58 protein-coding genes and 1 tRNA gene (2 of these 59 cut by a window edge) are annotated in these 55,072 nt (G+C 64.3%); 19 read left to right on the top strand and 40 right to left on the bottom strand.

All coding sequences use genetic code 11. From position 1 onward, the window contains the following. A protein-coding gene (locus IVA87_RS34165; RefSeq protein ID WP_247337407.1) for an ABC transporter permease crosses the window boundary here: on the top strand, nucleotides 1-635 show its 3' portion. Its footprint begins 394 nt before the window's first position; only the last 635 of its 1,029 coding nucleotides appear in the window; the start codon falls outside the window, past its left edge; the stop codon is at nucleotides 633-635. A gap of 319 nt (nucleotides 636-954) precedes the next feature. On the opposite strand, the gene IVA87_RS34160 is transcribed toward IVA87_RS34165, so the two are convergent. Next, the gene (locus IVA87_RS34160; RefSeq protein ID WP_247337405.1) at nucleotides 955-1,656 is read right to left on the bottom strand and encodes an L-2-amino-thiazoline-4-carboxylic acid hydrolase; all 702 of its coding nucleotides are present in this window, start codon (nucleotides 1,654-1,656) and stop codon (nucleotides 955-957) included. A 45-nt stretch (nucleotides 1,657-1,701) separates the two neighbouring features. Continuing rightward, complete coding sequence (locus tag IVA87_RS34155) at nucleotides 1,702-2,094, bottom strand: RidA family protein (RefSeq protein ID WP_247337403.1); 393 nt, start codon at nucleotides 2,092-2,094, stop codon at nucleotides 1,702-1,704. Between the two features lie 128 nt (nucleotides 2,095-2,222). On the opposite strand from IVA87_RS34155, the gene IVA87_RS34150 reads away from it, so the two are divergent. Beyond that, on the top strand, nucleotides 2,223-2,849 hold the full coding sequence (locus tag IVA87_RS34150; RefSeq protein ID WP_247337434.1) for a LysR family transcriptional regulator: 627 nt from the start codon (nucleotides 2,223-2,225) through the stop codon (nucleotides 2,847-2,849). Between the two features lie 136 nt (nucleotides 2,850-2,985). Here the strand turns inward: IVA87_RS34150 and IVA87_RS34145 are convergent, their stop codons facing one another. The 5 genes from IVA87_RS34145 to IVA87_RS34125 form a co-directional block, all read right to left on the bottom strand. Continuing rightward, entirely contained in the window at nucleotides 2,986-3,381 is a 396-nt protein-coding gene (locus IVA87_RS34145) for a cupin domain-containing protein (RefSeq protein WP_247294841.1), read from the bottom strand. 115 nt (nucleotides 3,382-3,496) lie between these two features. After that, nucleotides 3,497-3,727: a tautomerase family protein gene (locus IVA87_RS34140; protein WP_247294731.1), complete on the bottom strand. Its 231-nt coding sequence runs from the start codon at nucleotides 3,725-3,727 to the stop codon at nucleotides 3,497-3,499. A gap of 11 nt (nucleotides 3,728-3,738) precedes the next feature. After that, a complete protein-coding gene (locus IVA87_RS34135; protein WP_247337401.1) occupies nucleotides 3,739-4,518 on the bottom strand; it encodes a carboxymuconolactone decarboxylase family protein in 780 nt (259 codons plus the stop codon). Next, the gene (locus tag IVA87_RS34130; RefSeq protein ID WP_247337399.1) at nucleotides 4,515-5,723 is read right to left on the bottom strand and encodes an arabinose transporter; all 1,209 of its coding nucleotides are present in this window, start codon (nucleotides 5,721-5,723) and stop codon (nucleotides 4,515-4,517) included. The genes IVA87_RS34135 and IVA87_RS34130 overlap by 4 nt, the downstream gene beginning before the upstream one ends. Nucleotides 5,724-5,726: 3 nt before the next feature. After that, nucleotides 5,727-6,473, bottom strand: a complete 747-nt coding sequence (locus tag IVA87_RS34125; protein ID WP_247294727.1) for an SDR family oxidoreductase — start codon at nucleotides 6,471-6,473, stop codon at nucleotides 5,727-5,729. Nucleotides 6,474-6,591: 118 nt separating this feature from the next. Here IVA87_RS34125 and IVA87_RS34120 point away from each other — a divergent pair, with 118 nt between their 5' ends. Then, the gene (locus tag IVA87_RS34120) at nucleotides 6,592-7,491 is read left to right on the top strand and encodes a LysR family transcriptional regulator (protein WP_247294724.1); all 900 of its coding nucleotides are present in this window, start codon (nucleotides 6,592-6,594) and stop codon (nucleotides 7,489-7,491) included. A gap of 87 nt (nucleotides 7,492-7,578) precedes the next feature. Here the strand turns inward: IVA87_RS34120 and IVA87_RS34115 are convergent, their stop codons facing one another. The 30 genes from IVA87_RS34115 to IVA87_RS33970 form a co-directional block, all read right to left on the bottom strand. Next, nucleotides 7,579-8,601, bottom strand: a complete 1,023-nt coding sequence (locus IVA87_RS34115) for an oligopeptide/dipeptide ABC transporter ATP-binding protein (RefSeq protein ID WP_247294722.1) — start codon at nucleotides 8,599-8,601, stop codon at nucleotides 7,579-7,581. Next, nucleotides 8,594-9,574 carry an ABC transporter ATP-binding protein gene (locus IVA87_RS34110; protein ID WP_247294720.1) on the bottom strand — a complete coding sequence of 327 codons (981 nt, stop codon included), beginning with the start codon at nucleotides 9,572-9,574 and terminating at the stop codon, nucleotides 8,594-8,596. Before IVA87_RS34110 ends, IVA87_RS34115 begins: the two co-directional genes overlap by 8 nt. Next, a complete protein-coding gene (locus IVA87_RS34105; RefSeq protein ID WP_247294718.1) occupies nucleotides 9,571-10,392 on the bottom strand; it encodes an ABC transporter permease in 822 nt (273 codons plus the stop codon). Before IVA87_RS34105 ends, IVA87_RS34110 begins: the two co-directional genes overlap by 4 nt. Then, nucleotides 10,389-11,324 (bottom strand): ABC transporter permease, encoded by a 936-nt coding sequence (locus IVA87_RS34100; protein ID WP_247294715.1) that lies wholly within the window; start codon nucleotides 11,322-11,324, stop codon nucleotides 10,389-10,391. Before IVA87_RS34100 ends, IVA87_RS34105 begins: the two co-directional genes overlap by 4 nt. A 60-nt stretch (nucleotides 11,325-11,384) precedes the next feature. Then, nucleotides 11,385-12,971, bottom strand: a complete 1,587-nt coding sequence (locus IVA87_RS34095) for an ABC transporter substrate-binding protein (protein ID WP_247294839.1) — start codon at nucleotides 12,969-12,971, stop codon at nucleotides 11,385-11,387. A 149-nt stretch (nucleotides 12,972-13,120) separates the two neighbouring features. Beyond that, nucleotides 13,121-14,419: an S-methyl-5-thioribose kinase gene (gene mtnK / locus IVA87_RS34090; RefSeq protein WP_247294714.1), complete on the bottom strand. Its 1,299-nt coding sequence runs from the start codon at nucleotides 14,417-14,419 to the stop codon at nucleotides 13,121-13,123. 35 nt (nucleotides 14,420-14,454) lie between these two features. After that, nucleotides 14,455-14,727 carry a hypothetical protein gene (locus tag IVA87_RS34085; RefSeq protein WP_247337397.1) on the bottom strand — a complete coding sequence of 91 codons (273 nt, stop codon included), beginning with the start codon at nucleotides 14,725-14,727 and terminating at the stop codon, nucleotides 14,455-14,457. A gap of 311 nt (nucleotides 14,728-15,038) precedes the next feature. Further along, complete coding sequence (locus IVA87_RS34080; protein WP_247337395.1) at nucleotides 15,039-15,314, bottom strand: DUF1467 family protein; 276 nt, start codon at nucleotides 15,312-15,314, stop codon at nucleotides 15,039-15,041. 9 nt (nucleotides 15,315-15,323) lie between these two features. After that, entirely contained in the window at nucleotides 15,324-15,728 is a 405-nt protein-coding gene (gene mce / locus IVA87_RS34075; RefSeq protein ID WP_247294709.1) for a methylmalonyl-CoA epimerase, read from the bottom strand. A gap of 10 nt (nucleotides 15,729-15,738) precedes the next feature. After that, nucleotides 15,739-17,409: a ribonuclease J gene (locus IVA87_RS34070; RefSeq protein WP_247294708.1), complete on the bottom strand. Its 1,671-nt coding sequence runs from the start codon at nucleotides 17,407-17,409 to the stop codon at nucleotides 15,739-15,741. Continuing rightward, nucleotides 17,409-18,215 (bottom strand): biotin--[acetyl-CoA-carboxylase] ligase, encoded by an 807-nt coding sequence (locus tag IVA87_RS34065; RefSeq protein ID WP_247294706.1) that lies wholly within the window; start codon nucleotides 18,213-18,215, stop codon nucleotides 17,409-17,411. Before IVA87_RS34065 ends, IVA87_RS34070 begins: the two co-directional genes overlap by 1 nt. Before the next feature lies 1 nt (nucleotide 18,216). Then, nucleotides 18,217-19,653: an NADH-quinone oxidoreductase subunit NuoN gene (gene nuoN / locus IVA87_RS34060; protein WP_247337394.1), complete on the bottom strand. Its 1,437-nt coding sequence runs from the start codon at nucleotides 19,651-19,653 to the stop codon at nucleotides 18,217-18,219. 22 nt (nucleotides 19,654-19,675) lie between these two features. Next, a complete protein-coding gene (locus IVA87_RS34055) occupies nucleotides 19,676-21,184 on the bottom strand; it encodes an NADH-quinone oxidoreductase subunit M (RefSeq protein ID WP_247294701.1) in 1,509 nt (502 codons plus the stop codon). Further along, nucleotides 21,185-23,290, bottom strand: coding sequence for an NADH-quinone oxidoreductase subunit L (gene nuoL, locus IVA87_RS34050; protein WP_247294698.1), 2,106 nt, complete (start codon nucleotides 23,288-23,290; stop codon nucleotides 21,185-21,187). It abuts the gene before it with no gap. Nucleotides 23,291-23,298: 8 nt separating this feature from the next. Beyond that, entirely contained in the window at nucleotides 23,299-23,607 is a 309-nt protein-coding gene (nuoK, locus tag IVA87_RS34045; protein WP_008547737.1) for an NADH-quinone oxidoreductase subunit NuoK, read from the bottom strand. Further along, a complete protein-coding gene (locus IVA87_RS34040; protein WP_247294697.1) occupies nucleotides 23,604-24,242 on the bottom strand; it encodes an NADH-quinone oxidoreductase subunit J in 639 nt (212 codons plus the stop codon). Before IVA87_RS34040 ends, nuoK begins: the two co-directional genes overlap by 4 nt. 137 nt (nucleotides 24,243-24,379) lie before the next feature. Beyond that, entirely contained in the window at nucleotides 24,380-24,868 is a 489-nt protein-coding gene (nuoI, locus tag IVA87_RS34035; protein ID WP_026202312.1) for an NADH-quinone oxidoreductase subunit NuoI, read from the bottom strand. A gap of 14 nt (nucleotides 24,869-24,882) precedes the next feature. Continuing rightward, nucleotides 24,883-25,950: an NADH-quinone oxidoreductase subunit NuoH gene (gene nuoH / locus IVA87_RS34030; RefSeq protein WP_212289280.1), complete on the bottom strand. Its 1,068-nt coding sequence runs from the start codon at nucleotides 25,948-25,950 to the stop codon at nucleotides 24,883-24,885. 10 nt (nucleotides 25,951-25,960) lie between these two features. Continuing rightward, the gene (gene nuoG / locus IVA87_RS34025) at nucleotides 25,961-28,036 is read right to left on the bottom strand and encodes an NADH-quinone oxidoreductase subunit NuoG (RefSeq protein ID WP_247294695.1); all 2,076 of its coding nucleotides are present in this window, start codon (nucleotides 28,034-28,036) and stop codon (nucleotides 25,961-25,963) included. 14 nt (nucleotides 28,037-28,050) lie between these two features. Continuing rightward, nucleotides 28,051-28,302, bottom strand: a complete 252-nt coding sequence (locus IVA87_RS34020) for a hypothetical protein (protein WP_247337393.1) — start codon at nucleotides 28,300-28,302, stop codon at nucleotides 28,051-28,053. 4 nt (nucleotides 28,303-28,306) lie between these two features. After that, nucleotides 28,307-29,632 carry an NADH-quinone oxidoreductase subunit NuoF gene (gene nuoF / locus IVA87_RS34015; protein WP_247294691.1) on the bottom strand — a complete coding sequence of 442 codons (1,326 nt, stop codon included), beginning with the start codon at nucleotides 29,630-29,632 and terminating at the stop codon, nucleotides 28,307-28,309. A gap of 15 nt (nucleotides 29,633-29,647) precedes the next feature. Next, a complete protein-coding gene (locus IVA87_RS34010) occupies nucleotides 29,648-29,854 on the bottom strand; it encodes a hypothetical protein (protein ID WP_247294689.1) in 207 nt (68 codons plus the stop codon). Beyond that, a complete protein-coding gene (nuoE, locus tag IVA87_RS34005; protein WP_247277160.1) occupies nucleotides 29,854-30,465 on the bottom strand; it encodes an NADH-quinone oxidoreductase subunit NuoE in 612 nt (203 codons plus the stop codon). The genes IVA87_RS34010 and nuoE overlap by 1 nt, the downstream gene beginning before the upstream one ends. A gap of 12 nt (nucleotides 30,466-30,477) precedes the next feature. After that, a complete protein-coding gene (locus tag IVA87_RS34000; protein ID WP_247294687.1) occupies nucleotides 30,478-31,455 on the bottom strand; it encodes an FkbM family methyltransferase in 978 nt (325 codons plus the stop codon). After that, complete coding sequence (locus IVA87_RS33995; RefSeq protein WP_247277158.1) at nucleotides 31,455-32,651, bottom strand: NADH-quinone oxidoreductase subunit D; 1,197 nt, start codon at nucleotides 32,649-32,651, stop codon at nucleotides 31,455-31,457. Before IVA87_RS33995 ends, IVA87_RS34000 begins: the two co-directional genes overlap by 1 nt. A gap of 49 nt (nucleotides 32,652-32,700) precedes the next feature. Then, nucleotides 32,701-33,081 carry a four helix bundle protein gene (locus IVA87_RS33990; RefSeq protein ID WP_256466528.1) on the bottom strand — a complete coding sequence of 127 codons (381 nt, stop codon included), beginning with the start codon at nucleotides 33,079-33,081 and terminating at the stop codon, nucleotides 32,701-32,703. A 34-nt stretch (nucleotides 33,082-33,115) separates the two neighbouring features. Next, entirely contained in the window at nucleotides 33,116-33,724 is a 609-nt protein-coding gene (locus tag IVA87_RS33985) for an NADH-quinone oxidoreductase subunit C (RefSeq protein ID WP_247294685.1), read from the bottom strand. A gap of 11 nt (nucleotides 33,725-33,735) precedes the next feature. Next, nucleotides 33,736-34,323, bottom strand: a complete 588-nt coding sequence (locus IVA87_RS33980) for an NADH-quinone oxidoreductase subunit B (protein WP_247294683.1) — start codon at nucleotides 34,321-34,323, stop codon at nucleotides 33,736-33,738. Next, entirely contained in the window at nucleotides 34,314-34,679 is a 366-nt protein-coding gene (locus IVA87_RS33975; RefSeq protein WP_008136158.1) for an NADH-quinone oxidoreductase subunit A, read from the bottom strand. Before IVA87_RS33975 ends, IVA87_RS33980 begins: the two co-directional genes overlap by 10 nt. A 613-nt stretch (nucleotides 34,680-35,292) precedes the next feature. After that, nucleotides 35,293-37,539 carry a TonB-dependent siderophore receptor gene (locus tag IVA87_RS33970; RefSeq protein ID WP_247337432.1) on the bottom strand — a complete coding sequence of 749 codons (2,247 nt, stop codon included), beginning with the start codon at nucleotides 37,537-37,539 and terminating at the stop codon, nucleotides 35,293-35,295. 92 nt (nucleotides 37,540-37,631) lie between these two features. Here IVA87_RS33970 and IVA87_RS33965 point away from each other — a divergent pair, with 92 nt between their 5' ends. The 5 genes from IVA87_RS33965 (at nucleotide 37,632) to pepT (ending at nucleotide 40,239) form a co-directional block, all read left to right on the top strand. After that, on the top strand, nucleotides 37,632-37,874 hold the full coding sequence (locus IVA87_RS33965) for a hypothetical protein (protein WP_247294680.1): 243 nt from the start codon (nucleotides 37,632-37,634) through the stop codon (nucleotides 37,872-37,874). 93 nt (nucleotides 37,875-37,967) lie between these two features. Continuing rightward, on the top strand, nucleotides 37,968-38,171 hold the full coding sequence (locus IVA87_RS33960; protein WP_247294677.1) for a hypothetical protein: 204 nt from the start codon (nucleotides 37,968-37,970) through the stop codon (nucleotides 38,169-38,171). A 160-nt stretch (nucleotides 38,172-38,331) separates the two neighbouring features. Beyond that, nucleotides 38,332-38,408, top strand: a tRNA-Asp gene (locus tag IVA87_RS33955). Nucleotides 38,409-38,584: 176 nt separating this feature from the next. Continuing rightward, complete coding sequence (locus tag IVA87_RS33950; RefSeq protein ID WP_091886018.1) at nucleotides 38,585-38,884, top strand: HU family DNA-binding protein; 300 nt, start codon at nucleotides 38,585-38,587, stop codon at nucleotides 38,882-38,884. A gap of 104 nt (nucleotides 38,885-38,988) precedes the next feature. Further along, nucleotides 38,989-40,239, top strand: a complete 1,251-nt coding sequence (gene pepT, locus IVA87_RS33945) for a peptidase T (RefSeq protein WP_247337392.1) — start codon at nucleotides 38,989-38,991, stop codon at nucleotides 40,237-40,239. A 62-nt stretch (nucleotides 40,240-40,301) separates the two neighbouring features. Here the strand turns inward: pepT and IVA87_RS33940 are convergent, their stop codons facing one another. Both IVA87_RS33940 and IVA87_RS33935 read right to left on the bottom strand, forming a co-directional pair. Beyond that, nucleotides 40,302-41,195, bottom strand: a complete 894-nt coding sequence (locus IVA87_RS33940) for a hypothetical protein (RefSeq protein WP_247294671.1) — start codon at nucleotides 41,193-41,195, stop codon at nucleotides 40,302-40,304. A gap of 10 nt (nucleotides 41,196-41,205) precedes the next feature. Beyond that, entirely contained in the window at nucleotides 41,206-41,355 is a 150-nt protein-coding gene (locus IVA87_RS33935) for a hypothetical protein (RefSeq protein ID WP_247294668.1), read from the bottom strand. Nucleotides 41,356-41,813: 458 nt separating this feature from the next. Between IVA87_RS33935 and IVA87_RS33930 the strand changes: the two genes are divergently transcribed. The 6 genes from IVA87_RS33930 to IVA87_RS33910 all read left to right on the top strand — a co-directional run bounded on the left by IVA87_RS33930 (nucleotide 41,814) and on the right by IVA87_RS33910 (nucleotide 48,189). Further along, a complete protein-coding gene (locus IVA87_RS33930; protein WP_247294665.1) occupies nucleotides 41,814-42,188 on the top strand; it encodes a hypothetical protein in 375 nt (124 codons plus the stop codon). A gap of 131 nt (nucleotides 42,189-42,319) precedes the next feature. Beyond that, entirely contained in the window at nucleotides 42,320-42,718 is a 399-nt protein-coding gene (locus IVA87_RS33925) for a FixH family protein (protein ID WP_247294663.1), read from the top strand. Next, entirely contained in the window at nucleotides 42,715-44,154 is a 1,440-nt protein-coding gene (locus tag IVA87_RS33920) for an efflux RND transporter periplasmic adaptor subunit (protein ID WP_247337391.1), read from the top strand. The genes IVA87_RS33925 and IVA87_RS33920 overlap by 4 nt, the downstream gene beginning before the upstream one ends. Next, the gene (locus IVA87_RS33915) at nucleotides 44,151-47,336 is read left to right on the top strand and encodes a CusA/CzcA family heavy metal efflux RND transporter (protein WP_247337388.1); all 3,186 of its coding nucleotides are present in this window, start codon (nucleotides 44,151-44,153) and stop codon (nucleotides 47,334-47,336) included. The genes IVA87_RS33920 and IVA87_RS33915 overlap by 4 nt, the downstream gene beginning before the upstream one ends. 8 nt (nucleotides 47,337-47,344) lie before the next feature. After that, a complete protein-coding gene (locus IVA87_RS35220) occupies nucleotides 47,345-47,473 on the top strand; it encodes a hypothetical protein (RefSeq protein ID WP_256466527.1) in 129 nt (42 codons plus the stop codon). 2 nt (nucleotides 47,474-47,475) lie between these two features. Beyond that, complete coding sequence (locus IVA87_RS33910) at nucleotides 47,476-48,189, top strand: cytochrome c family protein (RefSeq protein WP_247294655.1); 714 nt, start codon at nucleotides 47,476-47,478, stop codon at nucleotides 48,187-48,189. Nucleotides 48,190-48,232: 43 nt separating this feature from the next. Here the strand turns inward: IVA87_RS33910 and IVA87_RS33905 are convergent, their stop codons facing one another. Continuing rightward, entirely contained in the window at nucleotides 48,233-48,862 is a 630-nt protein-coding gene (locus IVA87_RS33905; protein ID WP_247294834.1) for a cation transporter, read from the bottom strand. A gap of 133 nt (nucleotides 48,863-48,995) precedes the next feature. Here IVA87_RS33905 and IVA87_RS33900 point away from each other — a divergent pair, with 133 nt between their 5' ends. The 5 genes in view from IVA87_RS33900 to IVA87_RS33880 are tightly spaced (at most 55 nt apart) and all read left to right on the top strand, a layout consistent with a single transcriptional unit that may run on beyond the window. Next, nucleotides 48,996-49,370, top strand: coding sequence for a hypothetical protein (locus IVA87_RS33900; RefSeq protein ID WP_247337386.1), 375 nt, complete (start codon nucleotides 48,996-48,998; stop codon nucleotides 49,368-49,370). A gap of 55 nt (nucleotides 49,371-49,425) precedes the next feature. Beyond that, nucleotides 49,426-50,700, top strand: a complete 1,275-nt coding sequence (gene ihpA / locus IVA87_RS33895) for a divalent metal ion exporter subunit IhpA (protein ID WP_247337384.1) — start codon at nucleotides 49,426-49,428, stop codon at nucleotides 50,698-50,700. Beyond that, the gene (gene ihpB / locus IVA87_RS33890) at nucleotides 50,697-51,674 is read left to right on the top strand and encodes a divalent metal ion exporter adaptor subunit IhpB (RefSeq protein WP_247294651.1); all 978 of its coding nucleotides are present in this window, start codon (nucleotides 50,697-50,699) and stop codon (nucleotides 51,672-51,674) included. The genes ihpA and ihpB overlap by 4 nt, the downstream gene beginning before the upstream one ends. Next, on the top strand, nucleotides 51,667-54,885 hold the full coding sequence (locus tag IVA87_RS33885) for a CusA/CzcA family heavy metal efflux RND transporter (RefSeq protein ID WP_247294649.1): 3,219 nt from the start codon (nucleotides 51,667-51,669) through the stop codon (nucleotides 54,883-54,885). Before ihpB ends, IVA87_RS33885 begins: the two co-directional genes overlap by 8 nt. Nucleotides 54,886-54,887: 2 nt before the next feature. After that, nucleotides 54,888-55,072, top strand: the 5' end (the start) of a protein-coding gene (locus tag IVA87_RS33880) for a cation diffusion facilitator family transporter (RefSeq protein WP_247294647.1). 799 nt of this gene lie beyond the right edge of the window; 185 of the gene's 984 nt are visible here — the first part of the coding sequence; it begins with the start codon at nucleotides 54,888-54,890; the stop codon falls past the right edge of the window.

Below are 55,072 nucleotides of genomic sequence, written 5' to 3'. Positions count from 1 at the left end.
ATGCGCTGGGGCTGACCGTGATCGGCATCCCCTCCTTCATCATGACACTGGCGATGATGCAGATCGCGGCCGGCATCTCGGCGCTCCTGGTGCGCGGCCAGATCGCCTACAAGGTGCCGAGCCTGATCACGACGCTCGGCTCGGGCTCGATCGGTGGCATCCCCTGGATCGTCATAGTCGCCGCCATCATGCTGCTCGGCGGGCATCTGGTGCTGACCTACACGCGCTTCGGCCGCTACGTCTACATGGTCGGAGGCAATCGCGAGGCGGCCGAATATTCCGGCCTCAACGTCAAGCTGATCCTCGGTGCGGTCATGGTGATCTCGGCGATCTGCTCCGGCATTGGCGGCATGCTCGGCGTTGCCCATTTCGGCAGCGCGCAGCAGAACGAATTCGACACCTACCTGCTCGACTCCATCGCCGCCGTCGTTGTCGGCGGCACGAGCCTGTTCGGCGGCCGCGGCGGCATCGGCAACACCATCGTCGGGCTTTTCGTTCTTGGTGTTCTCAATAACGGACTCGACCACGTCAACATCGACAGCTTCCTGAAGATCCTGATCCGCGGCCTGATCCTGCTGGCGGCACTGGTCATTAACGTCTATGCGCAGCGCTTGAGGGAAAAAGCGACGGAGTAGACGGGACCTCAAAACGAAAACAGCGAAAACAACCCCATGCACAGTAGCCGGGACCAGCGAAATCAATGACTTGCCGGCGGCTTCGCAGAATTGCGGATTTTACGAAGTGGATTTGACTCGTCGGGCAAAACAGGGGCATGATGTCACCATGGCCGGCGGCTCCGAGAGGCGGTGCCTGCCCCCGTCATTGCGAGCGCAGCGAAAATCCAGAATCTTTCCGGCGTGACAGTCTGGATTTGCTTCGCTGCGCTCGCAATGACGATCTGAAGCCGGCAGAGGAATCCTGGATCGTCTCAATCGCGAAGCCAGGGAACGCGTCCTAACTCTGGACCTCCGTATGCGACGGCAGCCGCGAGAAGCGGAAATTGCAGTGGCTCGCGCCGCCCGCCAACGTCTGCGTTCTTTCCAGGCGGATGCCTTTCGTGGCATAGGCGTCGAAATCAAGCCCGCAAATGTTCGGCAGGACGTCCTTGTCACCGTGGCGCGCTGCGAGCTTGCAGAAGCCACAAGCCTTGTAGTTGATGCCGAATTCGAACTTGTCTCCTGGATCCGGCTCTACGAAATCGTAGACGAAGTCCTCCGGAAACTCCCTCTGGTGGCTTTCCGTGACGCTCTTTGCCGCCTGCTCGCGCAGCAGAGCCTGGTTCTCGGACGACATGAACTGACGTCCCGAGGCAAGGCGTTCCGCCTCTGACACGGTGAGCAATTGCGCTTTGTAGGTTTCCCGTTCGATCTCCCCGATCACCGGGACCGGCACGCCGTGGCGCCGGAGCACCCGACTGATGGCCATAAAACCCGTGAGACGCATGAAGAAATCACTCATGCGGCTGGCCGCGCCGCCGACATAGGGCATTTGGGTCAGCACGATTTCGAATTCGTCCATGACTTCCTGCCTGATCTTCTCGATGTCGGATAGTTGCGCGCGCTCGCGCAACATCGCATCGGCAAGGTCGAGGCGGTGCCGCATGGCGGCTTCCATTGCGTCCCGATGCGTATCGTAGAAAGGATGGATCTCAGCCATTGGACACCCGATGATTGGCTCATTGCAATGTGGGCGACGCCGGTTTCATTCTGCGGCGATCGCCTCGATCTCCAGCAGCCATTTGCTGTCGACGGTCTCGACGATCACGACCGTCAGTGCGGGCTGGTGCTCCCCGAGCACCGCGCGACGAATAATACGGTTGGTCACGACCTGGTTGCGGTCGGTCAGGAACGTGGTGACCTTGACCAGATGCTCGACGCCCAGACCCGCAGCGGCGAGCACTTCCCTGACGTTGCGCCAGGCCTGCTCGCATTGCGCCTCGAAACCTTCGGGCACGGTACCGTCCGATCTCTCTGGCACCTGGCCGCTGATGAACAAGAGACGGCGATGCTGCTTCAGTTCAAGTCCCATGCTGTAGCCGCCGGCAGGAGCGTGGACCGTTGCGGGATTGTGGATGACGACGTGAACTTGCGGCATGGGGTCTCTCCGTGTTGTGGCCGAACCCTATCCGGCGGCATCGCTGCGGCGCAAAGCACGATTGCTGCGGTTCAGCGCAAGAAAATCTATTGCAAGCACGCAGCCATTCAGTGACAAACTGGGCAGCAATGACTTACATCCTTCCACCGCTCAACGCGCTCCGCGCTTTCGAAGCCGCCGCGCGGCATCTCAGCTTCAAATTGGCCGCGCACGAGCTGCACGTAACGCCCGCCGCCGTAGGGCAGCAGGTGAAAGCGCTGGAGGCGCGCCTCGGCGTACGCCTGTTCGACCGGCTGCATAAGCAGCTCATCCTCACCGCGGCCGGCCGGGCCTATCTACCGGGGATATCCGAAGGCTTTCGCCACATCGCCGAGGCGACCTCGCAATTGAAGCCGGCAGGTGCAGTGCTGCTACAATTGGGCGTTCATGGCAGCATCGACCTGCGCCGCCTCCAATTGGCAGAGTTTCGCAGCGCGCATCCAGATATCGGTTTGCGGCTGCTGCAGCCCGCCGGCCTGCACGAGCTGGTCGAGGGCAAGGTCGACTTGCTGATCGCTCGCGGTCTTGGCCACCATCCGGGCTATCGCTGCGAGCGGATGGATGAGGGATCGAGACTGGGTGATTGGCTCGTCGCGCCTGAAGGCACCGCGGATTGCCCCGAGATCGTGAGCTTCCGCGAATGGCTGCGCGCCTTGCTGGCCGAGCACGCACTTTCGAATACACCCCCGCGCTTGGTCGGCAGCATCAGGAGTTGAGGCGACCGCAAAGCCGCAACAACTCGGCGTCAAGCGACCGCGGCGCCGGTGTTTCTTCTAGCAAAACGGCCATCAACCGGCCGGCAAGTCCCCGCTGCGTCGGTCTAAACTGATGCGAAGGGGACGGCGCCTGCCATCATTTCCGATACTGGTCGTCCCTCACCTTTTCCAACCAATCAACATTCTTGCCGCCAACGGATTCCTGGATCGCAATGTGGGTCATTGCCGTCGTCGGTGAAGCGCCATGCCAGTGCTTCAGTCCGGGAGGAAACCAGACAACGTCGCCGGGCCGAATCTCCTCGATCGCACCGCCCTCACGCTGCACCCACCCAAGCCCGGCGGTCACAATTAGGGTCTGACCTAGGGGATGCGTGTGCCAGGCTGTCCGAGCGCCGGGCTCGAACGTGACCTGGCCAGCTCCTACTCGGGCCGGATCGGGAGCCTGGAACAGCGGGTCGATCCGGACCGTCCCAGTGAACCAGTCTTCCGGTCCCTTTTGGGAGGGACGCGAGCCGTTTCGTTTGATGTCGATATCCATTTGAGATTCCTTCTGTGTTTCGGACGAGAGCGCCCGGTGAACTCCGATGGTAACAGCGACGGCGCCGCTGACGAGTACGTTCCGACGTGTGATCATCTCACGCCTTCGCTCATCGAGGGTCGTACCCGGGCTTCTTGTAGATGGTGTCCGGCTTGGCAATGATGTCGGGGTTGTAGACCTTTTCGGTCCAGTGTTTCGGCTCGACGTCCTCGATGCCGACGGAAACGGATTCCTCTCCGTAGCAGAGCGCGCCAGTGACCGCTTCGGCGACCGCTTGCGCAAGGGCTTGCTTCTGGAGTTGGCTTTTGCCCGAATAGAGTTTGACGATGACGTGTGGCATTGCTGGATTCCTCAGTGTGGACGCTTCTCGATGACGTCCTTGACGACCGGCGCTGCGGAGAATGCGTTGGGCCAGCCGGCGTAGAAGGCGAGATGGCCGAGCACCTCGCCGGCTTCCTCCCGCGTCAACCCGTTGTCCATCGCGCGGTTCAGGTGATAGGCGATCTGCGCGACCTGACCGGTCGCGATGAGAGCGCTCACGGTGACGAGGCTGCGGTCGCGGGGAGCGAGAGCCGGCCGGAGCCAGAGATCCCGGAACAGCACGTCTGTCGTGTACTCGACGAGGCTTGGCGTGGTTTGCCCGAACTGCTCTCCGACGCGCGTGGCCCGCTGCTTCTCCGCCGCCTCGTCGAGCGGGAGCTGCGGTCCTAAGGCCGGCGGGAGCTGGTCGGCTCCGATGTTGCGGCTCTTGAACACTTCCCTGGCCGCCGGGATCGCATCCATCGCGTTCGCCCAGCCCGTGTAAAACGCCAAGTGGGTGATGATCTCCGATATCTCCGACGCCTTCACGCCGCTGTCGAGCGCGAGGGCCAGGTAGTGCGGCAGTTCGACGATTTGGTCGCGGGCGATCAACGCGGCAACCGTGACGATGCCGCGGTCGCGACGGGAGAGGCCCGTTCGCTTCCACAGGTCGTCGACGATGAATTTCTGCGCATACCCTTCGAGGGCCGGCGCGACGGCGCGGATGTCTTCGGGCTTGGGCATGCCGTTTGCTCCTTGGTGGGGTGCCTGCGCCGCGGCCGCGACGGCGAACAGGCAGAGTGAGATCAAAGTCGCGGCGAGCGTTCTCATTGTAGGGATCCTTCCGATGTCATCGGGTTCGCGATCAGCCACCAAGCGACGAGCGACGCGCACAGCACGGTCGCCGAACTGACGAGAAACAGAGCGTTCAGTCTCCCTCCGGCCGCGATCAATCCGAGCGCAGGGCTGGCGAGACCCTGGGCGAGATCGAGGAAACCGGTGTAGGCGCCCATGGCGAGGCCACGGCTCTGCGCCGGCACGCGGCGGACCGCCTCCACGCCGAAGCCGGGATAGACCAGCGAGAAGCCGAAGCCGGTGAGCGCAGCGCCGGCGAGGGCCATCTCCGGACGAACGGCCAGCCAGATCAGCGCCTGGCCGACGGCCTCGATCGCCGCGCAGACCAGCGCGACCTTCGCTCCGCCGATCCTGTCGGCCAGATGGCTGAAGAACAGGCGGGCCAGGATGAAGGCGATCGCATACGTGGTGTAGGCGGACCATCCGTTGGCCCATCCCCTCGTCGCGAACAGCAGGGCGACGAACGTGGTGACTGCGCCAAAGCCCACGGAGCCGAGTGCCGAGCCCAGACCTGGCACCCAGACTGCACCGATCACTTCGACGAAGGAGGCGCGCGCGTGCTTCTCCGGCGCGACCGCCGGGAGCAGAGCGACCAGCGGCAGAGCGACGAGCGGCGCCAATGTGGTCGCGAGCGAGATCGCCGCGAAGCCGTGGGCCGCATATAGCGCGGAGCCGGCAGGGGCGCCGATCGCGAAGGCTGCGAACATGGGCGATCCGACCCAGGCAATGACCTTACCGGTGTTGCCGGAATGGGCGAGCGCCAGCTCCCAGCTCACCGCGGCCGTGATGATGAAGCTTTCCGCTCCGCCGAGGAGCCCACGGCCCAAGAGGAGGATCGCGACCGAGCGCAACGGAGACCCGCTGAAGCCAAGCGACAGCAAATACAGCAGCCCCGCGGCGGCCGCCGCCAGCAGGCCGGCGACGACCCCACGCTTGGCTCCCCGCGCGTCAGAGAAGTGACCGGCCCACGGCCGGGAGATCAACGATGCGGCGAACTGGCTTCCGGCGACGAGGCCCACCACGAACGTGCCGAGACCCAGCCCATCGTGCACGTGAAGAGGAAGCACGGGCATGGCCACGCCGATGACGAGGAAGGCGACGAAGACGACACCCATGATCGGGAGCAGCGTGGCCGTGACTCCGGGCGCCGAGACAGGCTGCTGCGTGGCTGCGATCGACATGCCTCAGAGCTCCTGCCTGGTCGGCCTGTAGAGGATCTCGTTGATGTCGACTTCCGCAGGCTGGCTCAGCGCGAACGCAACGGCCCTCGCGAACGATTCTGCGGGCACTGCCACCTGATCATAGAACGAGCGGATTCCCGCCGCTGCCGCGGGGTCCGAGATCGTATTCAGGAGCTCGGTCGCCACCGCACCCGGCGAGATCACCGTCGTCCGGATGTTGTAAGGCTTCACCTCCTGCCGCAGGCCTTCCGACAGCGCGCGGACGGCGAACTTCGTCGCCGCGTAGACGGCGAAGCCGGGTCCGACCTTGTGTCCCGCGACGGACGACACGTTGACGAAATGACCCGACTTCTGCCGCTGCATGTGCGGAAGCGCGGCGGCGATGCCGTACGTCACTCCTTTGAGGTTGACGTCGATCATCCGGTCCCACTCGTCGACGTTCAGTTGCTCGAGCGGAGCCTGCGGCATCAGACCGGCATTGTTGATCATGACGTCGATGCGGCCGTAGGTCTGCACTGCAGAGTCGACAAGTGCCTTCACCTGTTCTCGGCGGGTCACATCCGTTTCCAGAGCATGCGCGTTCCCGCCGCGCGCCTCGATCTCGTTCGCGAGCGCCTGGAGGCGATCCGCCCGCCGGGCGCCGAGCACGACAGTCGCGCCCTGCGCCGACAGGAGCCGCGCAGTGGCCTCGCCTAGCCCGCTGCTCGCTCCGGTCACCACGACGATCTTGTGCTTGATTCCGTCTGTCATAGGTCCTTGCCTTCTTCTGGAGCCGTGCTGCGGCTCGATGGCTGATCAGAACCTAGGCCTTCCTCGCCCGCGCGATTAGGTGATAAATTGTGAATGCAGTCATTAGGCAGGCTTATGGATGAATCGGGACGACGCAAGCGACCTCATCGCCTTTCTCGCTGTCGCGAGGGAACGCAATTTCACGCGCGCGGCGGCGAAGCTGGGCATGACGCAGTCCGCGCTCAGCCAGATCGTCCGTGGCCTAGAGGAGCGGCTCGGGGTTCGATTGTTGAACCGGACGACGCGCAGCGTCACCCCGACACAAGCCGGGGAACGGCTGTTCCTAAGTGTCGGCCCCAAGTTCACCGAGATGGATGCAGATCTCGCCGAGCTGGGCAAATTGCGGGAGAAGCCTGCTGGAACCGTTCGGCTGACGGCTACCGAATACGCTGCCGCCGAGATCCTTCTGCCGGCGCTTGGGAAGCTCCTGCCTAAGTACCCCGACATCCATGTCGAGGTCATCATCGACTACGGGCTGACCAACATCGTGGCACAGCAGGTCGATGCCGGCATCCGCCCCGGGGAGCTCGTCGCCAAGGACATGATCGCCGTACGCGTCAGCCCCGATCTCCGAATGGCCGTCGTCGGCTCGCCATCGTACTTCGTCGATCGCAAGCGGCCGAAAACGCCGCAGGACCTGACTCAACACAACTGTCTCAACCTGCGCCTGCCGACGCACGGCGGCAGCCTCTACGCTTGGGAGTTCGAGAAGAATGGGCGCGAGCTCAATGTGCGGGTCGAGGGGCAGCTGGTATTCAACAGCGCCGGTCTCCTTCTCGATGGCGCGTTGAAGGGTCTAGGCCTCGCCTACCTGACTGAGGGACACGTGCAGCCGTACGTATCGCAAGGCCGGCTGCTTCGCGTACTGGCGGATTGGTGTCCGCCGTTCTCTGGCTATCATCTATACTATCCGAGCCGGCGGCAACCCTCGCCGGCGTTTACGCTGCTGGCGGACGCTCTCAGATATCGTGGCAAATAGGGCTGATCCCTCTTGGCCCATTGCATCACTTCGCGGCAACAAAGCCATTCCGTCGCTTTCGGGTCGAAGCGGACATTGAGCAAGCTGCTACGTCGCGGCCAATGACGTCTGATAGGCGATCTCGTCAGCTCGCCAGCACCTCACCGCGTGCCCGTCCGGCCGCGTCTCCAGCGCCGGCCCCGGCTCGCTCCGGCACACCGCTTCGGCGTAACGACAGCGCGGGCTGAACGCGCATCCGTCCGGGGGATTGAGCGGATTGGGCAGGTCACCGCCCGTGGTCGCCAGCGGGGCGTGGCGCAAGGGATCGGGGATGGCGGCGATCAGGGCCTGCGTATAGGGATGCGCCGGCCGTTCAAAAATCTCGCGCCAGTGGCCATTCTCGACGATGCGGCCGAGATACATCACGGCGACGCGGTCGCTCATGTGCTCGACGACGCCGAGGTCATGGCTGATCATGATGTAGGACAGACCGAGTGTCTCCTTCAATTCCAGCAAGAGATTGATGATCTGGGCGCGGATTGAGACATCGAGCGCCGAGACCGGTTCGTCGCAGATGACAATCCTGGGATTGAGGATCAGCGCCCGCGCAATGCCGATGCGCTGACGTTGGCCGCCCGAGAATTCATGCGGGTAGCGGTCAGCCTGTTCGGGCCGCAGTCCCACATGCCGCAGCATCGTCGCGACGCGATCCTCGATCTCGCTTTTCGCGGTCACGCCATGGACGCGCAAGGGATCTTCGAGCGTGCGGCGAACGGTCTGGCGCGGATTGAGCGAGGCGTAGGGATCCTGGAACACGATCTGCACGATGCGAGCCAGCGCCTTGCGGTCCGCGGACTGCCTGTTCGTGACGACCTGCCCGTCCAGCACGATGCGGCCGCGCGTCGGTGTCAGGAGACCGAGGATCGAGAGCGCAATCGTCGATTTGCCCGAGCCGGACTCGCCGACGAGGCCGAGGCATTCGCCGCGCCTCAAGCTGAGATCGACACCGTCGACGGCACGGAGCAGCCGTCTTTCGCGGCCTAGCAAGCCGCCCCGCAGCGGAAAATGGACTGCGAGATCCTCGACGCTGAGAATGAGATCGTCGTCCGGCCTCCCCTGTGGCTCATGCATGATGGTGACACCTCACCAGACCGCCGGCGCCCAGCAAATCCGTCCCCGGCGCAGTGGTTCGGCAAATATCGGTCGCCTGCGCGCAGCGCGGATTGAACCGGCATCCGTCCGGGAAGCTTGTGATCGCGGGAACGACGCCCGCGATCTCCTTGAGCCTGGTCCGGCCAAGCGCAGCGCGACTGCCGAGCCGGGGCAGCGAGGCGACGAGGCCTTGCGTATAGGGGTGCGAGGGCGAGCGGAAAATATCCGCCGAGCCGCGCTCCTCGACGATGCGGCCGGCATACATGACGGCAACGCGGCGGCAGACATTGGCGACCAGGCCGAGATCGTGGCTGATCATCAGGATGGCCGTCCCCCGCTCGGCGCATAGATTGCGCATCAGCTCGATGATCTCCGCCTGCACGGTCACGTCGAGCGCGGTGGTCGGCTCGTCTGCAATCAGGAGATCAGGACCGCAGGCCAGCGCGATGGCGATCATCACGCGTTGCCGCATGCCGCCCGAGAGCTGGTGCGGGTAATCCTTCACGCGCCGCTCGGGCGCGGGGACGCGGACGCTCGCCAGTGCATCCACCGCCAGCTGATTGGCTTCCCGCCAGCTCTTGCCCTTGTGCAGCACGAACATCTCGGCGATCTGTCGGCCCACAGGCGAGACCGGGTTCAGGGCCGTCATCGGCTCCTGGAAGATCATGGCGATGCGGTTGCCGCGCAGCGCCCGCTGTTTGGCGGCGGAAAGGTGCTGGATCTCCCGCCCCTCGAAGCGGATGACGCCGCCCCCGATCGACAATGGCGGCCGCAGCAGGCCGATCAGAGCAAGCGCCGTGATGCTCTTGCCGCAGCCGGATTCACCGACAAGACCGAAGGTCTCGCCACGATCGATGCGGAACGAAACGCCCTCGACTGCGGGGACCTTGCGGGATCCGTCGTTGAGATCGATGCGCAGATCCTCGACTTCGATCAGCGGCGAGCCCGTCATGTGCGCCGGCTCCGCGACTGCGGATCGAGAATGTCGCGCAGGCCGTCGCCAAGCAAATTGAGGCCGAGCACCGTCAGGAAGATGGCAAGGCCCGGGAAAACCGAGAGCCACGGCGCCGTCGTGATCTGGTCGCGGGCTTCCGACAACATGCTGCCCCAGCTCGGAAACGGCGGACGCACGCCGAGGCCGAGGAACGACAATGCGGCTTCGGACAGGACCGCACTGCCCATGCCGAGCGTGCCGATGACGACAATCGGTCCGAGCATGTTGGGCAGCAGCTGCGTGATCATGATGCGCATATCGCCGTAGCCGAGCACGGTTGCGGCCTGCACATAGCCCTGGCTCCTCAGCGACAGCGCCGAGGCCCGTGCGATCCGGCAGGAGAAGGACCAGTTGGTCAAGCCGAGCGCGATGAGCAGGCTGGTCAGGCCGGGTCCAAGCACCGCCATGATTGCCAGCGCGAAGATCAGCGACGGGATCGCGAGCATGAGGTTGGTCAGGGCGTTGACGACATCGTCCCACCAGCCGCCCCAATAGCCGGCGCTGAGGCCCAGTGCCACGCCGATGACGCTGTTGATGAGCTGGGAGACGATGCCGACCGTCAGCGAGACGCGCGCGCCATACACGACGCGGGAGTAGATGTCGCGGCCCTGCCCGTCGGTGCCGAACCACCAGGTCCAGCTCGGCGCCTCCTCTGCATTCATGAGGTTGGCGTCCATGACGGGATCGGTGTGCGCCAGCCATGGCGCGAGCAGGCCGACCAGGATCGCAAGCGCGAACAACGCGCCGCCGATGACGAGATTGGCGCGGAGCTTCATGCGTATCTGATCCTGGGATCGATCACGCCGTAGAGCACGTCGATCAGCAAATTGAGCGCGAGAAAGAACAGCACCACCACGAGAATTGAGCCCTGGACGGCCGGAATATCGCGTTGGAGGACACTGTCGACCAGCAGCGAGCCGATGCCCGGCCATGAGAACAATTTCTCGACGACGACGGCTTGCCCCATCAACGCGCCGAATTGCAGGCCCATTGTCGTGAGAATCAGGACGAGAGCGTTGCGCATCACGTGCCACTTCACGACACGCGTCTCGCTCATGCCCTTGGAGCGCGCGGTGCGGACAAAATCGGCGGTCATGATCTCGAGCACCGCGGCGCGCGTCGTCCGGGCCAGCAGCGCCATCGGCGAGACGCCGAGCGTCACGGCCGGCAGGATCAGATATTTGAGGCTGCCGTCGCCATAGCCGAAGCTCGGCAGCCAGCCAAGCTTCAAGGCGAACAGGTACATCAACAGCAGCCCGAGCCAGAATTTGGCCATTGAAAGGCCCGACACCGCGACGACCATGGAGACCGTGTCGACGATGCCGCCTGGTCGCAAGGCTGCGACAAAGCCGAGCGGAACGCCGATCGCGATCGCAAACGTCAAGGCTGCGAATATCAATTGCACCGTCGGCCACATCCGTTTTGCGATCATGGTCGTGATCGGCTCGCGGGTCCGGAACGACGTCCCCAGATCACCTGTCGCAAGCTTGCCGATGTAGGCGCCAAAGCGCATGTAGACGGGATCGTCGAGGCCGAGCTGCTTCTTCATGCGCTCCACGACCTGCGGGTCGGCTGCACCGCGGCCGTCATCGCTCATGCTCGATACGATGCTGCCAGGCACCACGCTGAACAGGACGAAGACCACCAGCACCACGGCCAGCACGGTCGGAACGGTTTGCAGGATTCGACGGATCAGGAAGGCGAGCATTGCAACTGTTCCTCCCTCCCTCCGTCGCTTCCTGCGATCGAGGAAGGGTGAGAGCGCGGGTCACTTGGCGGGCGATGTCTCGTCCACCCAGAGGTCCTCGACGTTTTGATGGGTCAGTTCCGTCGCATTCAGCTGAATCCCCTTCAGCCACGGCTGCACCGCCATGACCGCCTTGTTGTAGTTGAAGAACCAGACCGGAGCCTCTTCATAGAGCAGGGCATTGGCCTTCCGGAGCAATTGGTCGCGTTTTGCATCGTCGTCGGCCTGTCCGGCCTCGTCGATCAGCTTGTCGAAATCCGCGTTTTTGAAGGACGTGTAATTGCACGCTGATTGCGGCGTCGACGAGTAGAAGCATTTCAGCGCCGCCTGGGGATCCGGGCCTGTCGCCATGGAATAGACATAGGCCTGGAAGTCGCCCTTGCGGATCACCTCCGCCAGCACCGCGGTCTCGACCTGCTTGACCTTCACCTTGACGCCGACGCGGTCCAGCATCGGGATGATGGCCTCGACGATCGGCAGACCCCAGCTTTCGTTTTGACTGGTCGTCCATTCGAACTCAAAGCCGGTGGGATAGCCGGCGTCCGCAAGCAACTGCTTTGCCTTCGCGGGATCGAAGGCATAGGGCTTCATCGCCTTGTCGTAGAGCGGCGAGGTCAGAGGCAGCCAGCTCGTGGCGCGATAGGCCTTGCCCTTGACCAGCTTGTTGATGATCAGGTCGGTATCAATCGCGTGGTTGATCGCCTGCCGGACGCGCTTGTCGGCGAACGGCTTGAAGGTCGGATTCATTCCCATGTGACGGGTGAAGACCTCGGCGACTTCGACGATGGTGCCCTTGAGGCCAGGGTCGGCCTGATAGGCGACATATTGCGCGGGCCCGAGCACGGACGTGTCGATCTCCTTGTTGCGGAAAGCGACATCGCGGGCCGCGGCCTCGCCCATGATCGACACGATGAGCTTGTCGGCATAGGGCTTGCCGGGCTTGTAGAACCGGTCCCACCGCTCCAGGACGATGCGCGATCCCGGCACGTGCTCGACGAACTTGAAGGGTCCAAGACCGATCGGCTTCTGGATGAAGCTTTCCTTGGCGCCCTCGTCGGCGGGATAGATCGAGGTCAGCGCGTTAAAGAAGTAAAAGCCCGGATCGACCTTCTCGGTCAGCTTCATTTCGAGGGTGAAGTCGTCGATCTTCTTCAGGCCGGAGATCTCTTTGGCCTCTCCCTTCTCGACCGCGGCCGCGCCCTCGATCACACGCACGAAGCGCGCGCCGGGATAGGCCTTGGTGCCGTCCATGATCCGATTGTAGGACCAGATGACGTCGTCAGCCGTCATCTTGCGGCCATTGTGGAAATACGCGTCGTCCCGCAGCTTGAAGGTGTGAACGAGGCCTCCGCCGGAGACCACATGCTCCTTGGCAAGCTCCAGAACCGGCTTGCCTTCCGTGGAATTCCAGATGTAGAGCGACCGGTGCAGAGCCTTGGCGTAGATCTCGTCCTGGGCGCGCTGCGTCGTGTGAATGTCCAGGCTAGTGAAACTCGAGCCATAGGGCGCGGTCATGCGGATGGTTCCGCCCTTGCGCGGTGTCTGGGCCTCCGCCGTGGCGGCAAGCGCCAGTCCCAAGCCAGCAACGATCGCCATTGTCCTGAACATCATGTGTCCCCCGAATGTAGGCGTGCTCTGATCGGCGAGTTGACCATTCACAGCATGTCGAATGCAAGCGCCTTGAAGGAATGACCTATGCGGGCTTCACCTCTCCCGTGGGAGAGGTGAAGCCGGATCGCCGACCGGGTCCAAATTCGTCACGCCTGGCCGACGGCGAACTCCGGCTGCCAGTCGCGCAGTTTCCGCGCTGCACTGGTGACGTCGCCGATAGCTGCAAACGCCCCCGCCTCCACCATCATCGCCCGCGCCAGCCGTACGGCGCGGGCTTCGCTGATCGCCCGCGTGCGCGGGTCCGCGATCAGCTCGAAATCGATGTTGTGGGCGAGCCCGAAGATGCGGCGGATGATTTTTGCGGCTGCGAAGCCGACCGCGTCGGCGAACAGGCGCTGCATGTAGGCCTGCCGCTCGGCTTCTAGCCGTGCGGCGCCCTGCTCGCCGGCAAAGAGCGAGACGGGATAGGCATCGCCTCCGGCTCCGGCGCGCCAGAGGTCGAGGAATTTGCGGGCGAACTCGCGCCAGACCTGCTCGACCGTCTCCAGCACCCAGGCCTCGAATGCGGCGCGCTCGCCCGGCGAGCGCTCGTGGCCGGCGGAGGCGAAATAGGCCATCAGGAGGTTGGCGAGCACGGCCCCGACGTCGAACCCGATCGGGCCGTAGAACGCGAATTCGGGGTCGATCACACGCGTCTCGCTCTCCGTCACCATGATCGAGCCGGTGTGGAGGTCGCCGTGAATCAGCGCCTCGGGGCTTGCCATGAACTTCAGCTTGAGGCGGGAGATCGCCACATGCAGGTCCATGTCATCGCGGAGGCTTGCCGCCAGGCCGTCGAGATACGGCGCGGTCCAGCGGTTCTGCTCAGCGATGCGGTAGGGATCGGTGAAGATCAGGTCCTCGGTGATCTTGCACAGCGCATGATTGCCGGCGAAGGCGGCGATGCCCTGCTTCTTCTCGGCCGCGGAGAGCGCAAGGTCGGAGGTGAAGAACAAGGTCCTCGCCATGAAGGTGGTGATGTCGTCGACAAAGCGCGGATATTGCGTTGCCGCGACCAACCCCTTGCGCATGATGATGTGGGGCTCGAGCAGCTCCATCATCGTGAGCGCCAGCGCCTCGTTGTGATGCAGCAGCGCCGGCACGAGGCCGGGCGCGAGCTGGGCCTGCTTCGACAGCGCCAGGTATTCGTAATGAGCCCGCGACAGCGGCAGCGGCCAGCTCTCGCCGACGAGCCGAACATAGGGCAGCGCCTGCTTCACGGCGATGCCGCCGCGGTTGCCCTTGACGATAAAGACGAGGTTGAGATTGCCGTCGCCGACCTCGGTGATCGCCCAGGATGGCGGCTCGCCGCCGAGCAGTGCCCTAAGCTCCGGCAGGCCTGCGAGATAATCCCGCAACGCCGCCTCATGCAGAATCCGGTAATCCCCCGCCTGCGCCTCGACCATGACGATCCCATCCCATGTTTGGCATGGCCGGATCGTTACTCCCGCTCCAGGAAGCTCGAGCCGATCTCGGCCTTTCTTTTGATCGGATCGTAATCACAATAGACGCTATCCGCCACCAGGGTGTAGCTGGCGCTGACGGTGTATTTGTCGAGCTTGACCGAGTTCAGGCCGATCACCGAAGTGCTCTTGCCGCCGTTCCATTTGAACGGCGTCGAGCTCTTGGCCTGCTCGCAAGCCATCACGGCTTCGTTGAAGACGTAGCCCTCGACGAACGCCTTCAGGGTGCGCACCTGCACCGCATCTTCCATTCGACATAGCCGACGGCACCGAGACCGGCGACGATCAGCACCAGAAGCGCAATAACGACCCGCTGAAAAGTCCTTTTGACCCCAATAAAAAAGCACAAAATTTTTAGGCAAGACGAGCGCGCACGTCTCCCCTTCGAGACGACCGCTTCGCGGTCTCCTCGGGATGAAGCTAACGGACATCGGCGCTCGTTGGAACTGCTGCCGCGCACTCTGTCCTCATCCTGAGGGCCCGCCAACGGCGGGCGTCTCGAAGAATGGGCCGCACGGAAACCGCTCACAGGACGCGGTAGTCCCGCTCGGTTGAGAGATAGCTAGAACGGCATTCCCATCATCTTCGACAGGCGCTCGATCGACAGATAGCCGGCATGATACGCCATCATGCCTAGCGCATAGATGATCGCCGAGATGATCGTGGTCCAGATCAGCTTGCGTCCCATCCGCGTCAGGACCGGCGCGCCGGGATCGGTGCCGGGCGCACTGACGCCGTCCTCATGCTGGCTGCGCACGCCGAACGGCAGCGTCAGGAACAGCGCGACCCACCAGATGACGAAGTAGATCGCGATGGCGGTCGATATCTGGATGGCCATAGGGCGGCCTTATGCCTGCTCGATCTCGACCAGCGCGCCGGAAAAATCCTTGGGGTGCAGGAACAGCACCGGCTTGCCGTGGGCGCCGATCTTGGGCACACCGTCGCCGAGCACGCGCGCGCCCTCCTTCACCAAGGTGTCGCGCGAGGCGATGATGTCGACGACCTCGTAGCAGACATGATGAATGCCGCCGTCGGCGTTGCGCTCGAGGAATTTGGCGATCGGCGAGGCCTCGCCATAGGGCTCGATGAACTCGATCTTGGTGTTGGGCAGCGTCACGAATACGGTGGTGACGCCATGCTCGGGCAGCGCGACGGCTTCCGAGATCTGCGCCCCGAACGCCGCGCCATAGATCTTGGCGGCCTTGACGGCGTCCTTGGTCGCGATCGCCACATGGTTGAGCCGGCCCAGCATCTTCCCCTCCTCAAACTGTCAGCACGTGTACCAGACAGGGGGGCTTCTTGCCCCAATGTTCGTTGATCACGGCCCGGACAGCGCGTCGCACCGATTCAGCCAGCGCGTCAGGATCGCGGCGGCGCGGCCGCGGCAGGCCCTCGATGGTAGAGACCACGGCGTCGAAGACGATGTCGTCGAAGGCCTCGCCCGCCCTGTTCTTCTCGGGGATTCCGACCAGATCGATCTCGGGATCATCGGCGAGCTCGCCCTGCTCCGTCATGGCGACAGCAACGAAGGCGCAACCGGAAAAGGCCATGCGCCGCCGCTCGACCACCGCGCGGGACTTGGAGTCCTCCAAAATCGTGCCGTCCTTGTAGAGACGGCCCGACGGCACCTCGCCGATAATGCCGGGATCGCCGGGCCCGAGCTTGACGAGGTCGCCGTTGCGGCAGACCAGCACGCGCGGCACGCCGGCGGCGCGCGCGAGCTTTGCGTGCTCGTGCAGGTGCAGGGCCTCGCCATGGACGGGGATCAGAAGCTGCGGCTTCACCCAGGAGATCAGGTCGCGCAACTCGTCGCGGCGGGGATGGCCGGAGACATGGACCAGATGGTCGCGGTCGGTGATGATCTCGACGCCCTGGAGCACCAGATTGTTGATGATCGAGCCGACGGCCTTCTCGTTGCCGGGAATGGTGCGCGAGGAGAAGATGACGCTGTCGCCGCGGTTGAGCGTGATCTCGGGATGATCGTCATTGGCGATGCGCGCTAGCGCCGCGCGCGGCTCACCCTGGCTGCCGGTGCACAGCGCCAGCACCTTGTCCTGCGGAAGATGGCCGTAAATGTCGGGTGAGCGGAAATTCTGCACGCCGTCGAGATAACCGGTCTCGCGCGCGACCTGCACCACGCGCTCCATGGCGCGGCCGACCACGACAACCTCGCGGTCGGCGGCTTTCGCAGCCTCAGCCACGGCCTTGATGCGGGCGACGTTGGAGGCGAACGTCGTCACCGCAACGCGGCCCTTGGCGGCCTTGACCAGATCGATAATGGTTCTGGCGACCTCGGCCTCCGACGGCGAGCGGCCGTCGCGCACGGCGTTGGTGGAATCGCCGATCAGGGCGAGCACGCCCTCCTCGCCCAGCTCGCGCAGGCGCTTCTCGTCGGTCGGGGCCCCCAGCGTCGGGGTCGGGTCGATCTTCCAGTCCCCGGTATGCAGCACGATGCCGACCTCGGTGTGGATCGCCAGCGCATGCGCTTCCGGAATCGAGTGCGCCATCGGGATGAACTCGACGTTGAACGGGCCGACATCGATGCGGCCCCCCGACGGGACCACCGTCACCGGAATGTTCGGAGCACCGCGCTCGGCGGCGCATTTGGCCTCGAACAAGGCCGCGCTGAATTTGGTCGCGTAGATCGGGCATTGCAGCTTCGGCCAGAGATCGATGATGGCGCCGAAATGGTCCTCATGGGCGTGGGTCAGCACCAGACCCATCAGGTTCTTGCGCTCCTTCTCCAGGAAAGAGATGTCCGGCATGATCAGGTCGATGCCCGGCAGGTGCTCCTCGTCGCCGAAGGAGACGCCGAGATCGACCGCGAGCCAGGCGCGCTGTTGGCGGTTGCCGAGGCCGTAGATCGACAGGTTCATGCCGATCTCGCCGACACCGCCGAGTGGCGCAAACACGAGTTCGTCAGGCCTCGCCATCACACAGCTCCCACGGAGGCGGCCGGGCCGAAGAACACCTCGCCTGCTGCGACCGGCACCCGCCGCCCCTCCGCGGTGCGGACGATTAGGCAGCCTGTGTCATCGATAGTGTCAAAAATGCCTTCCAGCGTCGTCGCTCCCGTGTGGATTGCGACCTTCTCGCCGAGACCGGCTGCGCGTTGCAGCCAGAGCCTGCGGATCTCGGCAAAGCCGCGGCCATTGTCCCAGATCCCGCGGAACTCGACCCAGGCGTCGGACAGGGCAGCAAACAGCTCCTCCGCGCTGATCTGGACGCCGAGCGCGGCCAGCGACACCGCCGGCGTCGGCGTGCCCTCCGGCGCCGCGACGACATTGGTTCCGATGCCGACGACCACGGCAAGGCGATCGCCAATGGCCTCGGCCTCGAGCGCAATGCCGACCAGCTTCTTGCCGCCGGCAAGCACGTCGTTCGGCCATTTCAGGGCATAGCGGGGACGACCCTCGCCGAGGCGAAGCGCCGCCTCCAGGCTGACCTTCTCGAGCGCCGCCTCCTCCGCGAGCCCCGCGGCGAAGCCGAGCGTCGCGGCGACGGCAGGGGCGACGTCCATGACTTCGAGGATGCTGGCCGCGAGATTGCCCCGGGGCGCGATCCAAGCGCGCTGGCGCCGGCCGCGGCCGGCGGTCTGCTCGGACGTGACGAACCACATCGGGCCGCGTTCGCCGGCGCGGGCGTGCTCGATCGCGTCGGTATTGGTCGAGCCGGTCCGTTCGAAGGCCGCGAGCTTGTAGCCCGCCGATTGTGCACGAGGACCGAGCGCGAACCGCATCCTAGAACAGCGACTTTGCCGCGGCGGAGGCGACGCTCACCACGGGGCCTGCGAACAGCGCAAACAGCAGGTTGAACAAGCCCGCGACCGCCAGCACCGTTCGCACCTCGATCCTGACAGGATCGACCTGGCCGGCCGGCTCGTCAAAGTACATCGTCTTGACGATGGCGAGATAGTAGTAGGCGCCGACGACGCTGGTCAGCACGCCGATGACCGCGAGCGTGAACAGGTTCGCCTTGATGGCGGCGACGAAAACGTACCATTTGGCGAAGAAGCCGGCGAGCGGCGGGATGCCGGCGAGCGAGAACAGCAGCATCGCGAACATGAAGGCGAGCAGCGGATTGGTTCGCGACAGACCTGCGAAATCGCTGATCTGCTCCACGGCCTGGCCGTTGCGCCGCATGGCAAGGATGATCGAAAACGAGCCGAGCGTCATCGCGACATAGATCACGATGTACATCAACACGCCTTGCGCACCTTCGACCGTGCCGGAGGCGAGGCCGACCAGCGCGAAGCCCATGTGGCCGATCGAAGAGTACGCCATCAGGCGCTTGATGTTGCTCTGGCCGATCGCGGCGAAGGAGCCGAGCGCCATCGAGGCGATCGCCACGAACACCAGGATCTGCTGCCACTGCGAGACGATGCCGGGGAATGCGGTCAGCGTGACGCGGGTGAAGACCGCAAGCGCGGCCACCTTCGGCGCCGAGGCGAAGAAGGCGGTAACCGGCGTTGGCGCGCCTTCATATACGTCCGGCGTCCACATGTGGAACGGCACGGCCGAGACCTTGAAGCAGAGGCCGGCGAGCAGGAAGACCAGGCCAAAGACGAGGCCGACATTCGAGACCGTCGCGGCCGATGCGATGCCGGTGAAGCTGACCGTGCCGGTGAAGCCATAGACCAGCGAGGCGCCGTAGAGCAGCATTCCCGACGACAGCGCGCCGAGCACGAAATACTTCAGACCAGCTTCGGTCGACTTGGCATTGTCGCGGTTCGAGGCCGCCACGACATAGAGTGCCAGCGACATCAATTCGAGGCCGAGATAGAGCGAGATCAGATCGCCGGCCGAGATCAGCACCATCATGCCGAGCGTCGAGAGCAGCACCAGGATCGAATATTCGAAGATCCGCCGCGACGGATCGGACAGGAACTCGGTCGAGAGCACCAGTGTCGCCGCCGAGCCGATCAAGGCCAGGATCTTCATGAAGCGGGCGAAATCGTCGACGATGAAGCTGCCGCCGAAGGTGACCTGCTTGCCCGCGGGCTGCATGTAGACGAGCGCGCCGACCACGATGAGCAGCACCACCGCCAGCGAGGTGACGGTCCTGGTCGTCCCCTGCCCGCGATAGGCTCCCAGCATCAGGAGCGCCATCGCGCCGACCGCGAGCACGAGCTCGGGCAGCAGCGGCGCCAATTGATATCCTGCAGTCTCAAAGCTCATGACGATATCCTGACCTGCCCGATCACTGGAGCAGTGCGGCGGCCTTCACGGCCGTCACAGCGGTGTTGTAATTGTTGACGAGTTGCTGGACCGAGGCGGCCGAGATGTCGAGCACCGGCTTCGGATAAACACCGAACAGGATCGTCAGCGCAATCAGCGGGAACAGCGTCACGCATTCACGCAAGGTAAGATCTTTCATGCTCATCAGCGATGGCTTGACCAGCGCCCCGAACACGACCTTGCGGTAGAGCCACAGCGCGTAACCTGCCGACAGAATCACGCCGAAGGTGGCGAAGAACGCGGTCGGGATCGAGACCTTGAAGGTGCCGAGCAGCGTCATGAACTCGCCGACGAAGCCGCTCGTGCCGGGCAGGCCGACATTGGCCATGGTGAAGACCATGAAGGTCATCGCGTAGAGCGGCATCCGGTTGACGAGGCCGCCATAGGCCGCGATCTCGCGGGTGTGCAGGCGGTCGTAGACGATGCCGACGCAGAGGAACAGCGCACCGGAGACGATGCCGTGCGAGATCATCTGGAACATGCCGCCGGCGACGCCCTGCATGGTGCCGGCGAAGATGCCCATAGTGACGAAGCCCATATGCGCCACGGACGAGTATGCGATCAGCTTCTTCATGTCCTCCTGCATCAACGCCACCAGCGAGGTGTAGATGATGGCGATGGCCGAGAGCGTGAAGATCAACGGCGCGAAGTCATGCGAGGCCAGCGGGAACATCGGCAGCGAGAAGCGCAGGAAGCCGTAGCCGCCCATCTTCAGGAGGATCGCGGCAAGGACGACCGAGCCCGCGGTCGGCGCCTCGACGTGCGCGTCGGGCAGCCAGGTGTGCACCGGCCACATCGGCATCTTGACCGCAAACGAGGCGAAGAAGGCCAGCCACGCCCAGGTCTGCAAGGAGCGCGGCACGGCGGTGTGCATCAGGGTCGGGATGTCAGTGGTGCCGCCGTTCCAATACAGCGCCATGATGGCGAGCAGCATCAAGACCGAGCCGAGCAGCGTGTAGAGGAAGAACTTGAACGACGCATAGACCCGGCGCGGACCGCCCCAGACGCCGATGATCAGGAACATCGGGATCAGGCCGCCTTCAAAGAACAGATAGAACAGCACGAGATCGAGCGCCGAGAAGGTGCCGATCATCAGGGTTTCCAGGATCAGGAACGCCATCATGTATTCGCGGACGCGGTTCGTGACCGCCTTCCAGCTCGCAATGATGCAGAACGGCATGATCGCGGTGGTCAGGATCACGAGCGGCAGCGAAATGCCGTCGACACCCATGTGGTAGGTGATGCCGGTGGCGAGCCAGTTCGCCTTCTCGACGAACTGGAAGTCGGGGTTTGCGGGATCGAAGCGCATGACCAGGATCACCGACACCACAAAGGTGATCAGCGTGGTCCAGAGCGCAATCCAGCGCGAGTTGCGCTTGGCCGCCTCGTCATCGCCGCGGCTGAGATAGACGATCAGCGCTCCGACCAGCGGCAGGAACGTCGTGACCGAAAGGATGGGCCAGGTCGTCATTTACTGGCCTCCAAAGCCGAACATGAACCAGGTGATCAGGCTGGCGGCGCCGATCAGCATGGCGAATGCGTAGTGATAGAGATAGCCGGTCTGGATCTTCACGACGTTGCGGGTGACGTCCAGGACCCGCGCCGAGATGCCGTCCGGACCGAGGCCGTCGATGATGAAGCCATCGCCCTTCTTCCAGAGCTGATAACCAATCCACTTCGCCGGACGGACGAAGATGATGTCGTAAAGCTCGTCGAAGTACCATTTGTTGAGCAGGAACTGGTACAGCATCGGCTGCGTCTTCGCGAGCTCGACCGGCAGGTAGGGCCGGCGGATATAGAACAGGTACGACACCAGGAAGCCCAGCACCATCATCACCGTCGGCAGGAAGGCGATGGTCTCGGGGATGTGGTGCATCTCCTCGATGATGTGCGGGTTCATCTTCACGGATTCGCGGAAGAACTCCTCGATGCCGTGGCCGGCGAACAGCTCCTTGAACGGCAAGCCGGCGACGAATGAGCCGACCGCGAGCACGCCGATCGGGATCAGCATCCAGATCGGAGCCTCATGCGCGGCCTCGTAATGATGCTCGTCATGCGGTTCGCCGTGGAAGGTCTTGAAGATCAAGCGCCAGGAGTAGAACGAGGTCAGGCCCGCGGCGGCGACCGTCATCAGGAAGCCGTAGACTCCGAATGGGTTGTGCGCGGCGTAGGCGGACTCGATGATCGCGTCCTTTGAGAAGTAGCCGGCGGTGAGTGGGAAGCCGGTCAGGGCCAGCGTGCCGACCACCATCACCGCGTAGGTGTAAGGGATCTTGCGCCAGAGGCCGCCCATGTTGCGGATATCCTGCTCGTGGTGCATCGCATAGATCACCGAGCCGGAACCCAAGAACAGCAGCGCCTTGAAGAAGGCGTGGGTGAACAGGTGGAACATGCCGACCGAATAGGCGCCGGCTCCCATCGCCACGAACATGTAGCCGAGCTGCGAACAGGTCGAATAGGCGACGATGCGCTTGATGTCGTTCTGGACGAGGCCGATGGTCGCCGCGAAGAACGCAGTGGTGGCGCCGAAGAACATCACGATGGCCTGAGCGTTCGGGGCGAGCTCGAACAGCGGCGACAGCCGCGCCACCATGAACACGCCCGCGGTGACCATGGTCGCGGCGTGGATCAGCGCGGAGACCGGCGTCGGACCTTCCATCGCGTCCGGCAACCAGGTGTGCAGCAGGAACTGCGCCGACTTGCCCATCGCGCCCATGAAGAGCAGCAGGCAGGTCAGGGTCAGCGCGTCGGCGTGCCAGCCGAGGAAGTCGATGGTCTTGCCGGTCAGGCCGGGCGCGGCATGGAAGATGGTCTCGAAGTCGGTCGAGCCGACCAGCATGAAGATCGCGAAGATGCCGAGCGCGAAGCCGAAATCGCCGACGCGGTTGACCAAGAAGGCCTTGATCGCCGCCGCATTCGCCGACGGCTTCTGGTACCAGAATCCGATCAGGAGATAGCTGGCCAGACCCACGCCTTCCCAGCCGAAGAACAGCTGCACGAGGTTGTCCGCGGTCACCAGCATCAGCATCGCGAAGGTGAACAGCGAGAGATAGCCGAAGAAGCGCGGCCGGTTCGGGTCCTCGTCCATGTAGCCGATGGAATAGAGGTGCACGAGCGAGGACACGGTGGTCACCACCACCAGCATCACGGCCGTGAGCGTGTCGACCCGCAGCGTCCACCAGACCTGGAGGTCGCCGGAGAATATCCAGGGCAGCAGCTGGATACGCGCGTCGTGGTGCATGAATCCGACATCGACCAGCGTCATCCAGGACAAGGCCGCCGACACAAACAAGAGCGCGGTCGTGATCAGCTCGGCGCCGCGCGAACCCGCCGCCGGCGGCTCAGTCGGGCCGTGGCCGTGATCGTCATGTCCGTCGCCGGGCTCGTGATGGGTCTCGTGGATGACGGACGCATCCTCGTGGATCGTATCGGACGCATGGGCGTGCGCGCCCTTACCGTGGTCGCCGTGATGCTCGACCTCGTCGCCCGAGGGGTTACGGGCGTGCGCGCCCACGAGCGCGATCAGGCCGGCCAGAATGGCGCCCAGCAGAGGCAGGAAAACGATTGCCTGAACCATTTGAGAGCTCAGCCCTTCATCAGATTGACGTCCTCAACCGCGATCGAGCCGCGGTTGCGGAAATAGACCACCAGGATGGCGAGACCGATCGCGGCTTCGGCGGCGGCGACGGTCAGCACCAAAAGCGCGAAGACCTGGCCGACGATGTCGCCGAGGAAGGTCGAGAACGCCACGAGGTTGATGTTGACCGAGAGCAGGATCAGCTCGATCGACATCAGGATGACGATGATGTTCTTGCGGTTCAGGAAGATGCCGAGAATCCCGAGCGTGAACAGGATCGCGCCGACCGCCAGATAGTGTCCGAGCCCGATCGTCATTTCACCCACTCCGCCGCGTCGGCATCCGAAAGCCCCTGCCCCGGCGCCACCTTGCGCATCGCCATCGCCATTTCCGGCGTGCGCGCGTTCTGAACGTTGATGTCCTGCCGCTTCACGCTCGCCTTGTGACGCAGCGTCAGCACGATGGCGCCGATCATGGCGACCAGCAGCACCATGCCCGAGAGCTGGAAGTAGTGGATGTACTTCGTATAGAGCACGAGACCGAGCGCCTCGGTGTTGCTGACATTGGCCGGGATCGCCGCCGTGATCGTCTTGCTGACGCTCGGATTGATGACCCAGAAGCCGACGGTGAGCAGCAGCTCGAACAGGAAGATGCCGCCGACCACGAGGCCGACGGGCAGGTACTCGATGAAGCCCTCGCGCAGCTCGAGGAAGTCGACGTCGAGCATCATGATCACGAACAGGAACAGCACCGCGACGGCGCCGACATAGACGACGATCAGGATCATCGCCAGGAATTCGGCACCCATCAGCACGAACAGGCCGGAGGCGTTGACGAAGGCCAGGATCAGGTACAGCACGGAGTGCACGGGATTGCGCGACACAATCACCATCACCGCCGACGCGACGCAGACGGCGGCGAACAGATAGAAGAACAGCGCGGGAAGGATCATCGGGCAGTCCCCGTCATTCCGGGGCGTGGGCAAAGCCCGCGAGCCCGGAATCTGGAGGTTGTGGCGCGAGATTCCGGGTTCGCGGTTCGCGCGCCCCGGAATGACGAGAGGATGGCGGGAAGGATCATGCTCTCATCTCACCGGTACGGCGCGTCGAGCTCGATCGCTTTCGCGATCTCGCGTTCCCAGCGGTCGCCATTGGCGAGCAGCTTGGCCTTGTCATAGAACAGCTCCTCGCGGGTCTCGGTCGCGAACTCGAAGTTCGGACCTTCGACGATGGCGTCGACCGGACAGGCCTCCTGGCAGAGGCCACAATAGATGCACTTCACCATGTCGATGTCGTAGCGCACGGTGCGGCGGGTGCCGTCGTTGCGGCGCGGGCCGGCCTCGATGGTGATGGCCTGCGCCGGGCAGACCGCTTCGCACAGCTTGCAGGCGATGCAGCGTTCTTCGCCGTTCGGATAGCGGCGCAGCGCATGCTCGCCGCGGAAGCGCGGCGAGATCGGGCCCTTCTCGAACGGATAGTTCAGCGTCGGCTTCGGCTGGAAGAAATAGCGCATGGCGAGGAAGAACGCCGAGACGAATTCCGACAGCAGAAGCGAACGTGCAGTGGCGTTGACGTTGATACCCATGACGGCCCTCACTTCGGCGCGATGCCGGCGAAATGCAGCACGCCGGCCACCACGATCACCATCGCCAGCGAGATCGGCAGGAACACCTTCCAGCCGAGACGCATCAGTTGATCGTAGCGGTAGCGCGGCACGATCGCCTTGGCCATCGCGAACAGGAAGAACATGAAGAATAGTTTCAGGGAGAACCAGATGATCCCCGGCACCCAGTTGAAGGGCGGCAGGTCGACCGGCGGCAGCCAGCCTCCGAGGAACAGGATCGTCGCCATCGCGCACATCGTGACGATCGCGACATACTCGCCGAGCATGAACAAGAGGTACGGCGTCGAGCCATATTCGACCATGAAGCCCGCGACGAGCTCGGATTCGGCTTCGACGAGGTCGAAGGGCGGACGGTTGGTTTCTGCCAGCGCCGAGACGTAGAACACCACAAACATCGGGAACAGCGGCCAGACGTACCAGTTCAGGATGGTGAGCTGCGGCAGCCCGATCAGGCTGGCAAGCCCGCGCGCATGCTGGGCCTCGACCACGGCCGACAGGTTCAGCGTGCCGGCGCAGAGCAGCACCGTAATGATGACGAAGCCGATCGAGACCTCGTACGACACCATCTGCGCCGCCGAGCGCAGCGCGGCCAGGAACGGGTATTTCGAGTTCGACGACCAGCCGGCCATGATGATGCCGTAGATCGACAGCGACGAGATCGCGAAGATGAAAAGGATGCCGACATTGATGTCGGAGATCACCCAGCCGAGATTGGTCGGGATCACGGCCCAGGCGGCGAGCGCGAGCACGCAGGAGACCAGCGGTGCCAGCAGGAATACGCCCTTGTTGGCGCCGGCAGGGATGATCGGCTCCTTCAGCACAAACTTGAGCAAGTCCGCGAAGGACTGCAGCAGGCCCCAGGGTCCGACCACGTTAGGGCCGCGCCGGATCTGCACCGCCGCCCAAATCTTGCGGTCGGCGAGCAGGATATAGGCGATCGCGACCAAGAGGACGACGAGCACCAGGACGCTCTGCGCGACCATGATGATCAATGGCCAGAGGAAACCGGTCCAGAATGCGCTTTCGAAGAATTCCATCAGATCACGCTCACTCCGCTGCGGTCAGCATCTGCCCCGAGGCGAGGCGCGAACATTCTGCCATCACGGCGGACGCACGCGCGATTGGGTTGGTCAGGTAGAAGTCCTCGACCAGCGGCTTGAACGGCGCCTTCTCGGGCGAGCCGCCCTTCGCCGCCAGCTTCTTGATCTGGTCGGCGGAGCCGGCCTCGATCTGGTCGAGACGGATCAGATGCGGCACGGCCTTGAAGATAGCCTGGCGAAGCTGCGCGAGCGAGTCATAGCCGAGCTTCTTGCCGAGCGCTTCCGACAGCGCACGAATGATCGCCCAGTCCTCGCGGGCTTCGCCCGGCGGGAACGCGGCGCGGCCAGTCATCTGCACCCGGCCTTCGGTGTTGACATAGATCGCCGACTTCTCGGTGTAGGCGGCGGCCGGCAGGATGACGTCGGCGCGATGCGCGCCGCGGTCGCCATGGGTGCCGATATAGACGACGAAGGTGCCGTCCGGCGCCTTGATCTCGTCTGCGCCGAGCAGGAACAGCAGGTCAAGCGTTCCGAACGTGGTCATCTGCGCCGCGTTGAGCCCGCCCGCCGTGGCGGAGAAGCCGATGTCGAGCGCACCGACGCGCGAGGCGGTCTCGTGCAGCACGCCAAAGCCGTTCCAGCCGTCCTTCACCGCGCCGACGTCGAGCGCGAGCTTGGCGCTCGCGGCGAGAATGGCGGCGCCATCGTGACGCGAGGCCGCGCTCGCGCCGACCAGGATGATCGGCGTCTTGGCGTCCTTCAGCACCTCCATGAAGGAGTGCTTGCCGGCCGCCAGCTCACTGAGCGTCTCGGTGCCGGCGCCCAGATGGTCGTAGTGATAGGTCAGGTCAACCTTGGGGCCGATCAGGCCGACCTTGAAGCCGCCGGCGCGCCAGCGCTTGCGGATGCGGGCGTTGAACACCGCCGCTTCTTTCCGCGGATTGGCGCCGATGATGAGCAGCGCGTCGGCCTGCTCCACGCCTGCCAGCGTCGGGTTGAAGATGTAGGCGCCGCGGCCGAGCGCTGGATCGAAGGCATCGCCGCCCTGCACCGCCAGATTGGTCGAGGCGTACTTGGCGAGCAGATCCTTTAGCGCGAACATCTCCTCGACGCCGGCGAGGTCGCCGGCGATCGCGCCGATGCGCTTGCCGTCGGTGCGCGCCGCCTTGGCGGCGATAGCGGCGAAGGCCTCGGGCCAGCTCGCCGCGCGCAGCTTGCCGGCTTCGCGGATATAGGGCCGGTCGAGGCGCTGGGTGCGCAAACCGTCGACGACGTGGCGCGTCTTGTCGGAGATCCACTCCTCGTTCACGGCCTCGTTGATGCGCGGCAGGATACGCATCACCTCGCGGCCGCGGGTGTCGACGCGGATCGCCGATCCCAGGCCGTCCATCACGTCAATCGACTGGGTCTTGCCGAGCTCCCAGGGACGCGCCGCAAAGGCATAAGGCTTGGAGGTCAGGGCGCCGACCGGACAGATGTCGACGAGGTTGCCCTGCAATTCCGACGTCAGCGCATGCTCGAGATAGGTCGTGATCTCCATGTCCTCGCCGCGCCCGGTCGCGCCCATCTCAGGGGCGCCGGCCACTTCCGCCGAGAAGCGGACGCAGCGCGTGCACTGGATGCAGCGGTTCATCGAAGTCTTGACCAGCGCGCCGAGATATTTGTCCTCGACCGCGCGCTTGTTCTCGGCGAAGCGGCTGGTGTCGACACCATAGCCCATCGCCTGGTCCTGGAGGTCGCACTCGCCGCCCTGGTCGCAGATCGGGCAATCGAGCGGATGGTTGATGAGAAGGAATTCCATCACGCCTTCGCGCGCCTTCTTCACCATCGGCGAACGCGTGGAGATCTCCGGCGGCTCGCCCTTGGGGCCCGGACGGCAGTCGCGCACGCCCCAGGCGCAGCTTGCGACCGGCTTCGGGCCGCCCTTCACTTCGACGAGGCACATCCGGCAATTGCCGGCGATCGACAGCCGCTCGTGATAGCAGAAGCGCGGAATCTCGGCGCCCGCCGCCTCACACGCCTGAAGCAGCGTGTACTCGGCGGGGACATCGATCTCTTTGCCGTCGATGATGAGCTTGGTCATACCTTAAGTCTTTCTCAGTGCGGCTGATCGATCAGATCGAGACGCCGCTCGATACGGTCCAGCCGTTCTTCCACACGATCGATCCGTCGGTTGATGCCCGTAATGGCGATCTCGACCTGCGCCAGCCTCAGATCAATGTGGCCCATTCTCTCTTCAACGTTGGTGACGCGGGTCTTCAGATCGCTCACATCCGCGGACACGCGATCGAGCTTTTCGTCGATCCGACGAAGATAAACGAGCACGATGTTGTCCGGCTGGTCGGTCATCGCCCTACTCCGCCGCGACCATGTTCACGGGATCGCGGACGCCGATATCGTCAATGTCGGCCTTGTGCGAATACTGGTCGATGCGCGCTTCGATCTCGTGACGGAAATGCGCGATCAGGCCCTGGATCGGCCAGGCCGCTGCATCGCCGAGCGCGCAGATCGTGTGGCCTTCGACCTGCTTCGTCACCTCCAGCAGCATGTCGATCTCGCGCTTATGCGCACGGCCCTCGGCCATGCGGGTCAGCACGCGCCACATCCACCCCGTGCCCTCGCGGCACGGCGTGCACTGGCCGCAGCTCTCATGCTTGTAGAAATAGGAGATGCGAGCGATCGCACGGATCAAATCGGTCGACTTGTCCATCACGATCACGGCCGCGGTGCCGAGGCCCGAGCGCAGCTTGCTCAAGCTGTCGAAATCCATCGGCGTGTCGATGATCTGCTCGGCCGGCACCATGCGCACCGACGAGCCGCCGGGGATCACGGCCTTGAGATTGTCCCAGCCGCCACGGATGCCGCCGCAATGCTTGTCGATCAGCTCACGGAACGGAATGCCCATGGCCTCTTCGACGTTGCAGGGCCGCTCGACATGGCCGGAGATGCAGAAGAGCTTGGTGCCGACATTGTTCGGACGGCCGATGCCGGCGAACCAGGCCGCGCCACGGCGCAGAATGTCCGGCGCGACGGCGATCGACTCGACGTTGTTGACGGTGGTCGGGCAGCCGAACAGACCGACATTGGCCGGGAACGGCGGCTTCAGCCGTGGCTGGCCCTTCTTGCCCTCCAGGCTTTCGAGCAGCGCGGTCTCCTCGCCGCAGATATAGGCGCCGGCGCCGTGCGCGACATAGATGTCGAACGGCCAGCCGTTGACATTGTCCTTGCCGACCAGCTTGGCCTCATAGGCCTGGTCGATCGCGGCCTGGAGGCGTTCGCGCTCGCGGATGAACTCGCCGCGGACGTAGATGTAGCAGGCATGCGCATTCATCGCGAAGCTCGCGATCAGGCAGCCCTCGACCAACAGGTGCGGATCATGCCGCATGATCTCGCGGTCCTTGCAGGTGCCGGGCTCGGATTCGTCGGCATTGACGACGAGATAGCTCGGCCGGCCGTCGGTCGATTCCTTCGGCATGAACGACCATTTCAGGCCGGTGGGAAAGCCGGCGCCGCCGCGGCCGCGGAGCCCCGAAGCCTTCATCTCGTTGATGATCCAGTCGCGGCCCTTGTCGATGATGGCCTTGGTGCCATCCCAGGCCCCGCGGCGCCGCGCGCCCTCGAGCCCCCAATCGTGGAGGCCGTAGAGGTTCTTGAAGATGCGGTCCTTGTCCTCGAGCATTTCAGTGCTTTCCGATCAACGATTGGACTGCTTGTAGGCAAGTCCGGCGGCGCAGACGCCAAACGTCAGCGCCCAGAGCAGGCTGGATTCCAGCGATGCGTTCAGGCCGAAACGCTGCAGCAGGAAGATGAACACGGCCGCCACGGCGGCATGCATGGCGATGAAGCCCCACTTCTTCACGGCACCGCTCCCCTGCACTGAACGCGACGAGAGAGCACGCATCAGGTGACCTCCTTCAGCGTGGTCGGCCCGGTGATCGGCGCCGAGAACTGGCGGCCGTTCTGCGGACCCGGCTTGGGCGGATTGCCCGAAGCAAAACCGTCGAGCACCTTGCCGAAGCTTTCCTTGGTCAGGTCCTCGTAGGTGTCCTTGCCGATCAGCACCATCGGCGCGTTCACGCAGGCCCCCAGGCACTCCACCTCTTCCCAGCTGAAATTGCCGTCCTTGGACAGATGGAAGGGCTCGTGATGGATGCGGTGCTCGCAGACGTGGATCAGATCCTCGGCACCGCGCAGGCGGCACGGCGTGGTGCCGCAAACCTGGACGTGGGCCTTCTTGCCGACCGGCGCGAGCTGGAACATCGTGTAGAAGGTCGCAACTTCCAGCACGCGGATATAGGGCATGTCGAGCATGTCGGCGATGACGCGGATTGCGGCTTCCGAGACCCAGCCCTCGTTCTGCTCCTGCGCGCGCCAGAGGATGGCGATGACAGCGGAGGCCTGGCGTCCGGCCGGATATTTCGCGATCTGCTGCCTGGCGAATGCGAGGTTCTCCGCCGTGAACGCAAAGCTCGCGGGCTGGACTTCCTTCGGTGCTAATCGGCGAACGGACATAGCTTCAATCTCTCACTGCATGCGGCGCGCGGTCTTGGCATTCGGATTCTTGGCATTCAGGGCTTCGATCCTGTCCTGCCAGAATGCGCTCGCGGTGCCGAAAACGTTGTAGCCGACGTGGGTCGAGACCTTGATGCGATCGAGGATCGACAGCTCGGTCACGGTCTCCATCCGGTTGCTGCGCGGATCGAACACGATCAGCTTCAGCGGGGTCTGTTCGAGGATGTAGCGCGAAACGGCATGGGAGCGGTCGCTGCCGTGCTCCTCGCACATGATGACGCTGTCGGCCTGAAGCAGCCGCGCCCCGCCCTTGATCGCCTCGATCTCGACGCCCTCGACGTCGAGCTTGATCAGGTACTTGCCGGCGGCGGCAACCTTGCCGTCGTCGATCAGGTCGTCGAGGGCGATGACAGGCACCTCCTCGCCGCCCACCGAGGGATCGCCGGCGATGCTGAAGGCCTCGTGCTTGGTGCCGGATAGCCGCGCGGTACCGCGGGCTGCGCCGATCGCGCACTTCATCGTCTCGAAGCGGTTGCCGTTGACGCGGGCGTTGTTGGCGAGCTTCGGATAGTTCTGGCCCGACGGCTCGATCGCGATCGCCTTGTGCGAACCGAACGGCCTGCTCGACACCAGCACCGACCAGTAGCCGTAATTGGCGCCGCAATCGAGCAGCGTGTAATCGACGTCGACGGAGTCGGAAAACAGCAGCTCGAGCTCGTCCTCGTAATTGTAGGAGCGGTTGAGCAGCTTGCTCCAATAACCGTCGCCGTAAGGAAATTCGAATACGGCGTCGGGATTGAGCCTGATCGCGATGTTGCGCTCGGGCAGCGTCTTCCGCAGCAGGTTCGCGCAGGCGATGTAGCCCATATGCGAGAAGTGCGACGAGATCTTCGATCCCGTCACCAGCGCCAAGGCAGCCGTCCGCTCCCACAGGTTGGCCCCTTCAAGGGCCCCCGAGGCGCGGTCAAACTGAATTGGCGCCTGCGCCATCACCGATCGACCTCTCCGAACACGATGTCGAGCGAGCCGAGGATGGCCGAGACGTCGGCGAGCAGATGGCCGCGGCAGATGTGGTCCATGGCCTGGAGATGGGCAAAGCCCGGCGCGCGGATCTTGCACTTGTAGGGCTTGTTGGTGCCGTCGGAGACGAGATAGACGCCGAACTCGCCCTTCGGCGCTTCGACCGCGGCATAGACTTCGCCGGCCGGCACGTGGACGCCTTCGGTGTAGAGCTTGAAATGGTGGATCAGCGCTTCCATCGAGCGCTTCATCTCGCCGCGGCGCGGCGGCGCGACCTTGTTATCCGCGACGACGATGGGCCCCTTGCCATCGGGCGCGTTTAGCTTCTGGATGCACTGCTTCATGATGCGTACGGACTGGCGCATCTCTTCCATGCGGATCAGGTAGCGATCGTAGCAGTCGCCGTTCTTGCCAATTGGAATGTCGAAATCCATCTCGGCGTAGCATTCATAGGGCTGCGACTTGCGCAGGTCCCAGGCCGCGCCCGAGCCGCGCACCATCACGCCCGAAAAGCCCCACTCCCAGGCTTCCTTGAGCGGCACGACGCCGATGTCGACGTTGCGCTGCTTGAAGATGCGGTTGGCGGTGAGCAGGCGATCGAGGTCGTCCACCACTTTCAGGAACGGATCGCACCAGGCCTCGATGTCGTCGACCAGCTTCTGCGGCAGGTCCTGGTGCACGCCGCCGACGCGGAAATAGGCGGCATGCATGCGGCTGCCCGAAGCGCGCTCGTAGAACACCATCAGCTTCTCGCGCTCTTCGAAACCCCACAGTGGCGGGGTCAGCGCGCCGACATCCATGGCCTGCGTGGTGACGTTGAGCAGATGCGACAGGATGCGGCCGATCTCGCAATAGAGCACGCGGATCAGCTGGCCGCGGCGCGGAACCTCGATGCCGAGCAGCTTTTCGGCAGCGAGGCAGAACGCGTGCTCCTGGTTCATCGGCGCGACGTAGTCGAGCCGGTCAAAATAAGGGATCGCCTGCAGATAGGTCTTCTGCTCGATCAGCTTCTCGGTGCCGCGGTGAAGAAGGCCGATATGGGGATCGACGCGTTCGACAACTTCGCCGTCCAATTCGAGCACAAGACGCAACACGCCATGGGCCGCGGGATGCTGCGGTCCAAAATTGATGGTGAAGTTGCGGAGATTTTGCGGTTGCTCGTTCATGGCGCAGCTCCTGCTGCGCAGCGAATAGCGAATGGCGAATGGCGAATGGTCATTTCGTGGACTTGTCCTGCAGAGAACGTATCAACGCGCGGAGCATTTTGCCCAAGCTCTCGCATCGACCCAAGACGCGCTCCAGATCGGATGCGGCCAAAATCCCGACACGCTCCGCCAAGAGCAGATGAGTTTCCAACTCCTTCAGCGATCCCTGCGAAATTCGCAGCGATTGCACGAAGCTGCCGGTGTTTTTGCGCCCGTGTCCTTCCGCCACGTTTGCCGGAATGGACGCCGCCGCCCGTCTGATCTGCGAGGTCAGGCCGAACAGCTCGTCGCGAGGGAAGTGAGCCGCCAATCGATAGCAGGCCTCCGCCAGAGACATGGCATCCTGCCACACTCTCAGGTCCCGATACGAACTGATGGACTGGTCGCTCAATTAACATCCCTATTCGCCACTCGCTATTCGCAACTCACTGCTTCGCCTTTTCATCGCCCGGAAGGACCGGATAGTCCGCCCCTTCCCACGGCGAGAGAAAATCGAACTTGCGGAATTCTTGGTTGAGCCTGACAGGCTCGTAGACCACCCGCTTCTCCTGGTCGTCGTAGCGGACCTCGACGAAGCCGGTGAGCGGGAAATCCTTGCGCAGCGGATGCCCCTCGAAACCGTAATCGGTGAGGATGCGGCGCATATCGGGATGGCCGACGAAGATCACGCCGTAGAGGTCATAGGCCTCACGCTCGAACCAGTCCGCGCCAGGGAACACATCGATCAGCGAGGGCACCTGGGTGGTCTCGTCGGCCTGGGCCCTGAGCCGGATCCGCGCGTTCAGCGTCGGCGACAGCAAGTGATAGATCACGTCGAAGCGCTTCTCGCGATCCGGATAGTCCACCGCCGTGATGTCGGTGAAGTTGACGAAGCGGCAGTTCGGATCGTCACGGAGGTACTTGACCACCTCGACAATCTTGCTGGCGTCGACGTCCACCGTGAGCTGGTTGAAGGCCACCGCGTGACCGGTGGCGGCGCCCGGCAGCGCGCTAACGATCGTCTGCCCCAGGGCGTCGAGCTTGGCGTCGTCCATGACGTAAAACCTTAGCGTTCGATGGTGCCGGTGCGGCGAATCTTCTTTTGAAGCAGCAGCACGCCGTAGAGCAGCGCCTCCGCCGTGGGCGGGCAGCCCGGCACGTAGATGTCGATCGGCACGATGCGGTCGCAGCCGCGCACGACCGAGTAGGAATAGTGGTAGTAGCCCCCGCCGTTGGCGCAGGAGCCCATCGAGATGACGTAGCGCGGCTCTGGCATCTGGTCGTAGACCTTGCGCAGCGCCGGGGCCATCTTGTTGGTCAGGGTGCCGGCGACGATCATCACGTCGGACTGGCGCGGCGAAGCACGCGGCGCGAAGCCGAAGCGCTCGACGTCATAGCGCGGCATCGACATCTGCATCATCTCGACCGCGCAGCAGGCGAGACCGAAGGTCATCCACATCAAGGAGCCGGTGCGCGCCCAAGTGATGAGGTCGTCGGTCGCGGCCACGAAGAAGCCCTTGTCAGACAGCTCGGAATTGACCTCGAGGAAGAACGGATCATTGGCGCCGACCGGCTTGCCGGTCGATGGATCCAGGATGCCCTTGGGGGCCGGCGCAACAACCGGACCCGTGGACGATGTAGGGTTCAATCCCATTCGAGTGCTCCCTTCTTCCATTCATAGGCGAACCCGACCGTCAGCACGGCCAGGAACACCACCATGGACCAGAAGCCGGTCGCGCCAAGCTTGCCGAACGCCACCGCCCAGGGAAACAGGAACGCCACCTCGAGGTCGAAGATGATGAAGAGGATGGCGACTAGATAGAAGCGGACGTCGAACTTCATGCGGGCGTCGTCGAAGGCGTTGAAACCGCACTCATACGCCGACAGCTTTTCCGGGTCCGGCTGCTGAAACGCCACGATGAAGGGCGCGATCAGCAGCACGAGGCCGATGAGGCCCGCTACCCCTATAAAGACGACGAGTGGAAGATAGTTCTGTAGAATGCCGCTCATGACGAGCCCTTTTTCCCGCAGCCTCGGGACAGCCACGGATTCGTCCGATTTGGAATTATTCTGAGCCTTAGCGCAGTGCACCAATGGGCGCAAGACACGCTCTTTTCAGGCCCTTTGCCGCTCCCAGAACGGTGGAAATCCCGGAATCACCCCGCGCTGGTATGGAGCAGATCAGCTGACCCAGCAAGGGCGATCCCCGATCGGTCCAGGCGCGCTCGGCCGTGACGTCCACTATTGGGAAGGCGCACCTTAATCTAGGCTGAGACGCAGCAAAGTCCAGATTACAACCAGGACAGGCGCTCCCACTGCCCCCAGGCGACATTTTGGCCAACCCTGCCCCAGAGCAGCGCCGCCAGCAAGTCGGCGATGGCGGCGGCCCCGAGCAGTGCAGCAAAGGCACGAATCCACAGGTGCGAACGATCGGACCAGCCATGCATCACGACGGGACCGGGGCTCGTCTGGCGAATGCTTCGGCGCGGGCGGCCGCCCGCTTCCGCCACCGTGCCAGCCACAGGCCGCTGCCGATCACGAGGATCGTGAGCACGTCCAGGCGTGGACCGCGGACCAGAGCCTGACCGTTCGCGCCTTCACGATGCTCTCCGCTCGCCCGCCATCACCATTTGTAGGCGAGGCTCGCGGTGATGCGGCGACGGTCGCCATAGTAGCATGAGGTGACGACCGCGCAGCTCGCGACGTAGATCTTGTCCGTCACGTTCACGACGTTGAGCGCCGCGCGCCAGTGGTTGTCCCACTCGTAGTGCACGGCGACATCGCCCAGCACGAAGGACGGAACGAGCGCGGTGTTCGCGGTGTCGGCAAAAGACGAGCCGACGTAGCGCACGCCGCCGCCAAGGCCAAAGCCCCGCAGCGGGCCCTCGCTGAAGGTATAATCGGTCCAGACCGAGGCGAACTCCCGGGGAGTGTTGGTCGGAACCGTGCCGATCAGCGCGGAATTGAGGTCCTGGCTCACGAACAGTTCGTACTTGGTGTAGCTCGCCACCAGCTTGAAATCCGGCGTGATGTTCGCCACCGCCTCGAGCTCGACGCCACGCGAGGTGACCTCGCCGTTCTGGGTCTGGAACAGCGGATTGTTTGGATCGGTGGTCAGCGCATTCTTGCGCTTCAGATCGAACCACGCGACGCTGAACCGTGCGTTGAGCCCGATCGGCTCGTACTTCACGCCGACCTCGGTCTGCTCCGATGTTTCCGGCAACTGCAGCCGTCCGGCCGCATTGATGCCGATAATCGGATTGTAGCCCGTCATGTAGGAGGCATACGGCGCGACGCCAAAGTCGAGATTGTAGATCGCGCCGACGCGGCCGGAGAACTTGCTGTCTGCGCGGCTTTGATCGGGGCCGAGCCGGTTGTGGTTGACGAGATCAACCCAGTCCTGACGGCCGGACAGCACCACCGTTAGCCGATCGAGCTTGACCTGATCCTGGAGATAAACCGCCGCCATGCCCTGAGTGAGATAGGCGTCCCGATACAGCGCTCCGTTGAACGGCGCGTTGACGCCGTAGACCGGATTGAGCACGTTAAGATTGGTCCCCGCGCCAAAGCCCTGCCGGTCGTCGAGGGCGTAATGCTTGAGGTCGACGCCGAGCAGCGCGGTGTGCTGCAGCGCGCCGGTGGCAAAGCGGTACTCGAGCTGGTTGTCGAGGTTTAATTGATTGGCGACCCCGCGGGCGTAGAAATTGCCGCGCATGATGTCGGCGGCCGCCGGCGTCGTCGCGTAGCCCAGCCCGTAGAGGCCGGTGTAGAAGACGTCGACATGTCCGAAGCGCGCGTTCTGGCGGAAGTCCAGGCTGTCCGTGATGTTCTTCGCGAACTGGTAGCCGAGCGTCTCCTGCTCGCGGCGAAACTGGTCGGCGCGGGGGTCGCCGACGAACAGGCTGGTAGGAATGCGGCCGAACGGCGCATTGGTGACGGTGCCGACATAGGGCAGGAAGTTCTCCGCCCTGGTGTTGTTGTGCGCAGCCGTGGCGTAGACGGTGAGCTTGGTGTCGGCGTCCGGCCGCCAGGTCACCGACGGAGCGAAGAAGAAATTGTTGTCGTAGACATAGTCGGTCTGAGTGCCGCCGCCCTGCACCTGGCCGACAAACCGGTAGAACATTTGCCCGTTGCCGGACTGCGGGACCACGCCGCCGAAGTCAAACGCCGTATAGGCGTTGCCGTAATTGTTGATGCCGGCCTCGAGATAGCGCACCGGCTCGGCGAGCGGCAGCTTGCTCACCGCGTTGACGAGACCGCCCGGCGCCGAGCCGCCGTACAGGATGCCGGACGGCCCGCGCAGCACCTCGACGCGCTCGAGGTTGAATGGTTGCAGCTTCCAGCTCGCATAGGAGGTGTAGAAGAGCTGCAGGCCATCGAGGAACAGTGACTCGTTCTGCGCCGGGAAGCCGCGGATCAAGAACCAGTCGTTGCGGAAATCGGCGCCGTAGGTGCCGCCGATCACGCCGGGCGTGTAACGCAGCACCTCGTCGAACTTGCTGACGATCTTCTGGTCGCGGATCTGCTCGGCACCGATCACGGAGACCGATTGCGGCGTCTCTATGATCGGCGTGTTGGTCTTGGTGCCCGACGAGCTGCGGCCGGCGACGTAGCCGTTCACCGGACCGAGCGGCGTTTCGACCACGCCGACATTGCGCTGCGGCTGCGGCTTATTCCTGTTGGCGGTCTGCACCGACGAGCGCGGCACACGACGCTGAGGGGTCGCCGCGGCGCGGCGGCGCGCTTCAGGCGCCGTGACCGTCACCGACGGAATGTTCTGCGCGCCACTCTGCGCCGATGCTTGTGCGAGCGATGCCTGCGGCACCAAGACCCAAGCGGATGCGGTCGCCAACACGGCCGACCGCAGCATTCCAAGACTGTTCAACGCGCCACCCCAAAGCTGCATGTTTTGATGCATCATGCCGCCAGTCCCCGCGGCGACATGCGCTTAGGGGGACGCTTATGGGAGGGCGCGCGAATTGCCTAATTGAAAGCTTCTTAGAAAAATTCTTAGAAGCACTTCAATATCTTCAGAACCGGAGATCTGAACGCGAATTCTTCTCGTTCGCGAGCATCTCGGCGGCGGTCGCCGTGAGCTGCCCAATCTGCCGCAGCAGTGTGTGGGATCGCTTCGCTCAAATGATCCAGCAGGCGCCGATTGCGTTGCTGCGCGCCGACGATCGCATCATGCGCGCGGGGAGATGAAACCATTTTGCGGAACCCGCGAAACCATCCGGAAACAGAGAGTGCCTAGAAGAGGAGCCCATAGACGACGGCAAAGTCCGTCGGGAGGCTCATATGAACCACTCAATTCACTCTGCTGATCGTGCGACCCACCTGAAGATCGTGGTGGTGGCGCTGGTTGCCGGCATTGCGGTGGCCGGCTTCGGGATTGCAGCCCGCACCCCTGCCGATTACAGCCAGACCGCCCAGTCCACCCAAATCATCAAGGCCGGCAAGCCGGTGGTGGTGACCAGCGCAGGCGCGTCGCAGATTCGCTGAGACGCACTCGACCGGGCTGACCAATGGCCGCCGCCGGGCGGCCATTTTCGTTTTCCAGAGCAATGCTTAACCGAGATGCACCGGCGGAGCGCAACGTCCTTGACTTCACCATGTCCCCCCTTTAAGTCCCCCCACGTTCCGCACGCGTTCAGCGCGCCACGCGGGAGTAGCTCAGTTGGTTAGAGCGCCGGCCTGTCACGCCGGAGGTCGCGGGTTCGAGCCCCGTCTCTCGCGCCATTTTGGCAATCCCTTCATAGTCTTAGCCTGAACTTCTCGACGCTGTCGCATCGGCGCAAGCCATGGACGACATTCGAGCCGGCATAGTCAGGCCGCGCCCGAATCGTCTACGCCTCCAAGAACTTGCGGGGTTCAGGGGTGTCCCCGAGCCACCGGCCAGAACGAGGAGGTCAGACATGGCGAAGAAGGCAGCCGCTCCCGCCACCATTACGCTCAAGCACCTCGCTGCTGACATTGCGGAAAGCCAGGACCTGTCGAAAAAGCGCGCCGAGGCCGTCCTGACCGACATGGTCGACCTGATCACCAAGCACCTGAAGAAGGGCGACCGCGTCCGGATCGTCGGCCTCGGCATTCTCCAGGTCCGCAAGCGCGCCGCCCGCACCGGCCGCAATCCCGCCACTGGCGAGCCGATCCACATCAAGGCCAGCAGGAAGGTCGCGTTCCGCCCCGTCAAGGAACTAAAAGAGGCGATCTAGCAATTACGCTTCGTGACGCCCGACCCGACATCGTTCTGTCCGCAACGCAGCCCGCTTTTCTGGTATACCGCCAGCTTCCCCCTGACCCGGCGGTTTGAGCAGAAATGTCCCCCCTCACCTTTTCGCATACCGTGACCGAGCGCTTCCTGCGCTACGTCACCATCGACACCCAGTCCGATCCGGAATCGGCGGCCTCGCCTTCGACCGAGAAGCAGAAGGATCTCGGCCGCGTGCTCGCCGCCGAGCTCAAAGCCATGGGCGTTGCGGACGCGCATCTCGACGAGTTCGGCTATGTCTATGCAACGATCCCGGCCAACACACCTAAGAAGGTGCCGGTGATCTGTTTCTGCTCGCACATGGACACCTCGCCCGACGTCACCGGCAAGGACGTCAAGCCGCAGGTGGTGAAGAACTATCGCGGCGGCGACATCGTGCTGCCCGGCGACACCAGCCAAGTGATCCGCTTCGCCGAGCACCCTGCGCTGAAGAACCAGATCGGCAACGACATCATCACGACCGACGGCACCACGTTGTTAGGCGCCGACAACAAGGCCGGCGTCGCCGAGATCATGGATGCCGCGCATTTTTTCATCAATAATCCGGATGTGAAGCACGGCACCATCAAGATCCTGTTCACGCCAGATGAAGAGATCGGCCGCGGCGTCGACAATGTCGATTTGAAGAAGCTCGGCGCCGATTTCGGCTACACCATGGACGGCGAGAGCGCCGGCTGCGTCGAGGACGAGACTTTCTCGGCCGATGGGGCCACCATCACTATCAACGGCGTCAGCGCCCATCCCGGCTATGCCAAGGGCAAGATGGAGCACGCGATCAAGATCGCCGCCGCCATCGTCGAGCGCCTGCCCAAGGAAGGCTGCTCGCCGGAGACGACCTCAGGCAAGCAGGGCTTTCTGCACCCGGTCGGCATCGAGGGCGCGCTGGAACAGGCGACGCTCTCCTTCATCCTCCGCGACTTCAACGAGGATGGGCTGAAGGAGAAGGAGGTCCTGCTCGAGAACATCGTCAAGGACGTGATGAAGGACTATCCGCGCTCGACCTACAAATTCGAGGTGCGCGAGCAGTATCGCAACATGAAGCAGGTGATCGACCGTCACCCCCACGTCCTCGAATACGCCATCGAAGCGATCCGCCGCGCCGGTTTGCGCCCGATGCGCACCGCGATCCGCGGCGGCACCGACGGCTCGCGCCTGTCCTTCATGGGCCTGCCCTGCCCCAACATCTTCGCCGGCGAGCACGCGTTTCATTCGCGGCTCGAATGGGTCAGCCGGCAGGATATGGAGAAGGCGGTGCAGACCATCGTGCATCTCGCGATGATCTGGGAAGAACGGGCCTAGCGCCTCTTATCGTTGTGCATGCGGAAATGGCCGGGCTTTATCCCCGGCCATTTGCTTTGGGATCAGGGCACCGGCATCGCGCGCGGGTTGCGATGGAACCGGTTGGCACTCGCCATCCACTTCGGCAGCGGTTCTCCGTCACGATGTCGCCCGCCGGCGACCGCTGCGGCCCAGGCCACTGCGGCCCCGATCAGGGTCGCGGCCGCAACCGAGAACGCAACGATAATCGAGTTGCGCCGCGCGCGGTTGATGGCTGTCCTGGCATCCGCGATCGAAGCATCAACCCGTCGTTCGGCGTCCGGCGCTGCGAGACCCGTCAGCGCGGCCACCTGCTGCACGAGATAGTTTCGATCATCGGTGCTGACACCGCTGTGGCTCGATGACGTCATCAGGATGCGTCCTGCTTCGGCGCGGGGTTCCCGCAGATCGGTGTTGGGCGGGCGCCGCGGCGCGCGGAACAGCTTGTCGAGCTCATAGCTCAACAGCGGTTCGGCGGCCGAAGTGTTGCTGGCCGAGCTGCGCGTCGGCGAACGGTCGATCGCAGCTGCACCGAGCAGCGCGAGCAGCGCGGCGCCGAGAAGCACCGCGAGAGCCCACGACGTCAGGCCATGCAGCCCGTCCCGCCGCTCGCGATCATCCTCGATCGTTGCAAGTGCCGGCGCCGGTCGCGCGGTCCGGCCGGCGATGTAACCGCCGAACCCAAAACTGACGATCGCCTGGATGATTAGATACAGGCCGGACAGCAACGCAAGCGCCGCTGAGGCATCCCGCCACGTCGGCGAGGCCGAGCTGACACCCAGGCCGACCGCGACGCCAAAGCCGATCAGGATGAACGACATTGCGCTGGCGGCGAGAGAGCCTGCAAGTACCGAGCTCCATTGGATGGTCCGGCGTTCGTCGGCTGTAGCCACGCCGCCCTCCATGACGTCTTCCCGTACGAGAGTTTCAATAGCCATTGCCGTTCTCTCAGCGCAGGCCGAAGAACGACAGGATCGCCATGATCACGACGATCAAGCCGATGAGATAAATCAGTCCGTCCATGGTCCCTTCCTCCTCAGATACCTCTGCTCGGTAATCACAAGGAATGAGGAACGTTCCAAATTTGGCATCTGCCATGGAACGCATCGGCGAGATGCGGATTGTCTGCCCGAGTCCCAAGGATGAAGATTGTGAGCACATGAGGCCCCAGCCGGTCAGTCCCGGGCTGGGGCCTTTGCGCTTAGGGCCGCCTCCCAAGTCTTGCTGTCATATGTTAACCACGCCGAGGGCGGATGATGAAATGTGTCGGCCGGAACCTTCCGGATCGGGAGCGCCGCGTGGACCGCAGAACAGCGTGACTGCATCAGGCAAATGCATTCCGGAAAAAGGCCATTCCCGTTTCCACCATCACGGTCGAGCCGCGACTTTCTTTGCGATCTGCTGGCCACCGAACGATCTCGTCGCGGCAACGGAGCGCTCCGCGCTGGTTAATGCCTGATTGCGGGAGCTCCTTTTGCACAAGGTACGCAAACGAATGGCCAAGTCGTGATGCCCGGCCGGTTTGCAGGTTCCGCTCCGCCGTGCGACAATGGGGCATGTTCGTGAAACCGTTCGCCAACGCTGTGGTGATGCTGCTGGTCGCGGCCGGGCTCGTGCTCGCGCCGCTGGCGACGCCTGCATCCGCCATGCCGGTATCCGGTGCTGTTGGCAGCATGCCCGCAATGTCAGACGACACGCAAGGCATGTCCGAAGACATGCCCTGCTGCCCGGATCAGACCAAGAGCAAGGCCTGCGATTCCTGTCCGTTCGTCGCATTGTGCATGCTGAGCCTGTCGCTCTCCGCTCCGTTCGGAGCGAGCACTTTGATCGAGCGGCAGCCACAGAGGAGCGCGCTCGCGCCGCGCAATGACCGCCTGCGCGACGGGCTCGCCGCCAAGCCACCCGACCATCCTCCTCGAACCCGGGCCTGATTGGGCGCTGACGCGCCTGATGATCGTGCGCGCCGACATCGGCGCGCGCGATTGCCTGCCGCTTGGCTGCATCCCGGCTCGCCGCGTGCAGCTCCGGCGGCTCCATCAGACCCATCGAGGAACTATAAATCATGACGACGCCCAAGCTCGCGCGCACCGCTCTGGCCGCGCTGATCGGTGCTGTGCTCACGGGGAGCGCTCACGCCGAGATCAAGAACTACGAATTCCAACTGGTTCAACCGACCATCAAGACCGGGGCCGATCGCATCGTAACCGTGCGGCTGGTCGACAAGACCAGCGGCAAGGCGATACCCGATGCGGTGATCTTCGCCACTCGGCTCGACATGGCGCCTGACGGCATGCAGGAGATGGTCACTAAGCTCACGCCGCTGCCGGGCACCGAACCCGGGACCTATCGCTTCAAGGCCAATTTCAGCATGGCCGGACGTTGGCAGCTCTCGCTGGGCGCCAAGGTGCAGGGCGAGACCGGCACGGTCGAAAACAAGCTCGTCGTCACGGCCGAGAAATGACCCGGCTCGCCGTTACTGGCCGTGCCGCTGCGATTTTCGCGGCGGCCGCTGTCGCGCTGATTGGCGGCCGCGCCATGCAGCCTCATTCGGAGTCAAGCTCGCTGACTTTCGCCGCGCATGCGGCGGACACGGGCGCACCGATCTATTTCCGGGATCCGGACGGCAGGCCGTTCTACTCGCTCACCCCGAAGAAGACGGCCGACGGCCGCGGCTATCGTGCCGTGCGGGCGAACGAGGACATCAGCTTCGACGAGCCCGACGAAACGCCCAGGGTTGTAACTGCTGACGCCAAGGGCGATCGCAAGATCAAATACTACCGCAACCCGATGGGCCTGCCGGACACCTCGCCAGTGCCGAAGAAGGACTCGATGGGGATGGATTACATTCCCGTCTACGAAGGCGAGGACAGCGACGACGGTTCGGTGAAGCTGTCGCCCGGCAAGATTCAGCGCACGGGCGCCAAGTCCGAGCCGGTCGTGAGGCGGCCCGTCACGACCCTGATCCGCGCGCCAGGGACCGTCCAGGAGGACGAGCGACGCGTTTCGGTGGTCGCGCTGCGCTTCGAGGGTTTCGTCGAGAGCGTCGCCAACGTCACGACCGGCGATCACGTTCACAAGGGGCAACCGCTGCTGAACGTGTACAGCCCGGCGCTGTCGAGCGCCGCCGCGGAATATCTCTCCGCGATCAACGCCGGCGCCACCGGCAAGGAGCTGAAGGGTGCGCGGCGGCGGCTGGAGAATCTCGCCACGCCGGAGCCCGCCGTCAAGGAGCTCGAACGCACCCGGGAAATCTCACTCTCGATTCCGTGGCTCGCGCCGCAGGACGGCGAGATCCTCGAGCGCAACGTCGTGCCCGGCATGCGCGCGGGGCCCGGGGACGTGCTGTTCAGGATCGCCGACCACCGCCTGCTCTGGGTGCTCATCGATGTGGCGGAGCGCGATCTGCCGCAGGTCGCCGTCGGCACGAAGGTGACCATCCGGCCGCGGGCGCTCGCCGGCCAGAGCTTCGCCGGGACGGTGGCGCTGATCTATCCCCATCTCAACGCCGCGACGCGCACCGCGCGAATCCGGATCGAGGTGCCCAATCCCGACGAAGTGCTGCGGCCCGAGATGTATGTCGATGCCGAGATCGAGGCCGGCACGCCGGGACCGGTGCTGGCGGTGGCGGAGAGCGCCGTGCTCGACAGCGGAAGCCGCCAGGCCGTCCTGGTCGACAAGGGGGAGGGCCGCTTCGAGCCGCGTGAAGTGAAGCTCGGCCGTCGCGGCGGCGGACTCGTCGAAGTTACCCAGGGCGTGTCGGAGGGCGAGGCCGTCGTCACCTCGGCCAATTTCCTGATCGACGCCGAGAGCAACCTGAAGGCCGCGCTGAAGGGGTTTGCCGCGCCCGAGGGTGCGCAACCCGCCCCAGCGGCAGGCACGATGGGAGCGCGCCCATGATCGCCCGCGTGATCGCCTGGTCGGCGCGCAACCTGCTGCTGGTGCTGTTCGGCACCGGCTTCGCGGCTGCCGCCGGACTCTACGCGCTCGTCCATCTGCCGCTGGACGCCATTCCAGACCTCTCCGACACGCAGGTCATCGTCTATACCGAGTATTCGGGGCAGGCGCCGCAGGTGATCGAGGACCAGGTCACTTATCCATTGGCCACCGCCATGCTCACGGTGCCGAAATCCAAGGTCGTACGCGGCTTCTCCTTCTTCGGTGTTTCCTTCGTCTACGTGATCTTCGAGGACGGCACCGACATCTACTGGGCCCGCTCGCGGGTCCTCGAATTCCTCAACGCCGCCACCTCACGGCTGCCGGCAGGAGTGACGCCGACCATCGGTCCGGACGCAACCGGCGTCGGCTGGGTCTACCAGTACGCCGTGATGTCCAAGGAACTGAACCTCGCGGACACGCGCACCATCCAGGACTGGAATCTCAAATTCGCGCTCGCCAAGGCCGAGGGCGTCGCGGAGGTTGCGAGCGTCGGCGGCTTCGTCAAGCAGTACAACGTCGTCCTCGACGCGCAGCGGATGCGCGATCTCGGCATCACGATGCAGAAGATCCGGGACGCGATCCGTGCCAGCAATACCGACGTCGGCGGGCGTACCGTCGAGCTGTCGGAGTTCGAGTACGTCATCCGCGGAAAGGGTTACCTGAAGAGTATCGACGATCTCGGCAACATCGTCCTCAAGACCGACAAGGGCACGCCGGTGCTGCTACGGGACGTCTCCAGGGTCGAACTGGGACCGGACGAGCGGCGCGGCATCACCGAACTCAACGGCGAGGGGGAAGTCGCCAGTGGCATCGTCCTCCAGCGCTTCGGCATGAACGCGCTCGACGTCATCGAGAACGTCAAGAAGCGCTTCAGGGAGATCGCAACCAGCCTGCCCAAATCAGTCGAGATCGTGCCGGTCTATGACCGGTCGAACCTGATCTATGCCGCCATCGACACGCTCAAGCACACGCTGGTCGAAGAAAGCGCCGTCGTCGCGCTGGTTTGCATCGTGTTCCTGCTGCACGTCCGCAGCGCGCTCGTCGCGATCCTGATGCTTCCCGTGGGCGTTCTGATGGCCTTTGGTGCCATGAAGCTGCTCGGAATTGGCTCCAACATCATGAGTCTCGGCGGCATTGCGATCGCAATCGGTGCCATGGTCGATGCCGCCATCGTCATGATCGAGAACGCCCACAAGCACCTGGAGCGCGCCGAGCCCGGCCGCTCGCGGATCGCGATCCTGATCGATTCCGCCTCCGAGGTCGGGCCGGCGCTGTTCTTCAGCCTGCTCATCATCACCGTGTCGTTCATGCCGATCTTCACGCTGGAATCGCAAGAGGGACGGCTGTTCAGCCCGCTCGCCTTCACCAAGACCTTTGCGATGGCCGCGGCGGCGCTGCTCTCGGTGACATTGGTCCCGGCGCTGATGGTGATCTTCGTCCGCGGGCGGATCGTTCCGGAGCACAGGAATCCGATCAACCGCTTCCTGATCTGGATCTACCGACCGGTCATCAAGGGCGTGCTGCGCGCAAAGACATTGGTTATTCTGCTCGCGCTCGCCGTGCTCACGGTGACGATTTGGCCGGCGCGCCAGCTCGGAACCGAATTCATGCCGAATCTCAACGAGGGCACGCTGCTCTACATGCCGACGACGCTGCCCGGCATCTCGGTCACCAAGGCGGCCGAACTGATGCAGACGCAGGATCGCATCATCAAGTCGTTTCCGGAAGTGGCGTCCGTCTACGGCAAGGCGGGGCGCGCGTCCACGTCGACCGACCCGGCGCCGACCGAGATGTTCGAGACCGTGGTCAACCTGAAGCCGAAGGGACAGTGGCGGCCAGGCCTCACCATCGACGGGCTGATCGCCGAAATGGACAAGGCGCTGCAATTCCCAGGCGTGTCGAACGCGTGGACCATGCCTGTTAAGGCGCGCATCGACATGCTCTCGACCGGCATCCGGACGCCCGTCGGCGTCAAGGTCATCGGCACCGAGCTCGTCGAGATCGACAAGCTCGCGAAGCAGATTGAGCAGGTGCTGCGGGCGGTGCCGGGGACTTCGTCCGCCTACGCTGAGCGGAGCATCGGCGGCTACTATCTGGAAATCGCGCCCGATCGCTCGGCGCTGGCGCGTTACGGGATCATGGTCCAGGACGTCCAGGACACCATCGCGACCGCACTCGGCGGTCAGGCGATCACGACCACCGTCGAGGGCCGGCAGCGCTTCACGGTCAATATGCGCTATCCCCGCGACCTTCGGGACAATCCGAAGAAGATCGCAAGCGACATCCTCGTTCCCATGCCGGCCGGCGGCGCCGTCCCGCTCGCGGAAGTCGCGACCGTCCAACTCGCGCGCGGCCCGACATCGATCCGGACGGAGAACGCACAGCTCGCCACTTACATCTACGTCGACATCCGCGACCGCGATCTCGGCGGCTACGTCGCGGAGGCGCAGCGCGTCGTCCAGGCCAGCATCCAGTTTCCGCCCGGCTACTACGTGGTTTGGAGCGGCCAGTACGAATATCTCGAGCGGGCCATGGCCCGTCTGAAAATCGTCGTGCCGGCCACGCTCCTCATCATCTTCCTGTTGCTGTACCTCAATTTCCGGTCGGTCATGGACACAATGATCGTGATGCTGTCGCTGCCATTCGCGCTGGTCGGCGGGCTCTGGCTGATGTGGTGGCTCGGGTTCAACCTCTCCGTCGCCGTGGCCGTGGGCTTCATCGCGCTCGCCGGCGTAGCCGCCGAGACCGGCGTGGTGATGCTGATCTACCTCAATCAAGCGCTTGCGGAGATCAAGGAGCGCCGCGCCGCCGAGGGTTGGACATTGAGCCGGATAGACCTTCGCGAGGCCATCATGGAGGGCGCCGTCGAGCGCGTCCGCCCGAAGATGATGACGGTGGTCGCGATCATGGCCGGCCTGCTGCCGATCATGTGGAGCACCGGCACCGGCTCGGAGATCATGCAGCGCATAGCTGTGCCCATGATCGGCGGCATGATCTCCTCGACCCTGCTGACGTTGATCGTGATCCCCGCGATCTTCGGCATCGTGAAGGGCTTCCATTTGCCTTCTGCGGGCAAACCAGAACCTCCGGGAAAATCGAAGGCGACCGTTGCAAAGTCGCGAATCCAGGAGCCAGCCGAATGAGGTGAGCCATGATGCAGGACACGATGTCGGGAATGATGGGCGGCATGGGGCTGATCGCGGTTCTGGTCATCGTCGTGCTCGCGCTCGGGGCGGCAGCGCTGATCAAGTATCTCTTCTTCTCAAATCGGGGAGATTGAACATGGATCGCCTTCTCTTCGTGGCATTCGCGGCCGTCCTTGTCTCGTCGCCGGCCGGCGCGCAGCAGGACAGCGTGGCTCGGGGCGAACGCGATTTTCGCGTCTGTGCGGCATGTCACTCGCTCGAGCCCGACCGCAACATGACGGGGCCAAGTCTTGCAAATCTCTGGGGGAGGAAGGCCGCAAGCTTGCCGAGTTTCGAGCGCTACTCCGACGCGCTCAAAGCCTCCGGGATCATTTGGGATGACCGCTCGCTGGACGCCTGGTTAACCGATCCTGCGCGCATGGTGCCTGATAACGAGATGCCGTTCGAGGGTATCAAGGACTCACGCGTTCGCGCGGATCTGTTGGCGTTCCTTAAAGAGTCCACCAGGCCGGGGGCCGCGCCGGAGCGAACGGCCGAAAACCGCATGAATGGGAGTGGCATGATGGGAGGGATGATGGGTAGCGGCCGCGCCCCCAATCTGAAGAAGCTGAATCCCGCGCAGCGCGTCACCGGCATTACCCACTGTCGGGACACCTATCGGGTGACAACGGCCGACGGCAAGACGCGCCCCTTCTGGGAACGCAATCTGCGGCTGAAAACAGATTCCAGCGAAGACGGGCCGCAGAGCGGCGCGCCTGCTATCGTATCGGCCGGCATGATGGGTGACCGGGCGGACGTGATTTTCGCCGCGCCGAACGAAATCTCCAAAGCGATAGAAGATCACTGCTGAGTTCGTGGCTGGTCGCCATCTGGCCGCCACCAAGGTTTTGTTATTAGGCCGGAGCAACCTTCAGCTCCATGCGGGAGTGCCGTACCACGACAACCGCTCCCTGAAGCGCGAGGCCGGCCATGATTGCGGCCACGATGATATCGGGCCAGCCCGCACCGGTCCCGAACACGCCGAGGGCGGCCGACAACACGGCGATATTTCCGAGCACGTCATTGCGGGTGCATATCCAAGCGGAGCGCATATTGGAGTCGCCCTTGCGATGGGCCCACAGCAGCCCGAAGGAGGCGACGTTCGCGGCAAGCGCCGCGACGCCAACCATCCCCATGGTGAAAGCGTTCGGCAGCGTGCCATGGGCTGCGTGCCAGACCACCGTGCCGACGACCCACAGGCCAAAGGCACCCATCGTCAGCGCCTTTGCGAGCGCTGCGGCGGCACGATAGCGCAGCGCCATGCCGACCACCAGAAGGCTGATGGCGTAGTTCGCGGCGTCTCCAAGAAAATCGAGCGCGTCAGCCTGGAGCGACGCCGATCCCGCAGCAAGGCCCGCGCCGATCTCGGCCAGGAACATGACGGCATTGATGGCGAGCACAGCCCAAAGCACGCGACGATACGCCTTGTTGTCGCGATGGCGATCGAAATTGAGCGGCGGCGGTGAGCAGCATGCATCAGCCATGCTCACAGTATAGAGCGGTTGCACGCGCCGGACAATCACGGGGCCCGCTCCGCGAGATCAAGTTCCGCATACGTAACATTGTTGCGGGTCGACACTGTTCCCATCGCTGTGGTAGGCCAGCCTGATCGACAAGATGAGTAAATTCGTGATCTTGAACCGCCGGCCCCTCAGACTCAGGCACACGCGCAATTGGCGTGGGCTCGTGGCTGTGTTTGTCACGGTCATGTACCTGCTGTCCGGCGCCCTCCACGGCACTCATGACATCGATGTGACCAGCCCGTCCGGCGGCTCGGAAATCGCTTCGATTCTCGATGGCTCCGCAGGCCACGGCGACCACAAGGTGATCGGCGGACACCATTGCCATGGCTGCTTCTCGGTGACGGTGGCGCAGCCGGCGCTGTCCGCCGCATCGGTCGCGCTCGTGTCTGCATCGCGCCCGCAGCGTGGACCCCGGCTCGCCGGAATTACTCCCGATACCGACTCGCCGCCTCCCAAACACATTGCCTGAACGGATTGGTCGGGCGCCCCGCGCCCATTAGGTTCATCCTTCACAGGTCGGCTTCATGTTTTGCAGGGCTATGGCCGCGCGCCTCGCGTGCGCGGCGGCATGTCTCATCGCCGGATTGGCGCTTGCACCGGCTTACGCCCAGACTTTGACGATGCGGAGCGCCCTGTCGCGCGCGCTGGAGGCGAGCCCGCGCCTGACGGCAGCTGAGCGCGACGTTGGCATTGCCACGGGCCAGCGCATCCAGGCGGGCGCGCTGCTCAATCCGGAGCTGTCCTATGAGCAGGACGATTCACTCGGCTCTGGCAAATATCGCGGGACGCGGTCGGCCGAGACTACGCTGCAAATCAGCCAGGCTTTCGAGCTGTTCGGCAAACGGGAAGCGCGGATTGCCGCCGGCGCAGCCGGCATCGAGGTCGCCGCGATCCAGCGCAAGGCCGTCAGGCTGGAGCTGCTGTCCGAGACCGCGATCGCCTTCCTCAGCGTGCTCGGCGCGCAGCGGCGCATCCAGATCCTCGACGAGCAGATCGCCGCGATCGATCGCCTGACGCCGCTGCTGCACCGCCGCGTCGAGGCCGGTGCCTCCTCGCCGGCCGAGACCGGCCGCGCCGAAGTCGCCTCCGCCCTGGTGAAAGCCGACCGCGAGCGCTTCAAGGCGACGCTGGCCAGCGCCCGGCGCGAGCTGGCGGTGCTGATGGGAGATCCCGCCGCGAAATTCGGCGAGGCCTCCGGCCGGCTCGACACCACCGGTCGGCCGCCGACGTTCCAGTCGGTGGTCGCCTCCATCGATGCCAATCCGCAACTGGTGCGCTGGACCGCCGTCTATGCCCAGCGCAATGCCGAGCTGCTGCTGGCACGGCTCAAGCCCTATCCCGACGTGCGGATCGCAGCCGGCTGGCGCCATTACAACGAAACCAATGACGATGCCGTGCGCTTCACCGTCTCGGTGCCGATTCCCGTGTTCGACCAGAACCAGGGCAACATCCTCTCCGCCCAGGAAAGCCTCGCCAAGACCAAAGCCGAGCGCGAGGCCAACCGCAACATGCTGATCGTGATCGCCGGCCGCGCCTATGACTCGCTCCAGGGCTCACTGCGCGAGCTCGCGGTCCTGCGCGAGACGGCGATCCCCAAGGCCCTCGAAGCGTCCGAGGCGATCTCGCAAGGTTACGGCCAGGGCCGCTTCACCTTGCTTGAAGTGCTGGACGCCCAAGCGAGCGTCGCCCAGGCGCGGCTGCGGGAGCAGGAGGCGCTGCAGAATTTCCATGCAGGCGTTGCGACCATCGAAGGCCTCGTCGGCAATCCCTTCACGCTGGCGCGGGAGAGCGCACGATGAAGACGTCCTCCACCCTTGTCGTCGCCCTCGTTGCCGCCGCGCTCGGCGCCTACGCTTATTCCATGCTCGCGCCGGCCAGGCTCTCGCCAGCCGAGCATGCCGCGGAGAAGAAGCCGGAGAAACCGAACGACCATGTCGAGCAGGACGAGCACGGCGCCGAGCGCATCCGCATCTCCGACGTCAAGCTCGCCGCCGCCGGCGTGGTGCTGGCGGAGGCCGCGAGCGCGACCCTGACCGACACGCTCGCCTTCAACGGCATCCTGCGCGCCAATCAGGAAGCCGTGGTGCAGGTGACGCCGCGCTTTCCGGGGATCGCCAAATCGATCCTGAAGCGCATTGGCGACAAGGTCGCCAAGGACGATCTGCTCGCCGCGATCGAGAGCAACCAGAGCCTCACCGTCTACGAGCTGAAAGCACCGATCGCGGGCACCATCATCGAGCGCCAGATCTCGCTCGGCGAATACGCCTCCGAACAAAAGCCGGCCTTCGTCCTCGCCGATCTCTCCACCATCTGGGTCGACCTGTCGATCTACCGGCAGGACCTGCGGCGCGTCCGCCTCAATGACGAGGTGCTGATCGATCCCGACGATGGCCGCGGCGAGATCAAGGGCACGATCTCCTACATGGCGCCGATCGGCTCGAGCGAAACCCAGACCGCGCTGGCCCGCGTCGTGCTGCCAAATTCGGACGGGCGCCTGCGTCCCGGCCTGTTCGTCACGGCGCGGCTGATCCTCGCCGCGCGCAACGTCGCGGTCGCGGTGCGCCGCAGCGCGATCCAGACGCTGGAGAACCGGACCATCGTGTTCGTCCGCGAGGACGGCGACAAGATCGAGGCGCGGCCGGTGGAGCTTGGGGATGCCGATCCGCGCCATGTCGAGATCAAGGCGGGCCTTACGGCCGGCGAGCATTACGTCGCGGAGAACAGCTTCGTCGTGAAGGCGGAGATGGGCAAGGGTGAGGCCGAGCATGACTGAGCGTCTCATCGCCGCCTCAGTTCATCAACGCTGGCTGGTTCTGCTCCTGGCGCTCGGCGCCCTCGCCTTCGGCGTCTGGAATTTCCAGCACCTGCCGATCGACGCCGTGCCTGACATCACCAACGTCCAGGTCCAGATCAACACCCGCGCGACCGGCTATTCGCCACTGGAGACCGAGCAGCGCATCACCTTCCCGGTCGAGACCGCGATGGGCGGCCTGCCGAAGCTGGATTACACCCGCTCGCTGTCGCGCTATGGCCTGAGCCAGGTGACGGTCGTCTTCAAGGACGGCACCGACATCTACTTCGCCCGCCAGCTCGTCGGCGAACGCATCCAGCAGGTGAAGGACCAGCTTCCGGCCGGCGTCGAGGTCGCGATGGGCCCGGTCTCGACCGGGCTCGGCGAAATCTTCATGTATACCGTCGAGGTCAAGGCGGGCGCCAAGACGCAAGGCGGCCACGACTATTCGCTGACTGATCTGCGCACCGTGCAGGACTGGATCATCCGGCCGCAGCTTCGCAACGTGCCGGGCGTGATCGAAGTCAACACCATCGGCGGGTTCGAGCGGCAGTTCCACGTGCTGCCGGACCCCGGCAAGCTAATGGCGTACCGGCTCGGCTTTCGCGACGTCATGACGGCGCTCGCCGCCAACAACGCCAATGTGGGCGCCGGCTATATCGAGCGCAACGGCGAGCAATACCTGGTTCGCTCCCCGGGCCAGGTCGGCAATATCAACGAGATCCAGGACATCGTCATCGGCTCGCGCGGCGGCAATCCCGTCAGGATCAGGGATGTCGCGACGGTGACGGAAGGCCGCGATCTGCGCACAGGCGCGGCGACGCGGGCCGGCGAGGAAACCGTGCTCGGCACCGCGATGTTGCTGATAGGGGAGAACAGCCGGACCGTGGCGCGCCGCGTCGCAGCCCGCCTCGAGGACATCGCCAAGTCGCTGCCCGAAGGCGTCGTGACGCGGACCGTCTACGACCGCACCGATCTGGTCGAAGCCACCATCCGCACGGTCCGGAACAATCTGCTGGAAGGCGCGGCGCTGGTGGTGGCCGTGTTGTTCCTGATCCTCGGAAACATCCGCGCCGCGCTGGTCACCGCCTGCGTCATTCCGCTGTCCATGGCCATGACCATTACCGGCATGGTCGAGACCAAGGTCAGCGCCAACCTGATGAGTCTCGGCGCGATCGACTTCGGCATCATCGTCGACGGCGCGGTGATCATCGTCGAGAACTGCTTGCGCATGCTGGCCGCGGCCCAGCGCGAGAAAGGCGGGCTGCTGACGACCTCGGAGCGGCTGCGTGCGATCCTGCGCGGGTCGAGCGAGGTGATCAAGCCGAGCCTGTTCGGAACCCTCATCATCGCGGTGGTGTACCTCCCCGTGCTGACGCTGACCGGCGTCGAAGGCAAGATGTTCACGCCGATGGCGCTGACCGTGCTGATGGCGCTCGGCGCTGCCGTGCTGTTCTCCATCACCTTCGTGCCGGCGGCGGTTGCCATCTTCGTCACCGGAAAGGTATCCGAGCACGAGAACCTGTTCATGCGGGCGGCGAAGCGCGCCTATCTTCCCCTGCTCCGGTTTGCCATCGACAACCGGCTCGCCGTCGCAATCATGACCGCGCTCATCGTGGTCGCAAGCGGCATCGCTGCCGCGCGGATGGGTGGCGAGTTCATTCCGAGTCTGGACGAAGGCGACGTCGCCCTGGCCTCGATCCGGATTCCCGGGACCAATCTCACGCAGTCACTTGAGCTTCAGAAGGCGTTGGAGAAACGCATCAAGCAGATTCCGGAGGTGAAGGAGTTCTTCACCCGTATCGGCACCGCCGAGATCGCCACCGACGCGATGTCGCCGGCGCAGACCGACGGCTACGTCATGCTGAAGCCGCGCGCCGAATGGCCCGATCCGAACAAGCCGAAGTCGGAGGTGATCGAAGCCATCGACCATGCCGCCAACGAGATTCCCGGCAGCGCCTATGAGATCTCCCAGCCGATCCAGTTCCGTGTCAACGAGTTGATCTCCGGCGTGCGCAGCGACGTCGGCGTCAAGATCTTCGGCGATGACCTCGACATCCTGCAAGGCACGGCAAAACGAGTCGAGGCAGCGATCCGCGGCATCCGCGGCGCCAGCGACGTCAAGATCGAACAGGTTGCGGGCCTGCCGATCCTCACCGTCCGGCTCGACCGCCAGGCGCTCGCCCGCTATGGCCTCAGCATCAGTGAGGTGCAGGGTATCGTCGAGATCGCAGTGGGCGGCAAGTCGGCCGGCAAACTGTTCGAGGGCGACCGCCGTTTCGACATCGTGGTGCGCCTGCCGGAGCATCTGCGTGGCAATCTCGAGGCGATCAGGGCTATCCCGATCCCGCTGCCGCCCGGTGAAGAGGCCAGTTCCGGCACGGCCGTGCGAACCGCGCTGGCCGCCTCTCCCCTCGCCCAGATGCGGTATGTGCCGCTGTCATCGGTCGCCACCGTCGATGCGACGCCCGGCCCCAACCAGATCAGCCGCGAAAATGGCAAGCGGCGCATCGTCGTCACCGCCAATGTCCGCGCGCGCGACCTCGGCTCCTTCGTCGCCGAGGCCGAAGCGGCGGTGGCTGAGAAGGTCAAGCTGCCGCCGGGCTACTTCATCGGCTGGGGCGGGCAGTTCGAGCAACTGGTCTCCGCGACCAAGCGGCTGACGATCGTGGTGCCGGTAGCGCTGCTGCTCGTGTTCCTGCTGCTGTTCATGGGGATGGGATCGGCTGCGGATGCGGCACTGGTGTTCTCCGGCGTGCCGCTGGCGCTGACCGGCGGCGTCGCTGCGCTGCTGCTGCGCGACATCCCGCTGTCGATCAGCGCCGGTGTCGGCTTCATCGCGCTGTCCGGCGTCGCCGTGCTCAACGGGCTCGTCATCATCGCCTTCATCGAGCGGCTGCGCAGCGAGGGGCGATCCGTCGTCGATGCCGTGCGCGCGGGCGCGCTGACGCGGCTGCGCCCGGTGCTGATGACGGCCCTCGTTGCCTCCCTCGGTTTCGTGCCCATGGCGCTCGCGACCGGCGCCGGCGCCGAGGTGCAGCGGCCGCTCGCGACCGTGGTGATCGGCGGCATCATCTCCTCGACGGTGCTGACGCTGCTGGTGCTGCCGGCGCTCTACGTGCTGTTCCGCCGTGACGAGGTGCGCGAAGCGCCTACAATGGCGCCTGATTTGGCAGCGTCCGGGGAGCGCTAGAGATGGCCGGCCCCGACTATCACGGACATCACCATCATGGTCATGGCGGCCATCCGCACGATCATGATCACGATCATGCTCATGGTCTTGGCCACGCGCATGTGCATGCCCCGACCAGCTTCGGCAAGGCGCTCGCGATCGGCATTTCGCTGAACATCGCGCTGGTCGTGGCCGAAGCCGTGTATGG

The sequence above is a fragment of the Bradyrhizobium sp. 147 genome (genome assembly GCF_023073935.1).
In the GTDB taxonomy this organism is placed as follows: domain Bacteria; phylum Pseudomonadota; class Alphaproteobacteria; order Rhizobiales; family Xanthobacteraceae; genus Bradyrhizobium.
Note: the sequence above shows the minus strand (reverse complement) of the source record. Positions and strands in the feature narration are given on the sequence as shown.

Bases quoted from the DNA above. Each gene is read 5' to 3' on its own strand.
- IVA87_RS34160 (WP_247337405.1), bottom strand. From the start codon at position 1,656: ATGGCTGAGATCCATCCTTTCTACGATACGCATCGGGACGCAATGGAA.
- IVA87_RS34155 (WP_247337403.1), bottom strand. From the start codon at position 2,094: ATGCCGCAAGTTCACGTCGTCATCCACAATCCCGCAACGGTCCACGCT.
- IVA87_RS34150 (WP_247337434.1), top strand. From the start codon at position 2,223: ATGACTTACATCCTTCCACCGCTCAACGCGCTCCGCGCTTTCGAAGCC.
- IVA87_RS34140 (WP_247294731.1), bottom strand. From the start codon at position 3,727: ATGCCACACGTCATCGTCAAACTCTATTCGGGCAAAAGCCAACTCCAG.
- IVA87_RS34135 (WP_247337401.1), bottom strand. From the start codon at position 4,518: ATGAGAACGCTCGCCGCGACTTTGATCTCACTCTGCCTGTTCGCCGTC.
- IVA87_RS34130 (WP_247337399.1), bottom strand. From the start codon at position 5,723: ATGTCGATCGCAGCCACGCAGCAGCCTGTCTCGGCGCCCGGAGTCACG.
- IVA87_RS34125 (WP_247294727.1), bottom strand. From the start codon at position 6,473: ATGACAGACGGAATCAAGCACAAGATCGTCGTGGTGACCGGAGCGAGC.
- IVA87_RS34120 (WP_247294724.1), top strand. From the start codon at position 6,592: ATGAATCGGGACGACGCAAGCGACCTCATCGCCTTTCTCGCTGTCGCG.
- IVA87_RS34115 (WP_247294722.1), bottom strand. From the start codon at position 8,601: ATGCATGAGCCACAGGGGAGGCCGGACGACGATCTCATTCTCAGCGTC.
- IVA87_RS34110 (WP_247294720.1), bottom strand. From the start codon at position 9,574: ATGACGGGCTCGCCGCTGATCGAAGTCGAGGATCTGCGCATCGATCTC.
- IVA87_RS34105 (WP_247294718.1), bottom strand. From the start codon at position 10,392: ATGAAGCTCCGCGCCAATCTCGTCATCGGCGGCGCGTTGTTCGCGCTT.
- IVA87_RS34100 (WP_247294715.1), bottom strand. From the start codon at position 11,324: ATGCTCGCCTTCCTGATCCGTCGAATCCTGCAAACCGTTCCGACCGTG.
- IVA87_RS34095 (WP_247294839.1), bottom strand. From the start codon at position 12,971: ATGTTCAGGACAATGGCGATCGTTGCTGGCTTGGGACTGGCGCTTGCC.
- mtnK (WP_247294714.1), bottom strand. From the start codon at position 14,419: ATGGTCGAGGCGCAGGCGGGGGATTACCGGATTCTGCATGAGGCGGCG.
- IVA87_RS34085 (WP_247337397.1), bottom strand. From the start codon at position 14,727: ATGGAAGATGCGGTGCAGGTGCGCACCCTGAAGGCGTTCGTCGAGGGC.
- IVA87_RS34080 (WP_247337395.1), bottom strand. From the start codon at position 15,314: ATGGCCATCCAGATATCGACCGCCATCGCGATCTACTTCGTCATCTGG.
- mce (WP_247294709.1), bottom strand. From the start codon at position 15,728: ATGCTGGGCCGGCTCAACCATGTGGCGATCGCGACCAAGGACGCCGTC.
- IVA87_RS34070 (WP_247294708.1), bottom strand. From the start codon at position 17,409: ATGGCGAGGCCTGACGAACTCGTGTTTGCGCCACTCGGCGGTGTCGGC.
- IVA87_RS34065 (WP_247294706.1), bottom strand. From the start codon at position 18,215: ATGCGGTTCGCGCTCGGTCCTCGTGCACAATCGGCGGGCTACAAGCTC.
- nuoN (WP_247337394.1), bottom strand. From the start codon at position 19,653: ATGAGCTTTGAGACTGCAGGATATCAATTGGCGCCGCTGCTGCCCGAG.
- IVA87_RS34055 (WP_247294701.1), bottom strand. From the start codon at position 21,184: ATGACGACCTGGCCCATCCTTTCGGTCACGACGTTCCTGCCGCTGGTC.
- nuoL (WP_247294698.1), bottom strand. From the start codon at position 23,290: ATGGTTCAGGCAATCGTTTTCCTGCCTCTGCTGGGCGCCATTCTGGCC.
- nuoK (WP_008547737.1), bottom strand. From the start codon at position 23,607: ATGACGATCGGGCTCGGACACTATCTGGCGGTCGGCGCGATCCTGTTC.
- IVA87_RS34040 (WP_247294697.1), bottom strand. From the start codon at position 24,242: ATGATCCTTCCCGCGCTGTTCTTCTATCTGTTCGCCGCCGTCTGCGTC.
- nuoH (WP_212289280.1), bottom strand. From the start codon at position 25,950: ATGGAATTCTTCGAAAGCGCATTCTGGACCGGTTTCCTCTGGCCATTG.
- nuoG (WP_247294695.1), bottom strand. From the start codon at position 28,036: ATGACCAAGCTCATCATCGACGGCAAAGAGATCGATGTCCCCGCCGAG.
- IVA87_RS34020 (WP_247337393.1), bottom strand. From the start codon at position 28,302: ATGACCGACCAGCCGGACAACATCGTGCTCGTTTATCTTCGTCGGATC.
- nuoF (WP_247294691.1), bottom strand. From the start codon at position 29,632: ATGCTCGAGGACAAGGACCGCATCTTCAAGAACCTCTACGGCCTCCAC.
- IVA87_RS34010 (WP_247294689.1), bottom strand. From the start codon at position 29,854: ATGCGTGCTCTCTCGTCGCGTTCAGTGCAGGGGAGCGGTGCCGTGAAG.
- nuoE (WP_247277160.1), bottom strand. From the start codon at position 30,465: ATGTCCGTTCGCCGATTAGCACCGAAGGAAGTCCAGCCCGCGAGCTTT.
- IVA87_RS34000 (WP_247294687.1), bottom strand. From the start codon at position 31,455: ATGGCGCAGGCGCCAATTCAGTTTGACCGCGCCTCGGGGGCCCTTGAA.
- IVA87_RS33995 (WP_247277158.1), bottom strand. From the start codon at position 32,651: ATGAACGAGCAACCGCAAAATCTCCGCAACTTCACCATCAATTTTGGA.
- IVA87_RS33985 (WP_247294685.1), bottom strand. From the start codon at position 33,724: ATGGACGACGCCAAGCTCGACGCCCTGGGGCAGACGATCGTTAGCGCG.
- IVA87_RS33980 (WP_247294683.1), bottom strand. From the start codon at position 34,323: ATGGGATTGAACCCTACATCGTCCACGGGTCCGGTTGTTGCGCCGGCC.
- IVA87_RS33975 (WP_008136158.1), bottom strand. From the start codon at position 34,679: ATGAGCGGCATTCTACAGAACTATCTTCCACTCGTCGTCTTTATAGGG.
- IVA87_RS33970 (WP_247337432.1), bottom strand. From the start codon at position 37,539: ATGCTGCGGTCGGCCGTGTTGGCGACCGCATCCGCTTGGGTCTTGGTG.
- IVA87_RS33965 (WP_247294680.1), top strand. From the start codon at position 37,632: ATGGGAGGGCGCGCGAATTGCCTAATTGAAAGCTTCTTAGAAAAATTC.
- IVA87_RS33960 (WP_247294677.1), top strand. From the start codon at position 37,968: ATGAACCACTCAATTCACTCTGCTGATCGTGCGACCCACCTGAAGATC.
- IVA87_RS33950 (WP_091886018.1), top strand. From the start codon at position 38,585: ATGGCGAAGAAGGCAGCCGCTCCCGCCACCATTACGCTCAAGCACCTC.
- pepT (WP_247337392.1), top strand. From the start codon at position 38,989: ATGTCCCCCCTCACCTTTTCGCATACCGTGACCGAGCGCTTCCTGCGC.
- IVA87_RS33940 (WP_247294671.1), bottom strand. From the start codon at position 41,195: ATGGCTATTGAAACTCTCGTACGGGAAGACGTCATGGAGGGCGGCGTG.
- IVA87_RS33935 (WP_247294668.1), bottom strand. From the start codon at position 41,355: ATGGCAGATGCCAAATTTGGAACGTTCCTCATTCCTTGTGATTACCGA.
- IVA87_RS33930 (WP_247294665.1), top strand. From the start codon at position 41,814: ATGTTCGTGAAACCGTTCGCCAACGCTGTGGTGATGCTGCTGGTCGCG.
- IVA87_RS33925 (WP_247294663.1), top strand. From the start codon at position 42,320: ATGACGACGCCCAAGCTCGCGCGCACCGCTCTGGCCGCGCTGATCGGT.
- IVA87_RS33920 (WP_247337391.1), top strand. From the start codon at position 42,715: ATGACCCGGCTCGCCGTTACTGGCCGTGCCGCTGCGATTTTCGCGGCG.
- IVA87_RS33915 (WP_247337388.1), top strand. From the start codon at position 44,151: ATGATCGCCCGCGTGATCGCCTGGTCGGCGCGCAACCTGCTGCTGGTG.
- IVA87_RS35220 (WP_256466527.1), top strand. From the start codon at position 47,345: ATGATGCAGGACACGATGTCGGGAATGATGGGCGGCATGGGGCTGATC.
- IVA87_RS33910 (WP_247294655.1), top strand. From the start codon at position 47,476: ATGGATCGCCTTCTCTTCGTGGCATTCGCGGCCGTCCTTGTCTCGTCG.
- IVA87_RS33905 (WP_247294834.1), bottom strand. From the start codon at position 48,862: ATGGCTGATGCATGCTGCTCACCGCCGCCGCTCAATTTCGATCGCCAT.
- IVA87_RS33900 (WP_247337386.1), top strand. From the start codon at position 48,996: ATGAGTAAATTCGTGATCTTGAACCGCCGGCCCCTCAGACTCAGGCAC.
- ihpA (WP_247337384.1), top strand. From the start codon at position 49,426: ATGTTTTGCAGGGCTATGGCCGCGCGCCTCGCGTGCGCGGCGGCATGT.
- ihpB (WP_247294651.1), top strand. From the start codon at position 50,697: ATGAAGACGTCCTCCACCCTTGTCGTCGCCCTCGTTGCCGCCGCGCTC.
- IVA87_RS33885 (WP_247294649.1), top strand. From the start codon at position 51,667: ATGACTGAGCGTCTCATCGCCGCCTCAGTTCATCAACGCTGGCTGGTT.